45 protein-coding genes are annotated in these 47972 nt (G+C 63.4%); 24 read left to right on the top strand and 21 right to left on the bottom strand.

From position 1 onward, the window contains the following. The first annotated feature begins 268 nt into the window (after positions 1 to 268). Both rhtA and F6X59_RS24420 read left to right on the top strand, forming a co-directional pair. Positions 269 to 1156, top strand: coding sequence for a threonine/homoserine exporter RhtA (gene rhtA, locus F6X59_RS24425; protein WP_152958691.1), 888 nt, complete (start codon positions 269 to 271; stop codon positions 1154 to 1156). Between the two features lie 189 nt (positions 1157 to 1345). Continuing rightward, positions 1346 to 1627 carry a hypothetical protein gene (locus F6X59_RS24420; protein ID WP_152958690.1) on the top strand — a complete coding sequence of 94 codons (282 nt, stop codon included), beginning with the start codon at positions 1346 to 1348 and terminating at the stop codon, positions 1625 to 1627. A 52-nt stretch (positions 1628 to 1679) separates the two neighbouring features. On the opposite strand, the gene F6X59_RS24415 is transcribed toward F6X59_RS24420, so the two are convergent. After that, positions 1680 to 3488, bottom strand: a complete 1809-nt coding sequence (locus F6X59_RS24415) for an aminopeptidase P family protein (protein WP_152958688.1) — start codon at positions 3486 to 3488, stop codon at positions 1680 to 1682. A gap of 226 nt (positions 3489 to 3714) precedes the next feature. Here F6X59_RS24415 and F6X59_RS24410 point away from each other — a divergent pair, with 226 nt between their 5' ends. Together F6X59_RS24410 and F6X59_RS24405 are read left to right on the top strand one after the other, a co-directional pair. Beyond that, entirely contained in the window at positions 3715 to 4827 is a 1113-nt protein-coding gene (locus tag F6X59_RS24410) for a DUF3182 family protein (protein ID WP_152958687.1), read from the top strand. Next, positions 4811 to 5581, top strand: coding sequence for a S9 family peptidase (locus F6X59_RS24405; RefSeq protein WP_152958686.1), 771 nt, complete (start codon positions 4811 to 4813; stop codon positions 5579 to 5581). The genes F6X59_RS24410 and F6X59_RS24405 overlap by 17 nt, the downstream gene beginning before the upstream one ends. Here F6X59_RS24405 and F6X59_RS24400 read toward each other — a convergent pair. After that, entirely contained in the window at positions 5560 to 5940 is a 381-nt protein-coding gene (locus F6X59_RS24400) for an antibiotic biosynthesis monooxygenase (RefSeq protein ID WP_152958685.1), read from the bottom strand. The genes F6X59_RS24405 and F6X59_RS24400 overlap by 22 nt on opposite strands. A gap of 85 nt (positions 5941 to 6025) precedes the next feature. Between F6X59_RS24400 and soxR the strand changes: the two genes are divergently transcribed. Further along, positions 6026 to 6478 carry a redox-sensitive transcriptional activator SoxR gene (gene soxR / locus F6X59_RS24395; protein ID WP_152958683.1) on the top strand — a complete coding sequence of 151 codons (453 nt, stop codon included), beginning with the start codon at positions 6026 to 6028 and terminating at the stop codon, positions 6476 to 6478. On the opposite strand, the gene F6X59_RS24390 is transcribed toward soxR, so the two are convergent. Next, entirely contained in the window at positions 6470 to 7459 is a 990-nt protein-coding gene (locus tag F6X59_RS24390) for a GlxA family transcriptional regulator (RefSeq protein ID WP_152958680.1), read from the bottom strand. The two genes, soxR and F6X59_RS24390, sit on opposite strands and share 9 nt — an antisense overlap. An 82-nt stretch (positions 7460 to 7541) precedes the next feature. Here F6X59_RS24390 and F6X59_RS24385 point away from each other — a divergent pair, with 82 nt between their 5' ends. Further along, positions 7542 to 8090, top strand: coding sequence for a cysteine hydrolase family protein (locus F6X59_RS24385; RefSeq protein WP_152958677.1), 549 nt, complete (start codon positions 7542 to 7544; stop codon positions 8088 to 8090). 12 nt (positions 8091 to 8102) lie between these two features. On the opposite strand, the gene F6X59_RS24380 is transcribed toward F6X59_RS24385, so the two are convergent. Further along, a complete protein-coding gene (locus tag F6X59_RS24380; RefSeq protein WP_372240512.1) occupies positions 8103 to 8666 on the bottom strand; it encodes a helix-turn-helix domain-containing protein in 564 nt (187 codons plus the stop codon). A gap of 83 nt (positions 8667 to 8749) precedes the next feature. On the opposite strand from F6X59_RS24380, the gene F6X59_RS24375 reads away from it, so the two are divergent. The 7 genes from F6X59_RS24375 to F6X59_RS24345 all read left to right on the top strand — a co-directional run bounded on the left by F6X59_RS24375 (position 8750) and on the right by F6X59_RS24345 (position 15907). Then, positions 8750 to 9700, top strand: coding sequence for a DMT family transporter (locus tag F6X59_RS24375; protein ID WP_152958671.1), 951 nt, complete (start codon positions 8750 to 8752; stop codon positions 9698 to 9700). A 149-nt stretch (positions 9701 to 9849) separates the two neighbouring features. After that, positions 9850 to 12765, top strand: a complete 2916-nt coding sequence (locus F6X59_RS24370; RefSeq protein ID WP_152958669.1) for a monovalent cation/H+ antiporter subunit A — start codon at positions 9850 to 9852, stop codon at positions 12763 to 12765. Then, positions 12765 to 13109 carry a Na+/H+ antiporter subunit C gene (locus tag F6X59_RS24365; protein ID WP_003250128.1) on the top strand — a complete coding sequence of 115 codons (345 nt, stop codon included), beginning with the start codon at positions 12765 to 12767 and terminating at the stop codon, positions 13107 to 13109. The genes F6X59_RS24370 and F6X59_RS24365 overlap by 1 nt, the downstream gene beginning before the upstream one ends. Then, the gene (locus tag F6X59_RS24360; protein WP_152958667.1) at positions 13106 to 14785 is read left to right on the top strand and encodes a monovalent cation/H+ antiporter subunit D; all 1680 of its coding nucleotides are present in this window, start codon (positions 13106 to 13108) and stop codon (positions 14783 to 14785) included. The genes F6X59_RS24365 and F6X59_RS24360 overlap by 4 nt, the downstream gene beginning before the upstream one ends. Continuing rightward, the gene (locus F6X59_RS24355) at positions 14782 to 15270 is read left to right on the top strand and encodes a Na+/H+ antiporter subunit E (RefSeq protein ID WP_152958665.1); all 489 of its coding nucleotides are present in this window, start codon (positions 14782 to 14784) and stop codon (positions 15268 to 15270) included. The genes F6X59_RS24360 and F6X59_RS24355 overlap by 4 nt, the downstream gene beginning before the upstream one ends. After that, positions 15267 to 15545: a K+/H+ antiporter subunit F gene (locus F6X59_RS24350; protein WP_103446664.1), complete on the top strand. Its 279-nt coding sequence runs from the start codon at positions 15267 to 15269 to the stop codon at positions 15543 to 15545. Before F6X59_RS24355 ends, F6X59_RS24350 begins: the two co-directional genes overlap by 4 nt. Next, the gene (locus F6X59_RS24345) at positions 15542 to 15907 is read left to right on the top strand and encodes a Na+/H+ antiporter subunit G (RefSeq protein ID WP_152958663.1); all 366 of its coding nucleotides are present in this window, start codon (positions 15542 to 15544) and stop codon (positions 15905 to 15907) included. The genes F6X59_RS24350 and F6X59_RS24345 overlap by 4 nt, the downstream gene beginning before the upstream one ends. Positions 15908 to 15918: 11 nt before the next feature. On the opposite strand, the gene F6X59_RS24340 is transcribed toward F6X59_RS24345, so the two are convergent. Beyond that, positions 15919 to 16131 (bottom strand): hypothetical protein, encoded by a 213-nt coding sequence (locus tag F6X59_RS24340; protein WP_152958662.1) that lies wholly within the window; start codon positions 16129 to 16131, stop codon positions 15919 to 15921. Beyond that, the gene (locus tag F6X59_RS24335) at positions 16128 to 16598 is read right to left on the bottom strand and encodes a hypothetical protein (RefSeq protein WP_085673022.1); all 471 of its coding nucleotides are present in this window, start codon (positions 16596 to 16598) and stop codon (positions 16128 to 16130) included. Before F6X59_RS24335 ends, F6X59_RS24340 begins: the two co-directional genes overlap by 4 nt. A 307-nt stretch (positions 16599 to 16905) precedes the next feature. Between F6X59_RS24335 and F6X59_RS29040 the strand changes: the two genes are divergently transcribed. Continuing rightward, positions 16906 to 17103, top strand: coding sequence for a hypothetical protein (locus F6X59_RS29040; RefSeq protein ID WP_372240511.1), 198 nt, complete (start codon positions 16906 to 16908; stop codon positions 17101 to 17103). A 6-nt stretch (positions 17104 to 17109) separates the two neighbouring features. Here the strand turns inward: F6X59_RS29040 and F6X59_RS24330 are convergent, their stop codons facing one another. From F6X59_RS24330 to F6X59_RS24285, 10 genes are all read right to left on the bottom strand, one after another. Continuing rightward, positions 17110 to 17304, bottom strand: coding sequence for a hypothetical protein (locus F6X59_RS24330; protein WP_152958660.1), 195 nt, complete (start codon positions 17302 to 17304; stop codon positions 17110 to 17112). 184 nt (positions 17305 to 17488) lie between these two features. Beyond that, entirely contained in the window at positions 17489 to 17893 is a 405-nt protein-coding gene (locus tag F6X59_RS24325) for a TraR/DksA C4-type zinc finger protein (RefSeq protein ID WP_027919101.1), read from the bottom strand. Positions 17894 to 18194: 301 nt separating this feature from the next. Next, positions 18195 to 18968: an enoyl-CoA hydratase gene (locus tag F6X59_RS24320; protein ID WP_152958658.1), complete on the bottom strand. Its 774-nt coding sequence runs from the start codon at positions 18966 to 18968 to the stop codon at positions 18195 to 18197. 13 nt (positions 18969 to 18981) lie between these two features. After that, the gene (locus F6X59_RS24315) at positions 18982 to 20109 is read right to left on the bottom strand and encodes an acyl-CoA dehydrogenase (protein ID WP_152958656.1); all 1128 of its coding nucleotides are present in this window, start codon (positions 20107 to 20109) and stop codon (positions 18982 to 18984) included. Between the two features lie 8 nt (positions 20110 to 20117). After that, a complete protein-coding gene (locus tag F6X59_RS24310) occupies positions 20118 to 21311 on the bottom strand; it encodes an acetyl-CoA C-acyltransferase (RefSeq protein ID WP_152958654.1) in 1194 nt (397 codons plus the stop codon). Between the two features lie 11 nt (positions 21312 to 21322). After that, on the bottom strand, positions 21323 to 22090 hold the full coding sequence (locus tag F6X59_RS24305; RefSeq protein WP_152958646.1) for an SDR family NAD(P)-dependent oxidoreductase: 768 nt from the start codon (positions 22088 to 22090) through the stop codon (positions 21323 to 21325). 14 nt (positions 22091 to 22104) lie between these two features. Continuing rightward, on the bottom strand, positions 22105 to 23751 hold the full coding sequence (locus tag F6X59_RS24300) for an acyl-CoA synthetase (protein WP_152958643.1): 1647 nt from the start codon (positions 23749 to 23751) through the stop codon (positions 22105 to 22107). A gap of 90 nt (positions 23752 to 23841) precedes the next feature. Continuing rightward, positions 23842 to 28416 (bottom strand): NEL-type E3 ubiquitin ligase domain-containing protein, encoded by a 4575-nt coding sequence (locus F6X59_RS24295; protein ID WP_152958640.1) that lies wholly within the window; start codon positions 28414 to 28416, stop codon positions 23842 to 23844. A gap of 57 nt (positions 28417 to 28473) precedes the next feature. Further along, positions 28474 to 29496: an AraC family transcriptional regulator gene (locus tag F6X59_RS24290; RefSeq protein WP_152958638.1), complete on the bottom strand. Its 1023-nt coding sequence runs from the start codon at positions 29494 to 29496 to the stop codon at positions 28474 to 28476. A 38-nt stretch (positions 29497 to 29534) separates the two neighbouring features. Then, positions 29535 to 30398, bottom strand: coding sequence for a LysR substrate-binding domain-containing protein (locus tag F6X59_RS24285; RefSeq protein ID WP_152958636.1), 864 nt, complete (start codon positions 30396 to 30398; stop codon positions 29535 to 29537). A gap of 112 nt (positions 30399 to 30510) precedes the next feature. Here F6X59_RS24285 and F6X59_RS24280 point away from each other — a divergent pair, with 112 nt between their 5' ends. Together F6X59_RS24280 and phnX are read left to right on the top strand one after the other, a co-directional pair. After that, positions 30511 to 31617, top strand: a complete 1107-nt coding sequence (locus F6X59_RS24280) for a 2-aminoethylphosphonate--pyruvate transaminase (RefSeq protein WP_152958634.1) — start codon at positions 30511 to 30513, stop codon at positions 31615 to 31617. A gap of 35 nt (positions 31618 to 31652) precedes the next feature. Continuing rightward, positions 31653 to 32480 (top strand): phosphonoacetaldehyde hydrolase, encoded by an 828-nt coding sequence (gene phnX, locus F6X59_RS24275; RefSeq protein ID WP_152958632.1) that lies wholly within the window; start codon positions 31653 to 31655, stop codon positions 32478 to 32480. A 53-nt stretch (positions 32481 to 32533) separates the two neighbouring features. Here the strand turns inward: phnX and F6X59_RS24270 are convergent, their stop codons facing one another. Then, positions 32534 to 33094, bottom strand: a complete 561-nt coding sequence (locus F6X59_RS24270; RefSeq protein WP_152958631.1) for an NADPH-dependent FMN reductase — start codon at positions 33092 to 33094, stop codon at positions 32534 to 32536. Between the two features lie 158 nt (positions 33095 to 33252). Here F6X59_RS24270 and F6X59_RS24265 point away from each other — a divergent pair, with 158 nt between their 5' ends. Further along, positions 33253 to 33471 carry a hypothetical protein gene (locus F6X59_RS24265; RefSeq protein ID WP_027919089.1) on the top strand — a complete coding sequence of 73 codons (219 nt, stop codon included), beginning with the start codon at positions 33253 to 33255 and terminating at the stop codon, positions 33469 to 33471. Here F6X59_RS24265 and F6X59_RS24260 read toward each other — a convergent pair. The 4 genes from F6X59_RS24260 to F6X59_RS24245 all read right to left on the bottom strand — a co-directional run bounded on the left by F6X59_RS24260 (position 33455) and on the right by F6X59_RS24245 (position 37842). Further along, entirely contained in the window at positions 33455 to 35704 is a 2250-nt protein-coding gene (locus F6X59_RS24260) for an Orn/Lys/Arg decarboxylase N-terminal domain-containing protein (RefSeq protein ID WP_152958629.1), read from the bottom strand. The two genes, F6X59_RS24265 and F6X59_RS24260, sit on opposite strands and share 17 nt — an antisense overlap. Positions 35705 to 35798: 94 nt before the next feature. After that, on the bottom strand, positions 35799 to 36557 hold the full coding sequence (gene dnaQ / locus F6X59_RS24255; protein ID WP_346653791.1) for a DNA polymerase III subunit epsilon: 759 nt from the start codon (positions 36555 to 36557) through the stop codon (positions 35799 to 35801). 51 nt (positions 36558 to 36608) lie between these two features. Then, positions 36609 to 37055, bottom strand: a complete 447-nt coding sequence (gene rnhA / locus F6X59_RS24250; RefSeq protein ID WP_152958625.1) for a ribonuclease HI — start codon at positions 37053 to 37055, stop codon at positions 36609 to 36611. Between the two features lie 13 nt (positions 37056 to 37068). Then, positions 37069 to 37842, bottom strand: a complete 774-nt coding sequence (locus tag F6X59_RS24245; RefSeq protein ID WP_152958623.1) for a class I SAM-dependent methyltransferase — start codon at positions 37840 to 37842, stop codon at positions 37069 to 37071. Between the two features lie 85 nt (positions 37843 to 37927). On the opposite strand from F6X59_RS24245, the gene gloB reads away from it, so the two are divergent. From gloB to F6X59_RS24210, 7 genes are all read left to right on the top strand, one after another. Next, entirely contained in the window at positions 37928 to 38707 is a 780-nt protein-coding gene (gloB, locus tag F6X59_RS24240) for a hydroxyacylglutathione hydrolase (protein ID WP_152958622.1), read from the top strand. Between the two features lie 100 nt (positions 38708 to 38807). Then, on the top strand, positions 38808 to 40232 hold the full coding sequence (locus F6X59_RS24235; RefSeq protein WP_152958620.1) for a lytic transglycosylase domain-containing protein: 1425 nt from the start codon (positions 38808 to 38810) through the stop codon (positions 40230 to 40232). 177 nt (positions 40233 to 40409) lie between these two features. Beyond that, entirely contained in the window at positions 40410 to 42182 is a 1773-nt protein-coding gene (locus tag F6X59_RS24230; RefSeq protein ID WP_152958692.1) for an extracellular solute-binding protein, read from the top strand. Next, on the top strand, positions 42179 to 44005 hold the full coding sequence (locus tag F6X59_RS24225; protein ID WP_152958618.1) for an extracellular solute-binding protein: 1827 nt from the start codon (positions 42179 to 42181) through the stop codon (positions 44003 to 44005). The genes F6X59_RS24230 and F6X59_RS24225 overlap by 4 nt, the downstream gene beginning before the upstream one ends. Before the next feature lies 1 nt (position 44006). Beyond that, positions 44007 to 45080, top strand: coding sequence for a microcin C ABC transporter permease YejB (locus tag F6X59_RS24220; RefSeq protein WP_027919080.1), 1074 nt, complete (start codon positions 44007 to 44009; stop codon positions 45078 to 45080). 1 nt (position 45081) lies between these two features. Further along, complete coding sequence (locus tag F6X59_RS24215; RefSeq protein WP_152958616.1) at positions 45082 to 46101, top strand: ABC transporter permease; 1020 nt, start codon at positions 45082 to 45084, stop codon at positions 46099 to 46101. 1 nt (position 46102) lies between these two features. After that, positions 46103 to 47704, top strand: a complete 1602-nt coding sequence (locus F6X59_RS24210) for an ABC transporter ATP-binding protein (protein WP_152958614.1) — start codon at positions 46103 to 46105, stop codon at positions 47702 to 47704. Positions 47705 to 47972: the final 268 nt, after the last annotated feature.

Raw genomic sequence — 47972 nt, 5'->3', positions numbered from 1 at the left:
TCAAAGAGTTTGTCGTTCCGATGTCGCTGGAAGTGGGACGCATTATAAGGGGATTCGAAAGGCCGTCAACCTTTAATTTCAAGAAATTGAAATATAGGAAGAGAAGACCGTGTCAGGGCCACCAGGTGCTTGCCGCAACGCATTCAGCGCCTGTGGCGGACACCTCTCAAAAGCAACCAATCTCAACCCAGCCCCCTTGCACCCCACCCAAGCAATTGCGCACTATATTGCACAACCCCGCATGCCTCCCAAGGATAGCCGCGCAGAAATGAACACCCAGCCCCGCAGCCTGGCCGCCACTCTCTTCCCGATCGGCCTGCTGCTGATCGCCATGGCCTCGATCCAGTCCGGCGCCTCATTGGCCAAAAGCATGTTCCCCCTCATCGGCGCTCAAGGTACCACCACCCTGCGTCTGATCTTCGCCAGCATCATCATGCTGCTGATCCTGCGACCATGGCGGGTGCGCATGACCGCCAACACCCTGCGCAACGTCGTCATCTACGGCATGTCGCTAGGCGGCATGAATTTCCTCTTCTATATGTCCCTGCAGACTACACCGCTGGGCATCGCCGTCGCCCTGGAGTTCACCGGCCCGCTGGCCGTGGCGCTGTTCGCCTCGCGCCGGGCGCTGGACTTCGCGTGGATTGCCCTGGCAGTTACCGGCCTGTTGTTGCTGCTACCCGTCGGGCACGGTGGCCAGCCGCTCGATCTGCTGGGTGCAGCCTATGCGCTGGGCGCGGGCGTGTGCTGGGCACTGTACATTCTGTTTGGCCAACGTGCCGGCGCCGAGCACGGCATCCAGAGCGCCGCCCTCGGCGTGGTGGTCGCAGCCTTGTTTGTCGCGCCTATCGGCATCGTGCATGCCGGCAGTGCACTGCTCACCCCTGCCCTGATCCCGATGGCACTGGGTGTGGCCGTGCTTTCAACCGCCCTGCCCTACAGCCTGGAAATGGTCGCTTTGACCCGCATGCCAGCCCGTACCTTCGGCACGCTGATGAGTATCGAACCGGCGATTGGCGCACTGTCGGGCCTGCTGTTCCTCGGCGAAGTACTGAGCACCACGCAGTGGCTGGCAATTCTTGCCATCATCGCAGCCTCGGTTGGCGCCACACTGTCCATGCGCCGAGAGGCGAATCCTGCACTGGCAGCAGACTGATCTGAGAAGTATTTTCATTGAGACAAGATTAGCCATTGTCCCCATTCGCCTTGCTGATTAAGCTGTCACAAAATCATAATCTTTTCGCTATCTACTTGTGCGGACACGGATGCCGAGGACGATTCAGGAAGAACCGATGCGATTACGTCAGGGTCAGACCGCTGGTCGGCCCTGCATTTAAGGACAGGAATGAAACGTATTTTGCTCATCCTGGCCATCTTGGCCATTGCCGGTTGCGCCGCAACGGCCAAGACTGAGGTCAAGAAGGGGAAAAAGGGCCTGCATATCAATTGCTCAGGCCTCTCCTCCTCATGGGACAAGTGTTACAGCAAGGCGGCCAGCTCCTGTAGCTCACGCGGTTACAAGGTGATCGCCCGCTCCGGAGACAGCGACGAAGAACCCGGGGATTACCTGTTCGGTATCAACCCCGCCGGCTACACCAGCCGCAGCATGATCGTCATCTGTAAATAAAGAAGGGCAGCCCACGGGCTGCCCTTCTTTCATCTACCGACTGCCAGCTCAATCACACCGGCACAGTACGCGCCTCCAGCCAAGTCAGTGCAGCCCCTTGCAGCAGCGGAGAAAGACGCTCGCGCACCGTTGCGTGATAGCGATTGAGCCATTCCCGCTCATCCCTGGTCAGCAGCTCCACAAGCAAGCAGCGGGTATCGATAGGGCACAGCGTCAGGGTCTCGAAGCACAAGAACTCACCGAATGCACTCTTGCCCGCGTCGCGGTTCGCCACCAGGTTCTCGATACGCACACCCCAGGCGCCAGGCCGGTAGGTACCTGGCTCGATCGAGCTGATCATGCCCACCTGCATTGCCGTCTGCGGCGTGGTTGCCGCCTGGTAGGCAATCACCTGGGGGCCTTCGTGCACGTTCATGAAGTAGCCAACGCCATGCCCGGTACCATGACCGTAGTCGACCTGGTCTGCCCAGATCGGCGCCCGTGCAATGGCATCGAGCAACGGTGACAGGATGCCGCGCGGGAAGCTGGCACGCGACAAGGCAATCATGCCCTTGAGCACGCGGGTGCAGTCCTGCTTCTGCTCCAGGGTCGGATTACCCACCGGGACCATCCGCGTGATGTCGGTAGTACCGCCCAGATACTGCCCTCCGGAATCGATCAACAGCAGGCCATCACCTTCGATGACCGCATGGGACTCTTCGGTAGCGCGGTAATGCGGCATCGCGCCATTGCCGTTGAACGCCGCAATGGTCGAAAAGCTCAGCGAGACGAAGCCCGGCCGACGGGCACGCGCAGCGCTCAACTGCTCATCGACCGTCAATTCGGTGATGGTCTCCTGGCCCTGATGCGCCTCAAACCAGGCGAAGAATTCGCACAAGGCGGCGCCATCCTGCTCCATGGCCTGGCGTATGTGCACCAGCTCCTCTTCACCTTTGCGTGATTTGCTCAGTGTGGTCGGATTCAGCCCTTCGACCAACCGAACCTGGGCATCCAGGTGCTTCAGCAAACCACAGGTCACGCGAGCCGGGTCGACCAGCACCCGGCTATGCGGAGCCAGTTCAGCCAATGCCTGCTGAACTTCCGTGTAATCGCGCACTTCGATGCCGTCGACCGCAAGTACATGGCGCAAGTGCTCATCGAGTTTGCCGGCACCGACAAACAGGATCGCCTGGTCCTTGCCGATCAGTGCAAAGGCTACGAAAACCGGGTTGTAGGACACATCACTGCCGCGCAGGTTGAACAGCCAGGCGATGTCGTCCAAGGTTGCGATGAAGTGCCAATCGGCCCCCTTTTCCTGCAGCGTCGCCCGCAGTTGGCCAAGCTTCTCGGCCCGGCTGACCGTGGCGTGGGGTGGCAGGTGCTGATAGATCGGGTTGCCTGGCAGCGCCGGGCGGCCCTCCCATACCTCGGCGAGCAAATCCCGATCAGTTACCAGGCGCGCCTCGCGGGCCCGGAGCCGCTCCTCGAGCTGGCGCGCCGAAGCCAGCGCCATGGCCGCGCCATCCACGGCCACAGCGCCGTGCAGCCGAACATTGTCACCCAGCCATTCCAGCGCTCCCGGCTTGCCTGGCAACAGCTTCATCAAGACGATACCGCTGCCGGCCAGCTCCTTCTCGGCTTGCTCCCAGTAACGGCTATCAACCCATACACCGGCAAAGTCCGCGGTAACCACCAGCGTGCCTACCGAACCATCAAAGCCCGACAGCCACCGACGCCCCTGCCAATAGCCCGGCAGGTACTCGGAAAGATGCGGATCGGCTGACGGCACCAGCAGGGCATCGATGCCCTCCCGGGCCATGACTGCGCGCACGCGCGCCAGGCGCTCCGGCACACTTTGCTCAATCGTGGTCTGAACGTTCATGCGCACTCCTGCGGACACATCGTGGTTATTCCAGGTTGAGAATAATGGAACAGCTGCCACGGTGCCGCAATCGTGGCGGCCGACTCACGGCACGCTATGCCCATCCCGCCCCCTGCAAAGAAGACGCTTCCTACAACCGGGCCGCGACCATCAGTCACTTCCAGCTGAACTTACCGCTGACAGGGGCTTCACAACCTGTACATTCATTGCGCAGAGGCAGACGCCCATGCCCAGTGTCCGCGATCAGAAGACTGCCGTGGTATTGCTCGACACCCGCGAGCACACCCCGGAACACGAACATGCCGTGCACCTGAAGCTGGCCGACCGACTGGCCCGGCTGCTGGGTTGCCATGCCGTACTGCCCGACGTGCCAGCCAAGGAAGACCCACACTACTATTACTTGCCTACCGAGACCCTGGTCGGCGCCGAGCGTTATGCCGCCATGGGCATTCGCAGCGAGCAAGACCTGTTCGGAGGCCTGGTCAGCCACCCTTACATGGCCACCAAAGCCATTTCCCACCCGCTGCCGGCCGAGGCCGAATTTCCACCGGGCTGGACCGATGCCTTCGCCCGCCAGGCGAGCGACGCCCTGCTCTGCGGCTACACCGTTTTCAGCAAAGCCGATGCCCGGCGTGCCGCCCAATTACTGCTGCTTGATGGCCCATTGCGCATCAAGCCGGTGCTGGCTTGCGCGGGCCGTGGCCAGCACGTCATCAACCATGCAGATCAACTGGAACCGCTGCTGGCCAACATTGATGAACGGGATCTGGCCCTGTGGGGCTTGGTGCTGGAAGAAGACCTGAGCAATGTCGAGACCTTCAGCGTTGGCCAGGTCCGCGTCGGGGGCCTGACCTGCAGCTATCACGGCACCCAGCAACTGACGCGGGACCACCAAGGCACCGAAGTCTACGGCGGCTCCGAGCTGGTCGTGGTGCGGGGTGACTACCAGGCCCTGCTGCAGCTGCCTCTGGAAGGTCATCTGCGCCTGGCGATCAACCAGGCCATGGTCTACGAACAAGCCGCCGAGCAGCACTTCCCAGGCTTCATCGCATCGCGCCGTAACTACGACATCGCCCGCGGCACCACCGCCGATGGCCATTTGCGCAGCGGCGTGCTGGAACAATCCTGGCGCTTGGGGGGAGCCAGCAGCGCAGAGCTGCTGGCATTGCAGGCATTCGCCGACGACCCGGCACTGCAGCAGGTATGCGCCTCCACCCATGAAGTATTCGGCACCCCTGACCTGCCCACTGACGCCACCCTCTTCTATCAAGGAAACGACAGTGAACTCGGACAACTCAGCAAATACGCGCGGATTCGCCAGCATGAGCATTCAGAGTGAAACCGTGGAACTGCAGGTCGAAGATGACAGCATCGTCGGCACCCTGGTCAGCCCCGGCAGCAAGATGCCCGGCATTCTCTTCGTCCACGGCTGGGGCGGCAGCCAGCAGCGCGACCTGGCGCGCGCCCGGCAGATCACCGGCCTGGGCTGTGTGTGCATGACGTTCGACCTGCGCGGCCACGAGAAAACCGAAAGCCAGCGCCTGACCGTAACCCGCGAGCAGAACCTCAAGGACCTGCTGGCAGCCTACGACCGGCTGGTCAGCCACCCGGCGGTGGACAGCAGCGCCATCGCCATCATCGGCAGCAGCTACGGTGGCTACCTGGCCACCTTGCTGACCTTGCAGCGGCCGGTGAAGTGGCTGGCCCTGCGCGTGCCAGCAATGTACTGGGATGACGAGTGGAACATGCCCAAGCAAGCCCTTGATCGCCAGCGCCTGAACGATTACCGGTTGCGCCTGCTCGGCCCTTCCGACAACCGCGCATTGGCTGCCTGCGCCGAGTTTGCGGGCGATGTGTTGCTGGTCGAATCGGAGCAGGATGACTATGTACCCCACGCCACACTGATGAGCTACCGCTCAGCATTCGTCAGCGCTCATTCGCTGACCCATCGCATTGTCGACGGTGCCGATCACGCGCTATCCAGCGAGCAAAGCCAGAAGGCCTACAGTTCGATCCTGGCCGCCTGGGTCAGCGAGATGGTGGTCGGCGCACGCCTGGACCGCTACCCGCACTACGCCCCTTGGTATGCCTGAGGGTCGCCGACCTGGCAATGCAGCCCACCATCAGCCCCGCGCACCAGGCTGCGCAGCGTCTGGTACGCGGCGAAGTTGACACCACGCGCCTGATGGCGGCTGAGCAGGTCGAAGAATGGCTCTTCGGCAAAACACTCCGCCGCCTCCACCCAGGCCAGGCGTGATTGCCATTGCAGGTACTGCAAGACCCGGCTGCCATCGTCACTGGCCTGAACGCTGACACTTTGCAAACCCTGGCAACGCGTAGCCAACTCCTCACTGCGCGTGACCAATGCCGCAGCCAGCGCTGCCTGGCGCGAAGCGGGCACTTCATATTCGATCATCTGGGTGAACCACAGGGAACGCGGGGCCGCCGTCATGGCATGTCTCCTTGCTGCAACCACTTGCTTGGGAATGGACAGCAGGGTAAAACCTCCAGTTAACTCAAGGTCAAGCGTTTTTCCCATGCCCAACAAAGTACCTGCTGCCACGGAAAAGCTGCTCAGCGTTGGCCAATTGGCTGCTCGCAGCGGCGTGGCGGTGACTGCGCTGCACTTCTATGAAACCAAGGGCCTGATCCAGAGCACCCGCAATGCGGGGAACCAGCGGCGCTACCCAAGGGCAATGCTGCGCCGGGTCGCGGTGATCAAGATGGCCCAGCGCCTGGGCATTGCGCTGGCCGAGATTGCCTCGGCCCTGGCCGCACTGCCCAACGACCACACTCCGACCGCCGAAGACTGGCGGCACCTCTCGGCGCGCTGGCGCGAGGACCTGAACCACAGGATCGACGAAATGGTCAGGCTGCGCGACCAGCTCGATGGCTGCATCGGCTGCGGTTGCATGTCACTCAAGGAATGCCCGCTGCGCAATCGCCAGGACCATCTGGCTGATGAGGGGCCGGGGCCGCATCTACCCTGAGCCGGGCAAGGCCAGGCGCTGCCGGTACTCGCTAGGTATCAGCCCAGTGATGCGTTGAAACACCTTGCGAAACGCCCCCGGGTCCTGATACCCCACGCCCCAGGCAATCTGCTCGACCGTGCGCCGGGTGAACTCCAGCATCCGGCAGGCGCGCCCCACCCTCACCTGCTGGCAGTACTCGGTGGGCTTCAGGCCGGTGGCTGCGCGGAAGCGCCTGAGGAAGGTGCGTGCCTCCAGCCCGGCACAGATTGCCATGCCGGCGAGGTCGACATCTTGCGCACCCGCTGCCTGCAACCAGTGCTGGACCCTCAGCACCGCCTCGTCGCCATGATCAAGGCGCGGACTGAACAGCGCCCCCGGCACAGGCCTGCTGACCGGCTCGACGGACATGTAGCGGGCAGTCTCCCAGGCCACCGATGCGCCAAGATAGCGCTCCAGCAGGCGCAACCCCAGTTCGGTCCAGGCCATCAGGCCAGCGGAAGTCACGATGTCACCATCATCCAGCAGCGGCTGGTTGGCCTGCACATGGACCTTGGGGTAACGCTCGGCAAGGGTTTGCGCGTAGTTCCAGTGAGTACTGGCCGCCCGGCCATCGAGCAGGCCACTGGCGGCGATGAAGAACACGCCGATGCACACCGATGCCAGCACCGTGCCCTGTCCATGCCACTGGCACAAGGGCTGGCGGTAGCGTTCGAGCAGACCTGCCGACGGGGTCGACTCCAGGCTCGGTGGAATGATCAGCACACGTAGCGGCTGGCATCCTGCGCCAAGGCTATCCTCAATGAGCTGCAATTGCCCTGCCTCGTCAACCTGCCAGTGGCTGACGCGGATCTGCGGCAACCCGGCGGCGCCCAGCTCGGTGGCCACGCGATTGGCCACGCTGAACAGGTCGCTCAGACCATGCAACGCCGCACGTTGCGCGCCCGGGTAGTGCAGCAGGCCGATCGCCAGGCTGCCGGGGCTGTCAGTTTTTGCCGTCATTGTGTCGATCGCGCCAATCCTCAAGTCGATGCCCACAGCCTATAACTATCGTCATCCAACGACTACTGCCACAGGAGGCAGCATGAGCAAGCAGGCCCTGATCATCATCGACATCCAGTACGACTACTTCCCGGGCGGCAAATGGACCCTTGACGGTGCCGACAAGGCAGCTGACAACGCCGCACGCCTGCTCGCTGCGGCACGCGACAAGGGCGACCTGGTGGTTCATGTGAAGCATGAGTTCGAGAGTGCCGATGCCCCCTTCTTCGCGCCGGGCTCCCCGGGCGCGGCCATCCATGAGAAGGTCGCGCCTGCGGCGGGCGAGCCGGTAGTGCTCAAGCATAAGGTCAACGCGTTTCTCGGTACTGACTTGAAGCAGACGCTGGACCAGCATCAGGTCAAGGCCGTGACCATCGTCGGCAGCATGAGCCACATGTGCATCGACGCCGCTTCTCGCGCCGCTGCCGACTTCGGCTTCGACGTCACCGTGGCACACGATGCCTGCGCCACCTTGCCGCTGGAGTTCGATGGCAAGCAGGTACCGGCCGCCCATGTGCACGACTCGGCCATGGCTGCATTGGCGTTCGCCTATGCCAAGGTGGTAAAGACCGACGAACTGCTCAAGGGCTGACCCTGAAAACTGTCAGATCACCACATTACGCACGAAGCGCACGGGCACTGCCCCATCATTGCGGTAGGCATAGCGGCAGTTGCTGGGGAACACATGGAACTGCCCGACCTGCAGGCAGTGCTCGGCGCCTTCGATAATCAGCGTCAACTGGCCTTCGGCCACGTAGATCTGCTCGCTCCAGCCCTCGGCATCGGCTTCGCTGGTGTAGCACTCGCCAGGCGCGAGGGTCCACTCCCAGATTTCCACTTCGCGCCGGGCACTGCTGCTGGCCAGCAGCACGGCCTTGCTCTGCGGGTGCTCGCCGGTCCAGGCAAGCTCGTCGATGCGGCTGGGGTCGCGCTGATCCGGGGCCTGGATCAGGGTGCTGAACGCGACCCCGAGCGCTTCGGCAATCAGGTCGAGGGTGGTCAGGCTGACATTCTTCTCGCCTGCCTCGATCGCCACCAGCATCCTCCGGCTGACCCCGGAGCGTTCGGCCAGTGCGCTCTGGCTCAACCCGACCGCGTTGCGCAAGCTGCGGACATTGAGGCTGACATGCTGCAGCACCGATGCACGGTGCGCGGAATCTTTGTGCACTATATTGCTCACTTGTACGGATTGCGCAGTATACTGCCCACTTTGCGGCAATTGTGCGCCGCCCCCTCCGAGTGCGCAAGACCATGAACCAACCGACCAGCAGCCCACAGACCGCGGTAACTTTTCGCCTGAGCAAGGCGGAAATGGTGCTGGTGTTCATCACCATGCTGTGGGGCGGTACCTTCCTGCTGGTACACAACGTCATGACCGTAAGCGGCCCGATGTTCTTCGTCGGCCTGCGCTTCGCCGCAGCGGCGCTGTTCGTCGGCATGGCTTCGGCGCGTGCATTGCCCGGCCTGACCTTCACCGAACTGAAAGCCGGCGTGCTGATCGGCGTGTCGATCATGCTGGGCTACGGCCTGCAGACCATGGGCCTGCAAACCATCAGCAGCAGCCAGTCGGCATTCATCACAGCGCTGTATGTCCCGTTCGTACCATTGCTGCAGTGGCTGGTGCTGGGCCGTCGCCCAGGGCTGATGCCGAGCATCGGCATTTGCCTGGCGTTCGTCGGCCTGATGCTGCTGGCCGGCCCCGAAGGCGGCGTATTGCATTTCAGCGAAGGTGAAGTGGTCACCCTGGTGAGTGCCGTGGCCATCGCCGCCGAGATCATCCTGATCAGCCGCTTCGCCGGCCAGGTCGATGTGCGCCGGGTCACCGTGGTGCAGTTGGCGACCGCTTCGCTGCTGGCGTTCCTGATGATCGTGCCGACCCAGGAGCGTCTCCCGGATTTTTCCTGGTTGCTGTTGCTCAGCGCGCTGGGGCTGGGCGCCATGAGCGCGGTGATCCAGGTGGCGATGAACTGGGCGCAGAAGTCGGTTTCCCCCACCCGCGCCACGCTGATCTACGCGGGCGAGCCGGTATGGGCCGGCGTCGTCGGGCGCATTGCCGGCGAGCGCCTGCCAGGCATCGCACTGATCGGCGCGTTGCTGATCGTCATCGCCGTGGTGGTCAGCGAGCTGAAGATCCGGCGCAACCGTGAAACCAGCGAAATGCTCGAAGCGCCAGCCCCCCGCAAAACCGAAGCCGGCCTGTAAAGTGCCCGGCAGCGTCTATGCTCTGTAAAAAACTGTTATAAAAAAACAGCTTGTCACAGCGCTTTTGTAGGATTCTGCGACAGCTTGCGTGTTGGTGATCAACGGCCCGGCACGTATGATCCTTGCAAACCTTTCCAGAATAGAACGCTATGTCATTGATAGTGCTACTGCTTCTGCCGTTCGTGGGCAGTTGCCTGGCAGCTGCGCTGCCGCACAACGCACGTAATGCCGAGTCCATCCTTGCCGGGCTCGTGGCCCTGGTCGGCACCGTTCAGGTAGCACTGCTGTACCCACAGATTGCCAATGGCGGCGTGATCCGCGAAGAACTGCTGTGGCTGCCCAGCCTGGGCCTGAACCTGGTCCTGCGCATGGATGGTTTCGCCTGGCTGTTCTCATTGCTGGTTCTGGGCATCGGCACCCTGGTATCACTGTATGCGCGCTATTACATGTCGCCGCAGGACCCGGTACCGCGCTTTTTCGCCTTCTTCCTGGCGTTCATGGGCGCCATGCTCGGGCTGGTGATCTCCGGCAACCTGATACAGCTGGTGTTCTTCTGGGAACTGACCAGCCTGTTCTCGTTCCTGCTGATCGGTTACTGGCATCACCGCGCCGACGCCCGCCGCGGCGCCTACATGGCCTTGATGGTCACGGGGGCCGGGGGCTTATGCCTGCTGGTCGGGGCCCTGCTGCTCGGCCATGTGGTCGGCAGCTACGACCTGGACAAGGTCCTGGCTGCCGGCGAAACCATCCGCCAGCACGCCCTGTACCCGGTGCTGCTGCCCCTTATCCTGATCGGCGCATTGAGCAAGAGTGCGCAATTCCCCTTCCAGTTCTGGCTGCCCCATGCCATGGCAGCACCCACTCCGGTTTCCGCCTACCTGCACTCGGCGACCATGGTCAAGGCCGGCGTGTTCCTGCTGGCGCGCCTCTGGCCGGTGCTATCGGGCAGTGAAGAGTGGTTCTGGATCGTTGGCGGCGCGGGTGCCATCACCCTGTTGCTGGGCGCCTTCGCCGCGATGTTCCAGAACGACCTCAAGGGCCTGCTGGCCTATTCGACCATCAGCCATCTGGGCCTGATCACCCTGCTGCTGGGCCTCAACAGCCCGCTGGCCGCAGTCGCCGCCGTGTTCCACATTCTCAACCACGCCACCTTCAAGGCCTCGCTGTTCATGGCCGCCGGCATCATCGACCATGAAAGCGGCACCCGTGACATCCGCCGCCTGAGCGGCCTGATTCGCCTGGTGCCCTACACCGCGACCCTGGCCATGGTGGCCAGCGCCTCGATGGCCGGCGTGCCGTTGATGAACGGTTTCCTGTCCAAGGAAATGTTCTTTGCCGAAACCGTGTTCATCAGCTCCACCGCCTGGGTCGAAGCGACCCTGCCGGTGATTGCCACCCTCGCCGGGACCTTCAGCGTCGCCTATGCCCTGCGCTTCACCGTCGACGTGTTCTTCGGGCCTAAGGCAGAGGACCTGCCGCACACGCCCCACGAACCACCCCGCTGGATGCGCGCACCAGTGGAATTGCTGGTACTCACCTGCCTGGTGGTGGGTATCTTCCCGGCCCAGTCGGTCGGCCCACTGCTGGCCGCCGCTGCACTGCCGGTGGTGGGCGGCACGCTGCCAGAATACAGCCTGGCCATCTGGCACGGCTGGAATGCCCCACTGATCATGAGCCTGGTGGCCATGAGCGGCGGTATCGTGCTTTACCTGCTGCTGCGCAACCAGCTGCGCCGTGGGCGCTTCCCGAATCCGCCGCTGATCGAGCGCTTCAACGGCAAGCGCCTGTTCGAACACGGTCAGGTCTGGCTGATGCTGCTGGCGCGGCGCATCGAGCGCATGCTGACCAGCCGCCGCCTGCAGTCGCAACTGTTCATGCTGGTGCTGGCAGCCTTCATCGCCGGCCTCACGCCGATGCTGTACAGCGGCCTTAGCTGGGGTGACCGGCCGAAGATTCCGGGTTCCGGGGTGTTCGTCGCGCTGTGGCTGATCGCTATCGCCTGCGCCATCGGTGCGGCCTACCAGGCCAAGTACCATCGCCTGGCCGCGCTGATCATGGTCGGCGTCTGCGGCCTGATGACCTGCATTACCTTTGTCTGGTTCTCCGCCCCTGACCTGGCCCTGACCCAACTGGTGGTCGAGGTGGTCACCACGGTGCTGATCCTGCTCGGCCTGCGCTGGCTGCCGCGGCGTATCGAAGGCGTGTCGCCGCTGCCCGGCAGCCTCGACCGGGCCCGCGCCCGGCGCCTGCGCGACCTGCTGCTGGCGGTGCTGGTCGGTGGTGGCATGGCCGTGCTGTCCTACTCCATGCTGACCCGGCCGACACCCAACGACATCTCGTCGTTCTACCTCAGCCGCGCCCTGCCGCAAGGCGGCGGCAGCAACGTGGTCAACGTGATGCTGGTGGACTTCCGCGGCTTCGATACCCTTGGCGAGATTACTGTGCTGGTGGCCGTGGCGCTGACCGTGTTCGCCCTGCTGCGGCGCTTCCGCCCGCCCAAAGAGAGCATGCAGTTACCGGCCCAGCAGCGTCAGCTGGCGCCAGACGTGGTCACCGACCTGATCAACCCGCGGCATGCCACCGACACCGCCCTGGGCTTCATGATGGTGCCGGCAGTGCTGGTGCGCCTGCTGCTGCCGATCGCCCTGCTGGTGTCGATGTACCTGTTCATGCGCGGCCATAACCAGCCGGGCGGCGGTTTTGTCGCCGGCCTGGTGATGTCGGTGGCGTTCATCCTTCAGTACATGGTTGCCGGCACCCAGTGGGTCGAGGCGCAGATGAGCCTGCGGCCGCTGCGCTGGATGGGCACCGGGCTGCTCTGCGCGACCTTGACCGGGGTTGGCGCCATGCTGTTCGGCTATCCATTCCTCACCACCCATACCGCTCACCTGCACCTGCCACTGCTCGGCGATGTGCACGTGGCCAGCGCGCTGTTCTTCGACATCGGCGTGTTCACCGTGGTGGTCGGCTCGACCCTGCTGATCCTCACCGCCCTGGCGCACCAGTCGGTGCGCGCCTACCGCCCGGGCAGCCCATCGAAATCCAGCCAAGCAGGAGCCGCCTGATGGAAGAAGTCATTGCAGTCGCCATCGGTGTACTGGCCGCCTCGGGGGTGTGGTTGATCCTGCGCCCACGGACCTACCAGGTGATCATGGGCCTGTGCCTGCTGTCGTATGGGGTCAACCTGTTCATCTTCAGCATGGGTAGCCTGTTCATCGGCAAGGAGCCGATCATCAAGGATGGCGTGACCCAGGACCTGCTGCACTACACCGACCCCCTGCCACAGGCGCTGGTACTCACGGCCATTGTCATCAGCTTTGCCATGACCGCACTGTTCCTGGTGGTGCTGCTGGCATCGCGCGGCCTGACCGGCACCGACCATGTGGATGGCCGGGAGCGTGATGAATGAGTGGCATGAGTCAACTGATCGTCGCCCCCATCCTGCTGCCGCTGCTGACTGCCGCAGTGATGCTGCTGCTTGGCGAGAAGCATCGCCGGATCAAGGCACGCCTGAACCTGCTGTCGACCTTCACCGGGCTGGCCATCGCAGTCAGCCTGCTGCTGTGGGTGCGTACCCAGGGGCAGGCGGAATCGATCGGCGTCTACCTGCCGGGCAACTGGCCCGCGCCCTTTGGTATCGTGCTGGTGGTGGATCATCTGTCAGCACTGCTGCTGACCCTGACGGGTGTCATCGGCATCAGCGCCCTGCTGTTCGCCCGCGCCCGTTGGGATGGCGCCGGCGCCAGCTTCCATGCGTTGTTCCAGATCCAGCTGATGGGCCTGTATGGCGCCTTCCTCACCGCAGACCTGTTCAACCTGTTCGTGTTCTTCGAGGTATTGCTGGCCGCCTCCTACGGCTTGCTGCTGCATGGCTCGGGCCGGGCGCGGGTGCGGGCCGGGCTGCATTACATTGCCATCAACCTGTTCGCCTCATCGTTGTTCCTGGTGGGTGCGGCGATGCTGTATGGCGTGACCGGCACCCTCAACATGGCCGACTTGGCCCTGAAGGTCCCGCTGGTGCCTGAAGCTGATCGTGGCCTGCTGCATGCCGGCGCGGCAATCCTGGCCATGGCCTTTCTGGCCAAGGCCGGCATCTGGCCGCTGAATTTCTGGCTGGTGCCCGCCTATGCCTCGGCCAGTGCGCCAGTCGCCGCGCTGTTCGCCATCATGACCAAGGTCGGTCTGTACGCCGTGCTGCGCCTGTGGACCCTGCTGTTCTCCGGGCAAGCAGGGGCATCGGCGTATTTCGGCGGGCAATGGCTGATCTACGGCGGCCTGGTGACCCTTGCCGTGGCAGCGGTGTCGATACTGGCCGCGCAACGCCTGGAGCGCATGGCCGCACTGAGCATCCTGGTTTCCGCCGGCACCCTGCTCGGCGCGGTCGGTTTCGCCCAACCCGCGCTCACTGGCGCAGCGCTGTTCTACCTGGTCAACTCGACCCTGGCGCTGTGCGCGCTGTTCCTGCTCGCCGAACTGGTCGAGCGCTCGCGCTCGGCCAACGAAGCACCGCTGGATGAAGAAGAAGACGCCATGCCTTCACCGCTCGAGTCGCTGCACCCACCCAAGGGCATCAACCTCGACGACGAGCAGAAGGTGGTCATCGGCCAGATCATTCCCTGGACCATGGCGTTTCTCGGCCTGAGCTTCATCGCCTGCGCCCTGCTGATCATCGGCATGCCACCGCTATCCGGGTTCGTCAGCAAACTCAACCTCATCAGCGCGCTGTTCAACCCACAGGGCCTGGGCATGCCAACCGAGCAACCACTGTCGGTGGCAGCTTGGGTGCTGGTGGCCCTGCTGATTCTGTCGGGCATGGCTTCGCTGATCGCCTTCGGCCGGGTCGGCATCCAGCGCTTCTGGAAACCCGAAGAGCGCCCGTCACCCGTGCTGCGCCGCTATGAGTGCCTGCCGATCGTGATCCTGCTCGGCCTGTGCATCATCCTCAGTTTCAGGGCAGAACCGCTGCTGCGCTACACCCAGGATACCGCCGCCAGCCTGCAGGCACCGGACACCTACATCGAAGCCGTGATGGCCGCCCGCCCCATCCCCGGCCCGACCACACTCGACGTACAGGTGCAGCCATGAGCCGACTGTTCCCCGCTCCGCTGCTGTCTGCTGCATTGTTCGTGCTGTGGTTGCTGTTGAACCTGTCGCTCAGCCCCGGCAACCTGTTACTGGGTGCAGCACTTGGCGTGCTGGCCCCGCTACTGATGGCACCGTTGCGCCCGCAACACGCGCATGTGCGCAAACCCTGGGTGGTGGCAAGGCTGATTGGCCGGGTCGGCATCGATGTCATCCATTCCAACCTGCTGGTCGCCATTGGCGTGCTGCGCGCCGGGCAACGCCCACCGCGCTCTGCCTTCGTGCATATCCCGCTGGACCTGCGCGACGCCCACGGCCTCGCGGCACTGTCGATGATCACCACGGTGGTGCCCGGCACCGTGTGGTCGGAGCTGGCCCTGGACCGCAGCGTACTGCTGCTGCATGTGTTCGACCTGGACGACGAAACGGCCTTCATCGAGCACTTCAAGCTCACCTACGAACGCCCGTTGATGGAGATCTTCGAATGACAGGCCTGCTCGCCAACGCAGTCCTCGCCAGCCTGTTCATCTTCGCCCTGGCCATGGGCCTGGCGTTGATCCGGCTGTTCCGCGGCCCCTCCGCCCAGGACCGGGTGCTGGCGCTGGACTACCTGTACATCCTGGGCATGCTGACGATGCTGGTGCTGGGGATCCGCTATGCCAGTGACACCTACTTCGAGGGTGCACTGCTGATTGCCCTGTTCGGCTTTGTCGGCTCGTTCGCCCTGGCCAAGTTCCTGTTGCGTGGTGAGGTGATCGAATGACCGAAACCCTTGAACTGCCGTTTTGGCTGGAGCTGGTCACTGCCGCCCTGCTGCTGATCGGCAGCCTCTTTGCGCTGATCGGCGCCATTGGCCTGCTGCGCCTGAAAGACTACTTTCAGCGCATGCACCCGCCAGCACTGGCGTCGACCATCGGCGCCTGGTGCGTGGCGCTGGCATCGATCATCTACTTTTCCTGGCTCAAGGGTAGCCCGGTGCTGCACGCCTGGCTGATTCCTATCCTGCTGTCGATCACCGTACCGGTCACTACCCTGCTGCTGGCCAGGGCAGCGCTGTTCCGCAAGCGCATGGCGCGAGAAGCCGTACCGGAAGAAGTGAGCAGCGGCCGCGATCACGGCCATTGAAACAGCTGAGCTCAGCCCTGGGCCAGGCGCTGCAACTCGCGCCGTACCATCGCGGCATAAGGTGGAGGGCTCAGCTGATACAACTGGGCTGCCACCCAGGTCAACCAGCCCGAGCCCATCGCCTCACGTTGCGCCAGCAGGCGCTGGGCCTCGGCCATGGCTTGCGCCTGGTGTTGCCGATGAAAATCGGCACGCGTCCCAGGCGCTTCGTCACTTTCGCTCATTCACTGGCCTTGAAGGTGGTCAGCTCGCCCTTGCGCCACTTGGCGACCTTGCCGGTCACCGCCTTGAGCAACTTGCCCAGGCCTTCCTGAACCTGTTGTTGCGCGGCAAACACCAGCATCACACCCTGGCCTTCGCGGAACACGATGCCCTCGCCTTCCGGCACCGAAACAAAGGCGTAGTCGCCCACACCGTAAACGTTCAGTTTGATTTCGCGAAAGCGCATTTCCAGTTTGCCGCCTTCGCGGCTAGGCAAAACGGCGGCGCGGAAGTGATCGCCGACCTTCAATTCCAGGCGCTGCTTGTCATCGACCACCAAGGCGCTCTCGGTGTCGATCTCGGCCATGTACAGGCCTTCGGGGTTCTGTTCGGTGACATAGATGAAACGGCCCTGAAATAGCTTGGCCAACTTGCCGCGCAAATCGCCCAGGGCAAACAAGGCGTGGGTATCCAGTGTACTGACTGCCAATGAAGTAATCCTCAAACCGGTGACATCCGCCCTCACTCGGAGTCGGTGAGGCGCGGCCATTTCAATTCAATAGGCGAAAAGAATAATAAAGTGATGCACGAATCGTCTGTGCCTGCTGGCGATGCAGCTCGCAGGAAACTTTACTCTGGCTTGCCAGACGTAGCCTCAAAACAGGCTTTCGGCATATTCCCTATCAGGGAAGCGTAATGTCTGACAACAAACCCGCCAGAAAAGATGCGATAGATAACGGCAGGCCCCTCGGCAGAACGGGCTCAGGCATCCATCAGCGCATTACCGGGGAATAAATATGCACGAAAACACTGAAATCCGTCGAGAGGTAAAGAACATTTCTTACCTCACATGCGTCAGTAACAGGCCACGTTACGTCGTCATACCCGCAGGGGTCGAGTTCTTCCATATTACCGAAAGCGCCACTGGCAGAGTCAAAGGCTTTCGTCGACTGCACCGCGATGCCTGCGCACTGGCCCGTAGCCTGGAAGCGTGAACACGCTCAGGCAGCGTGGCCATCCTGCATGAGCTGCAACCAGGCAGCCTGGCATTCCACGGCCTCACGACGGGTGGCGAACGCTGTACCACGGCGCTCGCCATTGACCAGGACTACCCAACATACCCGCTTGCCCAGTGCCTGCAAGCCTGCTGGCACACCTGAACCGATCATCACGGCGACATCGACTCGGCTGTTCATCTCGACCTCCGGCACTTAGATAGCACCCTAACGATAAGGCCATGATACGCCCAGCGACTGCCGTGTAACAGCGCATACCGGTACAGCAGTGTTGCATCCTGAGCAACAAACAGTGCAAGCCCTTCACGCACGAAACGCAAAAAGCCCCAGGGATTGCTCCGTGGGGCTTTGCACACTGCGCGGGTCAGACCTGGCGCTGGTGCCGATCGAGCTGCTCGTGGCGCTCCTGGGCTTCGATGCAGTACTTGGTGGTCGGGCTGATCAGCAGACGCTTCAGGCCGATCGGCTCACCACTGTCATCGCACCAGCCGAAGCTCTCGTCGGAGATACGGTCCAGGGCCATTTCCAGTTGCGGCAGCAAGCGCTGGTCGCGGTCGATGGCATTCACCAGCCAGCTGCGCTCTTCCTCGACCGAAGCCACGTCGGCAGGGTCGGACGGAGTGTCCAGGCCTTCGATGGTGGCGCGGCTCAGCTCGATGCGTTCATGGGTTTCGACTTTCATCGCCTGTAGCAGGCCAGCAAAGAAAGCCAGCTGGTCAGCGTTCATGTAGTCATCGGCCGACATGGCCAGCAACTGTTCCTTGGTCATCGATTTCTCTATGAAAAAATGTGCATTTGGGCGATTCAGGTGCCGCCGACGCCTTGACATCGGCAGCGGAATTCTTCAAGCGCCAACCGGCACTCTTTTACAGGGGGCGGCAGTCTAAGGCGCCACGTCGCGTGGAGCAACTGCAATTGGGTGCGAATTTGCTTCTATTGTGCAGAATCCGCTGGTCGGTGCGTGCCACAACATTTGCAGCGCCTGTTAGATCAAGCGCCGCCTGCGATGCGCCGCGCGGGCGGCGCTCGATCTAACAGGACGACGAACCTCTCAAGGCATGCACAAAGACTCAACGATCCTTGAACTGCGCCTCGCGCTTGGCGATGAAGGCCGCCATGCCCTCTTTCTGGTCTTCGGTGGCAAACGCGGCATGGAAAACCCGACGCTCGAAGCGCACGCCTTCACTGAGCGTGACCTCAAAGGCACGGTTGACGCTTTCCTTGACCATCATGCTGACCGGGATCGACTTGCTGGCGATGGTCGCCGCCACCTTCAGCGCCTCCTCCACCAGTTCGGCCTGCGGCACGATGCGCGCCACCAGGCCAGCGCGTTCAGCTTCCTCCGCGCCCATCAGGCGCCCGGTCAGGCACAGCTCCATAGCCTTGGCCTTGCCCACCGCGCGGGTCAGGCGCTGGGTGCCGCCCATCCCCGGCAGCACGCCGAGATTGATCTCCGGCTGGCCAAACTTGGCGTTGTCGGCTGCCAGGATGAAGTCGCACATCATCGCCAGCTCACAGCCGCCACCCAAGGCAAAGCCGGACACTGCAGCAATGATCGGCTTGCGACGGTTGGCGATGCGGTCCGAATCGCTGAACAGGTCCTCGACGTAGATCTGTGGATATTGCAGCTCGGCCATTTCCTTGATGTCGGCGCCAGCGGCAAAAGCCTTGGCGGAGCCTGTCAGCACCACGCAGCCGATGTTCGGGTCACGCTCGAGCTGGTCCAGGGCCTGGTTGATCTCGCTGACGATCTGCGCGTTCAGTGCGTTCAACGCCTGCGGGCGGTTAAGGGTGATCAGGCCAACCTTGCCGTGGATATCCAACAGGATGGTTTCGAATGCCATGCAGTCTGCTCCTTCAAAGATTACGCGCAATGACCATGCGCTGAATGTCGCTGGTGCCTTCGTAGATCTGGCAAACCCGAACGTCGCGGTAGATCCGCTCCAGCGGGAAGTCGCTCAGATAGCCATATCCGCCCAGGGTCTGCAAGGCATCCGAACAGACCTTTTCGGCCATTTCCGAGGCAAAAAGCTTGGCCATCGACGCTTCCACCAGCGCCGGCCGCCCGGCATCTCGCAGTGCGGCGGCATGCAGCACCATCTGCCGGGCCACGGCAATCTTGGTCGCCATGTCGGCCAGGCGGAAGGCCACGGCCTGGTGTTCGATCAGCGGTTTGCCGAAGCTCTGGCGCTCGTTGGCGTAGTCGCGTGCCACTTCGAAGGCCGCACGGGCCATGCCCACCGCCTGCGAAGCGATACCGATACGACCACCTTCGAGGTTGGCCAGGGCGATCTTGTAGCCCTCGCCTTCCGCGCCCAGGCGGTTGGCCACCGGCACACGCACATTGTCGAAGACGATCTGGCAGGTGTCGGAGGCATGCTGGCCAAGCTTGTCTTCGACCCTCGCCACCTGGTAACCCGGTGAATCGGTAGGGACGATGAAGGCGCTGATGCCACGCTTGCCGGCATCCGGGTCGGTCACGGCGAAGACGATCACCACACCGGCATTCTGCCCCGAAGTGATGAACTGCTTGCTGCCCGTGAGCACATAGTGCTCCCCCTCAAGCCGTGCGCGGGCCTTCAGGCTGCTGGCGTCGGAACCGGCCTGCGGCTCGGTGAGGGCGAACGCCCCGAGCATCGAGCCCATGGCCAGTGGCGTGAGGAACTGCTCCTTCTGCTGCTCGTTGCCGAAGCGCAGGATCGGCACACAGCCCACCGAGTTGTGCACGCTCATGATGGTCGAACAGGCGCCATCACCCGCAGCGATCTCTTCCAGCGCCATGGCATAAGCCACGTAACCGGTGTCACTGCCGCCCCACTGCTCCGGCACCAGCATGCCGAACAGGCCGAGCTCGGCCATTTCCGCGATGGCCTCTTTCGGGAAGCGGTGTTCCTTGTCCCATTGCTCGGCGAATGGCTTCAGGCGCTCCTGGGCAAAGGCACGTACCGCATCAGCGATCTGTTGTTGCTCGTCAGTTACCAGCATGGTTCACCTCAGTACAGGCATTCGACGGCCATGGCCGTGGCCTCGCCGCCGCCGATGCAGATGGCTGCCACGCCGCGACGCAGGTTGTTCTGGCGCAGGGCCGACAGCAGGGTCACCAGGATGCGCGCGCCCGAGGCTCCGATCGGGTGGCCCAGGGCGCAGGCGCCGCCGTGGATGTTGACCTTGTCATGCGGCAGGTCGAGATGCTTCATGGCCGCCAGCGTCACTACGGCAAACGCTTCGTTGATCTCGAACAAGTCGACTTCGCCCAGGCTCCAGCCGGTACGCTTCATCAGCTTGTCGATGGCACCGATCGGCGCGGTCGGGAACAGTGCCGGGGTGTCGGCGAAGGCGGCGTGGCCTCGGATCACCGCCAGCGGCTTGAGGCCACGCTTGTCAGCTTCGGAGCGACGCATCAGCACCAGTGCTGCAGCACCGTCGGAGATGGAGCTGGAGTTGGCGGCCGTCACCGTGCCACCTTCGCGGAAGGCCGGCTTGAGCTGCGGGATCTTGTCCAGGCGCGCCTTGGGCGGTTGTTCGTCATCCTTGATGACACGTTTCTCCTTGCCCTCGGTGACCTCCACCGGCACGATCTCGGCGGCAAAGCGGCCGCCCTTGATAGCATCCTGGGCGCGGGTCAGCGAGGCGATGGCGAATTGGTCCTGGGCTTCACGGCTGAAGGCATTGGCCTGAGCGCAATCTTCGGCGAAGGTCCCCATCAGACGCCCCTTGTCGTAGGCGTCTTCCAGGCCATCCATGAACATGTGGTCGATGATCTTGCCGTGGCCCATGCGATAGCCGCCGCGGGCCTTGTCCAGCAGGTAGGGTGCGTTGGTCATGCTTTCCATGCCACCGGCCACCACCACATCGGCCGTGCCGGCCAGCAGCAGGTCATGGGCCATGATCGCCGCCTGCATGCCCGAGCCGCACATCTTGTTCAGGGTGGTGCAGGTGGTGTGCTTGTCCAGCCCGGCACCTAGCGCCGCCTGGCGCGCCGGTGCCTGGCCGAGGCCGGCGGGCAGCACGCAGCCGAACAGCACTTGCTCGACGCTGGTGGCATCGATGCCTGCACGCGCCACTGCACCACGGATGGCGGCGCTGCCCAGCTGCGGCGCGCTCAGGCTCTTGAGGTCACCCTGCAGGCCGCCCATGGGCGTGCGCACGGCGCTGACGATAACAATTGGGTCATTGGCGAGGGTCATGATCGGTCTCCTTACTTGGCAGCCATGCGCAGTGCGCCGTCGAGGCGGATCACCTCGCCGTTGAGCATGCTGTTCTCGATGATGTGGCGGGCCAGCGCAGCGTATTCCTGCGGACGGCCCAGGCGCGGCGGAAACGGTACGCCAGCCGACAGCGAGGCACGCACTTCATCGGTCATGCCGGCCATCATCGGCGTTTCGAAGATGCCCGGGGCGATGGTCATCACACGGATACCGAACCGCGCCAATTCGCGCGCGGCTGGCAAGGTCAGGCTGGCAATGGCGCCCTTGGAGGCCGCGTAGGCGGCTTGGCCGATCTGGCCGTCGTAGGCGGCGATGGAGGCGGTATTGATGATCACTCCACGCTCACCGCCCTCATCGGCCTGCCCTTCGGCCATGGCTGCGGCGGCCAGGCGCAGCAAATTGAAGCTGCCGATCAGGTTGACGTTGATCACCTTGGCGAAACTGGCCAGGCCGTGCGGGCCTTGCTTGCCCAACACCTTCTCGGCACCGACGATGCCGGCGCAGTTGACCAACCCATGCAGGCTGCCAAAGGCGCTGACAGCCGCTTCGACTGCCGCCTGGGCTGCCAGCTCGTCGCTGATGTCGGCCACCGCGAAGTGGGCGTTATCGCCCAGTTCACGCGCCTTGGCCTCGACGGCCTGGGCATTGAGGTCGACCAGCATGACCTTGGCACCGGCCTCTACCAGCATCTGTGCGGTGGCAGCGCCAAGCCCGGAGGCCGCGCCGCTGACGATGAAGTGTTTGTTGGCTATCTGCATGATCCGGTTCCTTTTCAGGCGCTGGCAGGGGTGGCCTGTTGCGCGTGTTGTTTGGCGACTTCCTGATTGCGCAGGATGAAGCGTTGCAGCTTGCCGCTCGGGGTTTTGGGCAGTTCGCTGACGAATTCGATTTCTCGGGGGTAGGCATGCGCGTAAAGGCGCTGGCGCACGTGCTGACGCAGGGTTTCCTCCAGCTCGGCGCTGCCCTGGTAACCGTTGGCCAATACGACGAAGGCCTTGATCAGTTCGGTGCGTTCGGGGTCCGGTTTGCCGATCACCGCCGCTTCGATCACCGCAGGGTGCTCGATCAGCGCGCTTTCCACGTCGAATGGACCCACGCGGTAACCGGAGGTGGTGATCACATCATCGCTGCGACCAACGAAACTGATACTGCCGTCCTGGTTCAGTTCGACAGTGTCGCCACTCAGGTAGTACTTGCCGACAAAGGCCTTGGTCGGTAAGCCGTGGTAGCCAGCAAACCAGCACAGTGGCGACTGCTCACGATCGACCGCGAGGATACCCGGCTGGCCCGCTGGCAACTCATTGCCCTGCTCGCCCAGCACCACGATGCGGTGGCCAGGGATGGCAAAGCCAGCCGACCCCAGGTGCACGGGGTGCTGCAGGCCGTGGTGGTTGCACAGCACCATGCCCAGTTCGGTCTGGCCGTAATGATCATGGATGGTCACCCCCAGTTCGTCGGCGAACCAGCGGATCACTTCGGGGTTCAGGGGCTCGCCGGCACTGCTGACGACCCGCAGACGGCCTTTGATCGGTGCCGAGAAGTCTTTGCCAGCGGCGATCAGCAAACGGTACGCCGTGGGTGAACCCGCCAGGTTGGTGATGCCCAACTTGCCAATCACCCGCGCACAGCTGTCGACGCTGAACGGGCCATCGTAGAAGGTGGTGGCATGGCCCAGCGCCAGCGGCCCGGTAACTGCGTAGTACAGGCCATAGGCCCAGCCCGGGTCGGCCAGGTTCCAGAAGTTGTCCTCGGGGCGCAGGTCGATGGCATCGCGCATGTAGCCCTGGAAGGCGACAATGGCGCGCAACGGCACCTCCAGCGGCTTGGCCGGGCCTGTCGTACCCGAGGTGAACATCAGCAGGAACGGGTCGTCCCCGCTGCGCATCACCGGCTCACACCCGTCGGCCGCCGCGTCCAGGCACTGCTGGAAATCCAGTTCGCCCTCGCGTGCCTTGACCGTGATGATCGTCGGGCAACCGTTGACATCGTCAAGCTTGGCGCGGTTCTGCGCGTCGGTGATCACTACACGGGCGTGGGACTGTTCCAGCCGATGCTCGATGGCCCGGGGGCCAAAGGCGGTGAACAGCGGCTGGTACACCGCCCCCAGGCGCCAGGTGGCAAGAATCGTCACCAGCAATTCGGCAGTGCGTGGCATCAGGCCGGCCACCCGGTCACCTGGCTGCACACCCTGCGCCTTGAGTACATTAGCGAAGCGGGCGGCCTGAGTCTTGAGCTGGTCGAAACTGTAGTGGGCAGTGTTGCCATCACGGTCTTCGCAGATCAGCGCCAGCTTGCCAGCACCGGCATGACGGTCACAGCATTCGACACAGGCATTGAGGGCAGTGAGCTCGCCATGCAGCGCCGCAGCGGCGGCCTGGGCATGGTCGAACGCACGAGCGGCCTCGGCGTATTCGCGCATCGTCGGACTCCTGGTTTCTTGTTTTTGGAGTTGAACCATCGGTCCGACGATGTTCGCGCCGCTAAAGCACGGCGGCAATGGCCTAAGCCGTCAATCTGGATGACTGGTTTGGCCGGTTTCCAGTACTTGCGTGGTCAGCAGTATCTTCAGCCGCGAAAGACGGGCAACCCGATCGGCTGCCAACGCGTCCCACTGCGCCTTGTATTGCTTATCAGTGAGGTTTTCGCGCGCCTCATCCAGCTCAGTCCCAAGCATGTCGAACTCATCGGTTACTGTCGCAAACTCGTCTGGATACTGCGACTGCAGCCAGGTGCTCCAGAATGTCTGCTCACTGAGGAAACGGGCCTTGGCCTCGACGGTTTCGGCCGCGCTCACATAGGCGCGCGCTTTCGCCAGCTGGGCCGAGGTTCCGCCGCTGATGGTCTCGAACCTCATCGAGGCGGGCTGGCCGGGAAGTTGCAGATCCGCTGCCAGATTGACGATGTAGTACAGCCTGGCTTCAATCTGATCCAGCTCAGGCGTCAACTTCAGGCGTTGCTCGATATCTTGATGAATGAAGGCCTCGAGCGTTTCCAGGCGAAACAGCCCTGTACCGAGCTTCAGCAGCTCGTCACGCTGGCCTGGCACCGCACGTTCAGCATTGGCGACCAGCACCCGCAGTTGCAGGTCGGCGAAACGCTCGGCAACGCTGTCTGCGCAGGTGACCGGATCGTCAGCAATCGAATGCAGCTCCAGCGCCAGTTGTGCATCGGCATCCATGGCATCGAGCACGCTCCATACCTGGCTGGTAAGCACCGCTCGATAGGTGCTGTTGCGGAAGTCGGCACTTTCGCGCAGCGCGCTCAGAATGTGCAAAATACTGTCTTGTTGCTCAGCATCAGCGTGGGCTGGAAACAGACGATCCCAACGAGCACTGCGCGTTGCTGCGTGCTCGCCTGTGACCCACAGCGCCTTGGCAGAGGGTTCCAGGTTTGCCACCACGCTCGGGCCATGCATCAGATGCGCCGGGCGCGCGTAAAGAAGCTCAAGACGGGTACGCTGAATGGCATTGCGCTCCAGCTGGATGGACGCACGAAATTCATACGGCATCTGCAAGATCGCATCAGGAATGCCGGTCAGTACATTGGCGTTCAGGTTGACGATGCGAAGCTGGGCGCACTGCTCCAACCCTTCAGGCCACTCCAGCAGGCCACAATGCATCAGCAGCAGCTGCCGCAGGGCCGGAGCCTGAGCAAAACGCAGCGCCATTGTGCGCAGCGGGTTGAAGTTCAAATTCAGTGAGATGAGGTTGTGAAGTTGCCCCAGGCTACTGGTCGCCGCGTCATTCCACCTGATCCGGTTGTAGGACAGTTGCAGCCGCTGCAACTGAGCCAGCTGACGGATGCCGGCAGGTAACACACGCAGGTTGTTTCTCGACAGATTGAGCCGTTGCAGCCCTTCAAAACAGCTGAAGAACGATTCGGGCACTTCCTGCAGCGGCGTATTGACCATGACCAGGGAAGTCACGAAGTGGAAATCTATCCCTCGGGTCAGTTCAGGCAATGTGGTTACCTGGCAACCACTCAAATCCAGGATACGCCCCTCGAAAGCCTGGTGCTCCAGATCAATATCCAGTTGCCTGCGCCAGGCCGCGCGCAGCCGCTGCGACAGCTGATTGCGCGCAGCCAGCTCCGGCTCTGGTGCAGCGGAAACCCATTGGCTCAGGCGGTTTTCCAGGAATTGCAGGTTCTGCTCTTCGAAAACCAGCTGGTCGAACGGATCCTCGGCATCCAGCACTCTCTCCATGTGTTCGTGGATCCGCTCAGGAGAGTCGCCCTGGTAAAGCGCCGTCAGTCGACGCCGCAGTTCCAGATAAGCCCCTCGCTGGTTCGAAATGCCGCCACCGAGCGGGTAGCCGACACGACCATCGGGCAGCCGTTGGCCCGGGTTGAACCAGCCTTTGCTTTCAACCTGCCCCAGCAGGGCCATCAGCCGCTGACGTTCGCCTGGCAGTTTGCTCAATACCAATTGGCGCAAGGCATCGGCAGGATTCTCCTGGCCAAGGTCAAGGCGTTCGCGCTGCGCGGGTTCCAGCAGGCAATAGACGGCCTGGAAGAAGTCATCCGGTTCTGTGGGTTGTGCCTCCAGCGCCAGGCCACGATGATCATAGAGGCCGAATTGCCCGTCGCGATGCACCAGGATGTGCTGGGTCGCTTCGGGCGATTGCGGGTTGAGTACCGCCAGCAATCGCCCCGATGAAGAGTTTTCCCTAAGTTCCAATCGCGTCTTCAACGGCCAATGGTCAACCCGCGCGAACAGGTGCAATGCCAGCTCACCTGCCCCGTCGACGTAACCATTGCGCAACATCAGGCCTTGCTGGGCCCGGTTGAGCCCGGCCAGTTGCAACAATGAACGGGCTCTTTGCGCCACGCTCAACGGCAACCGCCGCCGCAGCTCGATCACCTCCCGCTCAGAGGCACTCAGCGTGGCCACCAGTTCACTGACATAGTCAGGCGGCAAACCGGCAAAATCACGCACGATCACCTGCGCAGCCTGATCGGTGGAGGGCTCGACCTCGCTCAGATGCCTGAACAGCGCCGAACGCAGGCGGCTGGCGTGTTCCTCGAGCGCAAGCTGCAAACGCTCGCCTTCCATCCCGGAGAACTCCGGGCGCTGCTTGCACCAATCAAGCAACACCGGGTCCTCGAAACGCATGGCATCGGGATGCTTGCCGAAAAAGCGTTCGACACGCTCGTCGGCCTCGAAACGGCGCAAGGTATCGCGCAAGTTGGCTGGCAGGGCGCGGTTTTCGATGGCAATGCCACGCAACTCATCGGCATCACTGCAGGCGGCTTGCAGCACGCGCTGCGCTTGCAGGGGATCGAGCGGACGCGCCTGAGGCCAAAGCCGATCGAGCAGCTTGGCTTCATCGTCCCAGGCCTGCGGGAGCTCACCACGCACTCGCCAGAAGCGCTCACCGTTACCTTCGACCACGGGGCCATAAGCGTTGGCTCGCAACGGATGCTGGAGGCGCCAGGGCCCCTGCTCCTCAACCTGACGAACCTCGTAATAGTGCTCATCCACACGCAGCAGGCGCCGCGCTCCGTCGTGGTAGAGGCCGTCATCCTCCAGCCTGGCCCCCTGCCCCGAGGTCCGGTAAGCCGTCAGGTCTTCGTTCCACAAACGCTGGGTATCCGGCCCGACGCCTACAGGCTCGAGGCCATCGACAAAAGTACTGCGTGCGAACGCTCCGACAGCAGCGCCAACCCCTGCCGCCACTGCCGTAGTGACGGCGACTGCCGCTACCGTCTCAGCAACGTTCAGCACGTGCTGCAGCGCGTCATGATCATGCCCCTTTGCCCAGTCCTCGACGCCTTCGAACACCTCTTTGCAGACATGCGTCACCAGGTGTGCGAGCAACAACGCCCCGACCACCGGTATGAAGAACCCGGCCAGGCTGGCCAGTCCCCACCCCAGCGAAGCCCAGGCTTCAAGGCGTTCGCGGCTGGCCTTGGCATCGGCATCGGCGGTCGGCACCAGAAGCAGCCGGGCATCCGCCTTGACACGCTCGATCTGTTGGTCGACCCAACGTTTGAAAACGGGGTCATGATGGGCATCGCCCTCCACTTCCAGGTCTGGCACAGCGTCCTTGAGCCGCGATTGCAAGGTACTGAAGAAGGCCGCACGGTCCTCCAGGGCGATCAACTGAATGAACGCCGCGAGCCGGTCGCTGTGCTTGAGTGCACCGGCCATTTCCTTGACCCAGTCCAACTTGGAAGCGAACCAGCGCAACGGCTCTGGCTGACCGGGCAAGTAGACGACAATGCCGTCATCCTGGTCTTCGCCGCCGCGGAGCTGGACAAACAAGGCTTCATGCACACGTACGCCCAGCATCGACATCAGGCCAGGATAGGCTGTGACTACTGGCGTATCGCCTGGCAGGGCAGGCACGGCAGCGGCCGGAGTGGTGTCGCCATTCGCCACTGCAGAGCCACTGGCACTCGCCATCAAGGCATCCCTGACGTCAGCCGTGATGGTGCCTTTCAGGAACGCCATGTGCACGGCCAACGTGAAGCCTGCCAGCTTGTCTTCCATGAGCAGGGCGGCGTTTCGCTCAAAGACGCTGTCCAGCTGGGACTGGTAGCGGGCGCCCACGTCCAGCTGGCGGCACGTTGCGATAAAGGCCTCAAGGTCACCCGACAACACCTTGTCGCTGCCCGCAGCAACCAGGCCACTGCCATCCAGCGGCGTGGCATTTTTGGCAAAGTTCTGCATCAGGCGCGCCAGCGCAGGCTGCAGTTTGTACTCGGGCTCCAGACGAGGCACCGAATAGCCTTCCAGGTTGTATACCTTGTCCTGCCACAGCAACTGGCTCAAGGGATGATCGTCTGGCAGCAGATCTGCCAGAGCTTCAGAAAACGCGGTGTCTGCAAACGCATGGGGCGTCACCGCGGCCGCCGTTGCAGCACTCACCTGTTCCTGGGTGGTCTTGTGCTGGAGGTACAGCTTTCGCAACGTGCGGATATCGGCCACAGAAGCCGCCTTGATCCATTGCGGCGTGCGCTGATGGATGAAGGTATCGGTTATCTTTTGGCTGAGTGCAGCAGCATTGACAGGCTTGTCGGCAGCGACTTTGCGGGCGTCTGTAACGTTGGGGAATTTACGGTTGAGCACGGGCGTCTCCAATGCAATGGAAGCGCACACTCTTTCATTGCTTGCCTGCCCGATTCAGAGGGAACTGGCCTACCCGTGTGCTTCGCGTGCATGCGCCAGCGCGCGATAGTGCCCAGGGTTGCAACCGAACCATTTGCGAAACGCCTTGTAGAAAGAGCTGCTGTCGGCAAAGCCCAGGCGCGCCGCAATTTCGCCCATGCCAGGCTCCGCCTGGCTCAGCCACGCGATAGCCAGCTCCCGCCGCACGCTGTCCTTGAGCCCTTGGTAGGTCTGCCCCTCTTCTGCCAGGCGTCGACGCAGGGTGGACGGCGACAGGCACAGTTGCCGTGCCAAGGCATCGCCATCAGGCCAGTGATTGGGGTCCTGATGCAGTAAGTCATGGCGGATGCGCCACCCCAGGCTGGCAGCATCACGGTACTTGACCAGGATGTTGCCAGGGGCCTCGGCCAGAAAGCGCTGCAGCTCCTCCGGCGTGCGCCGCAGTGGCAGGTCGAGGCTCTCAGCACTGATGATCATGCGTGTGCGCGGGCGCTCGAACTGCAGGTTTTGCGAAAACATCACCCGGTAGTCGTCGCAAAACGGGGGCTCGGCGCAGCGCAACTCGATGGCCAGGATCGGGATGCGCCGCCCTGCCAGCCAGCAGGCCAGGCCATGCACGATCATCCAGAAGGTGAAATAGGTGAAGGCGCGCCGCGGCAGGTCGCGAGGCTCGTTGATGACGATTTCGGCCAGTTCGTACTGGCGCACCAGGCTCGGTTGCAGGTCTTCAAGCATCAGCGAGAGGAACTCCAGGGCGGTGTCCAGCCCTGTACCCAGGGTCGGCTGGCCCATGCTTGCCCGGCACATGAAGGCCAGGCTGCCGCTGCGCAGGCCGCGCGGGTCCATGGCGAAGAATTCATCGTTGCAGCGGCGCGCCAACAGGCGCCACAGCCGCGCATAGGCCTCGGCGCTGACCCGCGCGGCAGGCGCCTGCAATTGCCCGGCGTCGATCCCGGCACGGGCCAGCAGTGCAGCATCCGGCTCGCCCGCCGGGCAGGTCTGCAACAGGGCTTCGCGCACCAGTTGCATGGAGATGGTGTCTTTTTCGCTCATCGGCATTCCATTCGCGGCTGCAGGTATCTTAGGTCGGCTCAGAGGCTGGCCGCCAGGTTCAGGAAAGCCTGGATCAGGCGTAATTCGCGGCGCCGTTCCAGGCAACCGACCCTGTGCTGGTTAAGCAAGCCTTGGCCGGCCAAGGGCCGCGCCACCACCCGCGGATCGTTGGCCACTTCGGTCGACGACACCACACCAATACCCAGTTCGCAGGCCACCGCCTCGGTCACAGCCTCGCGGCTGTCCAGTTCCAGCAGCACCCGCGGTTGTATGCCAGCAGCGCTGCAGGCCTTGTCGAAGGTGCGACGCGTCGTCGAACTGGGTTCACGCAGCACCATGATCTGTTGGTGCAGCTCAGCCAAAGGCAGGTCGTATTCCGCCTGTGCCCAGGCATGGCCCGCTGGCAACAACGCACACAGACGCGACTCGCAGAGGTTCTGCAGGTACAGGCCCTTGCGCGGTTCGACTTCAGTCAGCACGGCGACGTCGGCATGTTCGCCGAGCAGCGCAGCCAGGGTTTCCTGGGCGTTGCCCAGGCGCAAATTGACAGTGATGCCCGGGTAACGCTCACGCAGCAGCGCCAGCATCGGCATGACCCGATGGGGGCCATCGGCCGCCACTTCCAGACGCCCGGTCAACAACTGGCGATTGGCCTCAAGCATGGCCTGGGCTTCCTCGGCCAGGCCGAACATGGCCCGCGTGATGGCCGCCAGGCGCGTGCCCTCCTCGGTCAGCTCCACCCGCCGCGCAGTGCGTCGCAGCAACGTGATCTGGTAGTGCTCCTCCAGTGCCTTGACGTGCCCGGTCACCGCTGGCTGGCTGATGAACAGGCGCGCAGCGGCGCGGGTGAAGCTGCCTTCACGGGCAACGGCATCGAAGGCTCGCAGCTGAAAAAGGTTCATAGGTATCGGCCCGACTTATAGCTCGTATAACAACAAACAATTTGATTGATGGCAGGGCGAATTGCAACCTAGGCCCCGTAGTTTCAGCCCACCGCTTGCGAGGAATAACGGAATGAGCAACGCCCCGATCCTGCTGACCCCCGGCCCACTGACCACATCAATCCGCACCCGCCAAGCCATGCTCGTGGACTGGGGCTCCTGGGACCGCGACTTCAACCAACTGACCGCCAGCGTCTGTGAACAACTGCTGGCGATCATCGATGGCAGCGCCAGCCACCACTGCGTGCCCCTGCAAGGCAGCGGCACGTTCGCCGTGGAAGCGGCCATCGGCACCCTGGTGCCACGTGAAGGCAAGGTCCTGGTACTGATCAACGGCGCGTATGGCCAACGCCTGGCGAAGATCTGCAAAGTGCTAGGCCGCACCTACAGCACCTTCGAGACCGCCGAAGACCAGCCAACCACCGCCGCCGACGTCGACCGCCTGCTCGCCGCCGACCCGGCCATCACTCACGTGGCGCTGATCCACTGCGAAACCAGCACCGGCATCCTCAACCCGCTGGCGGACATCGCCCAGGTGATCAAAGGCCACGGCAAGCGCCTGATCATCGACGCCATGAGCTCGTTCGGCGCGCTGCCGATCAATGCCCGCGAAATCCCCTTCGAGGCGCTGATCGCCGCCTCCGGCAAGTGCCTGGAAGGTGTGCCCGGCATGGGCTTTGTGTTCGCCGAAAAATCCGCCCTGGCCGCTGCTGAAGGCAATGCTCACTCGCTGGCCATGGACCTGCACGACCAGCACGCCTACATGGCCAAGACCGGCCAATGGCGCTTCACTCCGCCGACCCACGTGGTCGCCGCCTTGCACGAAGCGTTGCAGCAGTACAACGAGGAAGGTGGCCTGCCCGTCCGCCACCAACGTTACGCCGACAACTGCAAGACGCTGCTCGATGGCATGGCCGCCATCGGCCTGCGCAGCTTCCTGCCGGCCGAGATCCAGGCACCGATCATCGTCACCTTCCACGCGCCGAACGATGCCCGCTACCAGTTCAAGGACTTCTACGAGCGGGTCAAGGCCAAAGGTTTCATCCTCTACCCGGGCAAGCTGACCCAGGTTGAAACGTTCCGCGTCGGCTGCATCGGCGTGGTCGGTGCCGACGGCATGCAGGCCGCCGTCAATGCCGTGGCCGACGTGCTGCGGGAAATGGAAGTGCTGGACATCTAACCCCTTTGCCCACCCGATTTCAGGAATCAGCGCACATGAACTACAGCAATCCTACCCAGCTGCAAGCCGCCATCCTCGACTGGGCCGGCACCGTGGTCGACTTCGGCTCCTTCGCCCCGACCCAGATCTTCGTCGAAGCCTTCGCCGAGTTCGACGTGCAAGTGTCCATCGAGGAAGCCCGCGGCCCGATGGGCATGGGCAAGTGGGACCACATCCGCACCCTGTGCGATGTGCCGGAGATCGCCGAGCGCTACCGCAAGGTGTTCGGCCGCACCCCGACCGACGATGACGTCACCGCTATCTACAACCGCTTCATGCCGCTGCAGATCGAGAAGATCGCCGTGCACTCGGCATTGATCCCCGGCGCCCTGGACACCCTCACCGGCCTGCGCCAGGACGGCCTGAAGATCGGTTCTTGCTCGGGCTACCCGAAGGTGGTGATGGATAAGGTGGTAGAACTGGCAGCGCAGAACGGCTATGTCGCCGACCATGTGGTGGCCACCGACGAAACCCCCAATGGCCGCCCATGGCCGGCCCAGGCCCTGGCCAACGTGATTGCCTTGGGCATTGATGATGTGGCGGCGTGCGTGAAGGTCGACGACACCGTGCCGGGCATTCTCGAAGGGCGCCGTGCCGGCATGTGGACCGTGGCCCTGGTGTGCTCGGGCAATGCCCTGGGGCTGACCTGGGAGGGTTACCAGGCACTGAGCGCTGAGGAACTGGAGAGCGAGCGCAAGCGCATTCATCAGTTGTTTGCCGGCTCGCGACCGCACTACCTGATCGACACCATCAACCAACTGCCGGAGGTAGTGGCCGACATCAACCGCCGCCTGGCCAAGGGTGAGATGCCTCAGTCCTTCTGACAGACCCGGGACGCGGTCCTTTGCAGGACCGCGTCAGCACCAGTGGCAAGCATTCAGACAGCCCGGTTCAACTTCACCCAGGAAGCGAACTTGTCGATAAAGCCCTGCAGGAACGGCCGGGTCTTGTCACTCAGCTTGCCGCCCTCATCGAACAGGCTCGCCGCCCCACCGATATACGCCTCGGGCATCTGCATGCACGGCATGTCGAGGAACACCAGCGACTGGCGCACGGCGTGATTGGCACCAAACCCACCTATGGCCCCTGGCGACACGCTCGCCACCGCCGTCGGTTTGCCGCTCCAGGCACTCTGCCCATAGGGCCGCGAGCCGACGTCGATGGCATTCTTCAAACAGCCCGGTACCGAACGGTTGTACTCCGGGGTAACGAACAACACCGCATCGCTGCGGCGGATCTCATCGCGAAAACGCTTCCACGCCTCGGGCACCCCCTCAGCCTCGACATCCTCGTTGTACAGCGGCAGGTCGCCAATCTCGACAATCTTCAGGGCAAGGCTGGACGGCGCCAGCTCCGAAAGTGCGCGGGCCACCTTGCGGTTGTAGGAATCCTTGCGCAAGCTGCCGACGACAACCGCTACCGAATACACCTGGCTCATGGCGTTATCCATCCTTTGCTGGGAAAAGGGACGTCAGTAGTTATAGATGACCGTTCCTCGGTGGCCTGGATTTTTTTCCACTGTGTGAAAACTTCCAGCCACCTTTAACGGTCTATCCCTACAGACATTTCCTACGTAATTCAGAGGTTTTCACCCAAATGGCAGCAGTAATGGTCGGCCAATTCCACGCCCGTGACGCCGAAGGCCGTATCTACCCCGTGCACGAGTTCCAGGAATCCACCCTCCAGGCGGACGGCAGCGCACTGGGTGCACCGATCACCACCTACCGCCTGGCCATCGGCGACCGCGTCAACCACCTGGGTGAAAACCGCTTCGAACTGGCGCAGACCGGCGTCGAGATCATTCGCATTCCTTGATGCAATCGACCGTGTACTGGCCGCCTTCATTCTGCAGGCCATGCACATCGGCGACGAAGCCCGGGAAGCCACTGTTGAACGCCCGGGCAAACGCCAGGTAGTCGAGGATCGAGCGGGTCGCTTCGGTGAACCGCTCGCCCGGCATGATCAGCGGAATCCCAGGCGGGTATGGCACCAGCATCACCGCCGCAACCCGGCCCAGCAGGGCCTCGATGGGCACCGCTTCCACCTCCCCGCGCACCATCTGGTCATAGGCCCGTGCAGGGCTCACGGCCACCTCCGGCAACCGCGTGAACAACCGCTTGAGCTGCTTGGCCGTGGCATTGGCCCGGTAGCAGTCGTGCAACTGGTCGCACAGGTCACGCAGGCCCAGCCCTTGGTAACGTGCGGCATCGACCGCGACGACGCTCGGCAGGCAGCTACTGAGCGCCGTGTTGCCGTCGTAATGGCGCTTGAATTCCAGCAACTCGGTGAGCAGCGTGCTCCACTTGCCCTTGGTGATGCCCATCGAGAACAGCACCAGGAAGCTGTACAGGCCGGTCTTCTCCACTACCAGCCCGCGCTCCCAGAGAAACTTGCTGACCACCGCCGCTGGAATGCCGTATTCACCCAACACGCCACCCGCGCTCAAGCCGGGCATGACCAACGTCACCTTCAGCGGGTCGAGCAGGACGTAGTCGTCCGCCACTTCGCCAAAGCCATGCCACTCGGCGCCCGGTTGCAGCAACCAGTCCTGTGCCGCCAGGCGCTGGATACCCTCCGCCGCTGGCGGCTGCCAGATGCTGAACCACCAGTCCTCGGCGGCGATGTGCTCGCGCAGGTTGGCCAAGGCGCGGCGGAAACTCAGGGCTTCGTCGAACATTTCCTGCAGCAGCGAGCGCCCGGCGGGCCCCTCCATCATGGTCGAAGCCACGTCCAGCGAGGCGAGGATGCTGTATTGCGGCGAGGTGGAGATATGCATCATGAACGCTTCGTTGAAGCGGTCGCGGTCCAGCTGGCGCTGGGCACCATCCTGCACGTGGATCATCGACGCCTGGCTGAAGGCGGCCAGCAGCTTGTGGGTGGAGTGGGTGCTGAACACCAGCGGGCTGCCCTCGCTGCACGCGGTGCCCATGGCGTAGCGGCCCTCGAAGAACTCATGGAAGGCCGCGTAGGCGAACCAGGCCTCGTCAAAATGCAGCACCTCGACGCTGGTGCCCAGCGCCTGTTTGATCAGCCCGGCGTGGTAACACAGCCCGTCGTAGGTGGAGTTGGTCACCACCGCCAGCTTGATCCGCGGCTCACGCCCCTTGGCCAGCGGGTTGGCCAGCACCTTGGCCTTGATCGACTCAGGGCTGAACTCGCTGAGCGGAATCGGGCCGATGATGCCCAGCTCGTTGCGTTCGGGGCACAGGTAGATGGGGATGGCGCCGGTCATGATGATGGCGTGGACCACCGACTTGTGGCAGTTGCGGTCGACCAGCACCAGGTCATCGCGGCCGACCATGGCGTGCCAGACGATCTTGTTGGCGGTGGAGGTGCCATTGATGACGAAGAAGGTATGGTCGGCGCCGAAGTTGCGCGCGGCACGGGCCTCGGCAGCGGCCAAGGGGCCGGTGTGATCGAGCAGCGAGCCCAGTTCCGGCACTGAGACCGACAAGTCCGAGCGCAGGGTATTTTCGCCGAAGAACTGGTGGAATGCCTGGCCGACCGGGCTCTTGCGGTAGGCCACACCGCCGCCGTGGCCGGGCGTATGCCAGGAATAGTTGGACTGTGCGGTGTGCTGTACCAGGGCCTTGAAGAACGGTGGCAGCAGGCCATCAAGGTAGTTGTGCGCGGCGCGCGCCACCTGACGGGCGAGAAACGGCACAGTGTCTTCGAACAGGTAGAGAATGCCGCGCAGCTGGTTGAGCTCGCTCATGGCCTCGGCCGGGGCGTTTTCCAGGGTGACCTGTTCGCCCAGGGCGAAGATCGGCAGGTTAGGCGCACGCAGGCGGGCCAGGCGTATCAGCTCGGCCATGTTCTGCAGCAAATGGGTGTTGTCGCCGACGCCCTCGGCGGCGATCAGCATGCAGGCCAGGCCATGGTGGGTGGTGGCGACCAGGCGCGCTTCGGTGTGATCGGCCGCCTTGATGATGGCGAAGCCGTCCTGGCTCAGCTCCTCGGCGATGCCGCGGATGCGCTCGCCGGCAACGCTGTCGGCCTTGATGGCGCGATGGACGATGAGGATCGGGAACTTGAGGTCCTTGTACATCCGGCAACTCCCTGCGCAGGACTTGTTGTCCTATTGAGGGTAGTTGAGCCTTATGTTGTCAGCGCCCGAGAAGAGGCCGCTGCAGGCTTGCCGTTCAGCTGGCCGGTGCCTCGGTCAGGGTTTGCCACAGCGAAGGCCCGCCCGCCGACTTGGCCACCGCCGCCAACCGCTCGGCATGCGCCGCGAGCTCTTCGGCACTGGCCATGATCACCCGCCCCGGCGCCCGCCCGACGATGCGACGGATCTCGCTGCCACCGGTGCCCTGCCCATCGCCGTCAGCATCGGCCCCGTGCCCAGCCAGCGACAGGCTGGTCTGGCCACCGGTCATCGCCAGGTAGACGTCGGCCAGCAACTCGGAGTCGAGCAATGCGCCGTGCAGTTCACGGCCGGAGTTGTCGATGTCGTAGCGTTTGCACAGCGCATCGAGGCTGTTGCGCTGCCCCGGGTGGCGGGCACGGGCCAGCAACAGGGTATCGAGGATGGTGCAGTGGTTGGAAATATCGGCGCGGTCGCTCTGCCCCAGCAAGGCGAACTCGTTGTTGATGAACCCGACGTCGAACGCTGCGTTGTGGATGACCAGGGTGGCGCCCTGAATGAATTCGAAGAACTCTTCGGCCACATCGGCGAAGCGCGGCTTGCCGACCAGGAACGCATCGGTGATGCCGTGGACGTTGATCGCGCCCTCGTCACTTTCGCGGTCGGGCTGCAGGTAGACATGGAAGTGCCGCCCGGTCAGGCGCCGGCCGATGACCTCGACACAGCCGATCTCGATGATACGGTGGCCTTCGCTGACCGGCATACCGGTGGTTTCGGTATCGAGAATGACCAGGCGTTTATCTTGCTGCTGCTCCACGCGGGGCGCTCCAACTTGCATCAGTTACAAAGGCGGCGATTGTACCGCAGCTCAACGCTTGGCGCGCACTTCCTCGACGCCGCGGTTGGCCAGTTGGTCGGCGCGTTCGTTGCCGGGGTGGCCGATGTGGCCGCGCACCCACTTCCAGGTGACCTTGTGGCGGTTGACCTGCTCGTCAAGCTGTTGCCACAGGTCGGCGTTCTTCACCGGCTCCTTGGCCGCTGTCTTCCAGCCGCGCTTCTTCCAGTTGACCATCCACTCGTTGATGCCCTTCATCACGTACTGCGAGTCGGTGGTCAGCACCACTTCGCATTCACGCTTGAGTGCCATCAGCCCCTGGATCGCGGCCATCAGCTCCATGCGGTTGTTGGTGGTTTCGCGCTCGCCGCCCCACAGTTCCTTCTCGACGCCCTTGAAGACCAGCAGGACGCCCCAGCCGCCCGGGCCAGGGTTGCCCTTGCAGGCGCCATCGGTATACATCTCGACGCTATCGCTCATGTACCACTCATGTTCAGTGCTTTTCGGTGTCCGGATGGGCGGCATTGCGGTTGACCTTGGCCAGCGGCAGCGGCAGCAGCTTGCCCATCGGCTCGCGGCGCACCTGGCGCAACGGCCGCAGGCCGACCACCATCTTGCGCGCCACCAGCAGGTAGACCCCGCCGCCGGCACTCTGCCAGCCACCCGCCATCCGTTCCCAGCCAGCCAGGCGTTGTTGCCAGGCCGGCGAAGTGAGCGGCGGACGATAGCACCCGAAGCGGCGTTTCTCCAGCGCGAAGCCCAGCAGGTTGAGCCAGTCGCCGACCCGTGACGGCGAGATGCAGCGCGCCTTGCGCAGGGCGCCATGGCTGAAGAAATGACGCAGGCCCCAGCCGCTCCAGGGGTTGATGCCGACGATCAGCAGGTGCCCGCCGGGGCGCACCGCACTGGCCGCCTCGCGCAGCAGGCCGTGAGGCGAAAGGCTGAAGTCCAGGCCATGCTGCAGCACCACCACGTCGGCGGCGTGCTCGCTCAATGGCCAGGCCTGCTCCTCGCAGACGATCTCCACCCCCGGCAGCGGTGCTCCAAGGCGAACGTTGCGCTGCACCTGTGGCGCACTGGGCGGCGGTTCGGCACAGGGGCCATAGTGCACGAGGTAGCCACCGAAGAAGCGCCCGAGCTCTTCTTCCAGCAGTTTTTCCTCTTCCTTCAACATCAGCTGGCCGAGTGGGCCGTTGAACCACTCACGGGCCAGGCTGATCAGCTCGACCCACTCCGGGTCGGCCTGAGCAAAGGCTTGGTCGGTCATTGCGCTCTCCCTCGAAGGTTCTCGCACCGCGCCATCGCGGCTAAGATGCCCTCATGTGCCACGCCTGGCGATACGGATCCGCATCATGATACAGATCGACGCTCTTCCCGCTTTCTCCGACAACTACATCTGGTTGTTACAGGATACTGCCAAACGCCGCTGCGCGGTGGTCGACCCCGGCGATGCCGGCCCGGTGGAGGCCTGGCTGGCGGCCAACCCCGGCTGGGCGCTGGACACCATCCTGGTGACCCACCACCACCATGACCATGTCGGTGGTGTCGAACGCCTCAAGCAGAAGACCGGCGCCCGCGTCTGCGGCCCGGCCCGCGAGCACATCCCGGGCCGCGACCTGGCGCTGGACGAGGGCGACCAGGTCAGCGTGCTGGGGGTGAACTTCCAGATACTGGCCGTGCCGGGCCACACCCTGGGGCATATCGCCTACTTCAGCGACCAGCCGGCAACACCGCTGCTGTTCTGTGGCGACACCTTGTTCGCCGCCGGTTGCGGGCGCATGTTCGAAGGCACACCGGAGCAGATGCAGCCGGCCCTCGCCCGCCTGGCAGCGCTGCCGGAGCAAACTGAAGTCTACTGCACCCACGAATACACCCTGAGCAACCTGCGCTTCGCCAAGGCCGTGGAGCCCAGCAACCCGCACGTTCTGCAACGGTTCGAAGACGTTACCCGTTTGCGCGCCGAAAATCGCATCACCTTGCCATCCACCATCGGCCTCGAACGCCTGACCAACCCTTTCCTGCGTACCTCTGAAACATTAGTTAAACAAAAAGCAGACGAATGGAAGGGACATTCAAACGACTCGCAGGTCACTGTTTTTGCTGCTTTGAGGTCTTGGAAGGACACCTTCTGATAACCTCAAGATATATCGCAGAGGGTTCACAACGGTTGACCCAGGCGGGAGCGGTTTCTAGAATCGCCGAAATTTTTCGCTCGGAAACCTGTCTCAGCCGATGTCTTCCCGTAGCCGCAGAACCGCTCATTCCGTCGCCCTGACGCGCCTGGCCCAAATCGGTGCGCTGGCGCTGGCCGCCACCCTGGTGGGCTGCCAGAGCACCCGTCAGCTCGACGAAGCCGACAGCGTTCGCGCGCACAACTACCAGGCCCGGATCAAGCACAAGCCCTCGCCGTTGGCGGTCAAGCCTGCCGAACCGCCGCAGGATGTGTGGGAGCGCATGCGTCAGGGCTTTGCCCTGCAGGACAACATCGACGTCAACCCGCGCATCGAGCAGCAGCGCCTGTGGTTCGCCAGCAACCCGACGTTCCTCGAGAGCGCCGGCGAGCGCGGCAGCCTCTACCTGCACTACATCGTCGAGCGCCTCGAAGAACGCGACATGCCACTGGAGCTCGCGCTGCTGCCGGCAATCGAGAGTGCCTACAACCCAATGGCCTATTCGCGCGCCAGCGCGGCGGGCATGTGGCAGTTCATGCCAGCCACCGGCCGCCATTACAACCTGCGTCAGACCAACTTCTACGATGGCCGTCGCGACATCACCGCGTCGACCAACGCCGCGCTGGACTACCTGACCCGTCTGCATGACATGTTCAACGGCGACTGGCTGCTGGCCCTGGCGGCCTACAACGCGGGCGAAGGCACCGTCAGCCGCGCCATCGAGCGCAACGAGAAACTCGGCCTGCCCACCGATTACTGGAACCTGCCACTGCCGCAGGAAACCCGTGACTACGTGCCCAAGCTGCTGGCACTGTCGCAGGTGGTCTCCACGCCTGAGGCCTATGGTGTGAACCTTACACCGATCGCCAACGAGCCCTACTTCGAAGCGGTGGCCATCAACGACCGCCTCGACCTGTCGCGGGTCGCCGCCTTCGCCAACATCGACGAAGACGAACTGATCCAGCTCAACCCGGCCTTCAAGAAACGCATGACCGTGGATGGCCCCAAGCAGCTGCTGGTTCCGACCGCCAAGGCGCACCTGCTCAGCGACAGCCTGTCCAACCTCAAGCCCGAGCAGCTGGTCAGCCTGCAGCCGAACAAGGCCGTGTTCGCCGCCGCCGTGGCCGAAGCCAAGGCGCCTGCCGCGCGCAGCTACCGGGTCAAGCGTGGCGACAGCCTGGGCAGCATCGCCAAGGCCAACCGCGTTGCGGTCAAGGACCTCCAGCGCTGGAACAAACTGTCGGGCAACCGCGTCAAGGCCGGCCAGGTCCTGGCCCTGCGCGGCGGCAGCGCGCCAAGCGCCGCAGCCAACCGCGTGGCGGACTCCGGGCAGCGCTCCACCCAGTACAAGGTGCGCAAAGGTGATTCGCTGTATCTTGTAGCCAAACGTTTCAACGTCGAGATGCAGCACCTCAAGCGCTGGAACCCGCGCAGCGGTCATGCACTCAAGCCAGGCCAGACGCTGACCGTCTACCTCTCGCATTGATGAGATGCCGGGGCCGCATGGCGGCCTCGACAACCACCTGCAAAACCTCTCTTTTTCCATACCGGCCAAGCTGTTACTGTACCCCGACCAAAGCCCAACGCCTCTGGATCGGATGCCGACTTGATACGTCCCCTCCTGCTGTCACTCAGCCTGGCCTTGAGCTTCCCCGCCGTCGCGATGGTGAGCGAAAGCCACGGATACGCGCAGTTCGGCACGCTCAAGTACCCAGCCACATTCACCCACTTCGACTGGGTCAACCCGCAAGCGCCCAAGGGCGGCACCTTGCGGGCCATGGCATTCGGCACCTTCGATACGCTCAACCCCTATACCTTCAAGGGCACCAGCCCGGTCACCACGCCGAACTTCCTGCAATACGGCGTCAGCGAGCTGAACGAAACGCTGATGGTCGGCACCGGCCAGTACGACCCGTCCGGTGACGAGCCCACCTCCAGCTATGGCCTGATCGCCCGCTCGGTGGAGTACAGCGAAGACCGCAGCTGGGTAGTGTTCAACCTGCGCCCGGAAGCACGCTGGCATGACGGCGCGCCGATCACCGCCGCCGACGTGGCGTTCTCATACCGCACCCTGCTCAAACAAGGCCACCCGATCTACCGCACCAACCTGCAGGAAGTGCAGCGGGTAGACATCCTCGGCCCGCTGCGCATCCGCTTCGTCTTCAAGCGCGCCGGCAACCCGCTGCTGATCCTGCGCCTGGGCGAAATGCCGGTATTGCCCAAGCACTACTGGCAAAAGCGTGACTTCGAGGCCACCACCTTCGAACCACCGCTGGGCAGCGGGCCGTATCGCATCACCCAGGTGGAACCCGGCAGGCGCCTGGTGTTCGAGCGGGTGAAGAACTACTGGGGCAAGGACCTGGCAGTGAACCGCGGCAAGTACAACTTCAACCGCGTCGAATATGAGTTTTACCGCGATGCCACCGTGGCCTTCGAAGCCTTCAAGGCCGGTGAGTTCGACATCTATATCGAGCACCAGGCAAAAAACTGGGCCAATGGCTACAACTTCCCGGCCGTGCGCCGTGGCGAGGTGATCAAGGCGCAGGTCCCGCACCGCATCCCGACCCAGACCCAGGGCCTGTTCATGAACAGCCGCCGGGCCGCCTTCAGCGACCCCAGGGTGCGCCAGGCGCTGGGCCTGATGCTCGACTTCGAGTGGACCAACCGCGCCCTGTTCAGCAGCGCCTACCGCCGCGCGACCAGCTACTACCCCAACAGCGAGTTCGCCGCCAGCGGCGTACCCACCGGCAAGGAATGGCTGCTGCTGGCGCCGTTCCGCGACCAGCTGCCCGACAAGCTGTTCACCCAGCCCTACCAGGTCAGCCACACCGACGGGCGCGGCATTGGCCGCCAGACCCTGCGCCAGGCCCTGGGCCTGCTCAACCAGGCCGGCTGGAAGCTCGACGGCCAGCGCCTGGTCAATGCCAAGGGCCAGCCGCTGCGCATGGAACTGCTGCTGGTGAACCCGAGCCTCGAACGCATCCTGCAGCCCTATGTCGAAAACCTGGCCAGCATCGGCATCGATGCGCGCTTGCGCACCGTGGACCGTGCCCAGTACAAACAACGCCTGGACCAGTTCGACTTCGACATGATCCTGATGACCCTGAACCAGACCTTGAGCCCGGGCCTCGAACAGTGGCTGTACTTCCACTCCAGCCAGGCCGCGACCAAGGGCAGCAAGAACTATGCTGGGGTCAAGGACCCGGTGGTCGACCACCTGCTCGACACCCTGCTGGCCGCGCGCACCCGCGACGACCAGGTCGCCGCCGCCCGCGCCCTGGACCGCGTGCTCTCATGGCAGTACTACATGATCCCCAACTGGTACCTCGACAATCACCGCCTGGCCTACCGCAACCGGTTCGCCTTCGTCACCACGCCGCCCTATACCCTCGGGCTGAATACCTGGTGGATAAAGCCTTCGGAGAAAGCCCAATGAAGCCGACGCATCGCCTGGCCTGCAGCCTGCTGTTCGCCTGCCTGAGCCTGCCCGCGCTGGCCGCGCCGCAACACGCGCTGACCCTGTACGACGAGCCGCCGAAATACCCGGCCGACTTCAAGCACTTCGACTACGTCAACCCCGACGCGCCCAAGGGCGGCACCTTCCGCCAGTCCAGCTTCGGCGGCTTCGACAGCCTCAATCCGTTCATCAACAAGGGCGTGTCGGCCGAGAACGTCAGCATCATCTACGACACCCTGATGCGTCAGAGCCAGGATGAGCCGTTCACCGAGTACGGCCTGGTCGCCGGCAAGATCGAGAAAGCCCCGGACAACAGCTGGGTGCGCTTCTACCTGCGCCCCGAAGCGCGCTTCCACGATGGCCACCCGATGCGCGCCGAGGACGTGGTGTTCACCTTCAACGCCCTGATCAAGGACGGCGCCCCCCTCTACCGCCAGTACTACGGCGACGTCGCCGAGGTGGTCGCCGAAGACCCGCTGCGGGTCCTGTTCAAGTTCAAGCACCAGAACAACCGCGAGCTGCCGTTGATCCTCGGCCAGCTGCCGGTGCTGCCCAAGCACTGGTACGAGAACCGCGAGTTCAACCGCGGCAACCTGGAAATCCCGCTGGGCAGCGGCCCGTACAAGGTGGCCGAGGTCAAGGCCGGGCGCACCATCCGCTACGAGCGGGTCAAGGACTACTGGGCCAAGGACCTGCCGATCAACCGCGGCTTCTACAACTTCGACGCCATGACCTTCGATTCCTACCGCGACACCGCCGTCGCCCTGGAAGCGCTGAAGGCCGGTGCATTCGACTACGCGCTGGAGGTCAGCGCGAAGAACTGGGCCACCGCCTACAACGTGCCGGCCGTGCGCGAAGGCCGCCTGATCAAGGAAGAGCTGCCCAACGGCAACCCCACCGGGATGCAGGGCTTCGTCTTCAACATCCGTCACCCGCTGTTCCAGGACGTGCGCGTGCGCCAGGCGCTGAGCCAGTTGCTGGACTACGAATGGACCAACAAGCAGTTGTTCAACGGTGCCTACACCCGCACCGGCAGCTTCTTCGAGAACTCGGAAATGGCCGCCCGTGGCCTGCCTAGCGCCAATGAGCTGAAAATCCTCGAACCGCTGCGCGGCAAGATTCCCGAGCAGGCCTTCACCGAGGCCTTCCACAACCCGGTCAGCGATGGCAGCGGCATGATCCGCGAGCAGCAACGCAAGGCCTACAAGCTGCTGCAGGAAGCCGGCTGGAAGATCGTCGACGACAAGATGGTCGACGCCCAGGGCAAGCCGGTGGTGATCGAGTTCCTGCTCGCACAGACCGAGTTCGAGCGCATCCTGTTGCCGTTCAAGCGTAACCTCGCCGACCTGGGCATCGACCTGAACATCCGCCGCGTCGATGTCTCGCAGTACATCACCCGCCTGCGCTCGCGCGACTACGACATGATCGTCGGCGGCTTCGCGCAGTCCAACTCGCCCGGCAACGAGCAACGCGAATACTGGAGCAGCAGCGCCGCCGACAACCCTGGCAGCCGCAATTTCATCGGCCTGCGCGACCCGGCCATCGACCAACTGGTGGAACAGTTGATCAATGCCGACTCGCGCCAGAGCCTGATCGACCACTGCCGGGCGCTGGACCGCGTGCTGCTGTGGGGCTACTACGTGATCCCCAACTGGCACATCAAGACCTGGCGCGTGGCCTACTGGAACCACATCGGCCACCCCAAGGTGTCGCCCAAGTACGATGTCGGCATCGACACCTGGTGGATCAAGCCCAACGTGACCCCAGCGGTCACCGAAACCCCTGCAGACGAGGCCAACTGACATGCTGGCCTATATCCTGCGTCGCCTGCTGCTGATCATCCCGACGTTGTTCGGCATCCTGATCATCAACTTCATCATCGTCCAGGCCGCCCCTGGCGGCCCGGTGGAGCAGATGATCGCCAAGCTCGAAGGCTTCGAGGGCGCCACCAGCCGCATCGCCGGCGGCGGCGCCGAGGTCTCGGTGGCCGGCTCCAACTACCGCGGTGCCCAGGGCCTGGACCCGGCGCTGATCGCCGAGATCGAGCACATGTACGGCTTCGACAAGTCGGCGCCCGAACGCTTGTGGATCATGATCAAGAACTACGCCACCCTGGACTTTGGCGACAGCTTCTTCCGCGACGCCAAGGTCATCGACCTGATCGCCGAGAAGATGCCGGTGTCGATCTCGCTGGGGCTGTGGAGCACGCTGATCATGTACCTGGTGTCGATCCCGCTGGGCATCGCCAAGGCGGTGCGCCACGGCAGCCACTTCGATGTCTGGACCAGCTCGGCGATCATTGTCGGCTATGCCATCCCGGCGTTCCTGTTCGCCATCCTGCTGATCGTGCTGTTCGCCGGCGGCAGCTATTTCGACTGGTTCCCGCTGCGCGGCCTCACCTCCAACAATTTCGACGAGCTGTCCACCACCGGCAAGGTGCTCGACTACTTCTGGCACCTGGTGTTGCCAATCACCGCGCTGGTGATCGGCAACTTCGCCACCATGACCCTGCTGACCAAGAACAGCTTCCTCGACGAGATCAACAAGCAGTACGTGGTCACCGCCAAGGCCAAGGGCCTGAGCCGGCCACGTGTGCTGTATGGGCATGTGTTCCGCAACGCCATGCTGCTGGTGATCGCCGGTTTCCCGTCGGCGTTCATCGGCATCTTCTTCACCGGCTCCCTGCTGATCGAGGTGATTTTCAGCCTCGATGGCCTGGGCCTGATGAGTTTCGAAGCGGCGATCAACCGCGACTACCCGGTGGTCTTCGGCACCCTGTTCATCTTCACCCTGCTCGGGCTGGTGGTGAAACTGATCGGCGACCTGACCTACACCCTGGTCGATCCACGCATCGACTTCGCCAGCCGGGAGCACTGACATGGCCCTGTCCCCCCTCAACCGCCGGCGCTTCGAGCGCTTCAAGGCCAACCGCCGAGGCTGGTGGTCGCTGTGGCTGTTCCTGATCCTGTTCGGCCTGAGCCTGGGCGCCGAGCTGATCGCCAACGACAAACCGATTGCCGTGCGCTACGAAGGCTCATGGTACTTCCCGGCGTTCAAGCGCTACCCGGAAACCACCTTCGGCGGCGAATTCCCCTTGGAAGCCAACTACAAGAGCCCGTACATCCGCGACCTGCTGCAGAAGAAAGACAGCTTCGTGCTCTGGGCACCGATCCCGTTCAGCTACCAGAGCATCAACTACGACCTGCGCGTACCGGCCCCGGCGCCGCCCTCGGCGGACAACTGGCTAGGCACCGACGATCAGGGCCGCGATGTGCTGGCACGGGTGATCTATGGCTTCCGTGTATCAGTGCTGTTCGCCATTACCCTGACGGTGTTGAGTTCCATCGTCGGCGTCATTGCCGGCGCCTTGCAGGGTTTCTACGGCGGCTGGGTCGACCTGGCCGGGCAGCGCTTCCTGGAAATCTGGTCCGGCCTGCCGGTGTTGTACCTGCTGATCATCCTCGCCAGCTTCGTGCAGCCCAACTTCTGGTGGCTGCTGGGCATCATGCTGCTGTTCTCGTGGATGAGCCTGGTGGACGTGGTGCGTGCCGAATTCCTGCGCGGGCGCAACCTGGAATACGTGCGCGCGGCCCGCGCCCTGGGGATGCGCAACGGCGCGATCATGTACCGGCACATCCTGCCCAACGCCATGATCTCGACCATGACCTTCATGCCGTTCATCCTCACCGGTGCCATCGGCACCCTGACCGCGCTGGACTTCCTTGGCTTCGGCCTGCCCCCCGGCGCGCCGTCGCTGGGCGAACTGGTGGCGCAAGGCAAGTCCAACCTGCAAGCTCCGTGGCTGGGCATCAGCGCCTTCGCCGTGCTGGCGATCATGTTGAGCCTGCTGGTGTTCATCGGCGAATCCGCCCGCGATGCCTTCGACCCGAGGAAGTGAAATGAGCGAACAGAACCTGATCGAAGTGCGCGACCTGGCCGTGGAGTTTGTCACCGGCGAGCAGGTCAACCGGGTGGTCGATGGCATCAGCTTCGATATCCGCAAGGGCGAGACGTTGGCTCTGGTCGGCGAAAGCGGCTCGGGCAAGTCCGTCACCGCGCACTCGATTCTGCGCCTGCTGCCCTACCCGCTGGCCCGCCACCCCAGCGGCAGCATCCGCTATGAGGGCCAGGACCTGCTGCAGCAGAGCGAAAAGACCCTGCAGCGCATCCGCGGCAACCGCATCGCGATGATCTTCCAGGAGCCGATGACCTCGCTGAACCCGCTGCACTGCATCGAGAAGCAGATCAACGAAATCCTCCTGCTGCACAAGGGCCTGACCGGCAAGGAAGCGACAGCGCGTACGCTGGAACTGTTGGAAATGGTCGGCATCCCGGACCCGCACAAGCGCCTCAAGGCCCTGCCTCACGAACTGTCAGGCGGTCAGCGCCAGCGGGTGATGATCGCCATGGCCCTGGCCAACGAACCCGAGCTGTTGATCGCGGATGAACCGACCACGGCGCTGGATGTGACCGTGCAGTTGAAGATTCTCGACCTGCTGAAAAAGCTGCAGGCGAAGTTAGGCATGGCCCTGCTGCTGATCAGCCACGACCTCAACCTGGTGCGCCGCATCGCCCATCGTGTGTGCGTGATGCAACGCGGGCGGATCGTCGAACAGGCCGAGTGCGCCACGTTGTTCAGTGCACCGCAGCATCACTACACGCAGATGCTGATCAATGCCGAGCCCAGTGGGTTGCCCGCCCATAACCCGGTAGGGGCGCCGTTGCTGGAGGTGAATGACCTGAAGGTGTGGTTCCCGATCAAGAAGGGGCTATTGCGCAAGACGGTTGACCATGTGAAGGCGGTGGACGGGATCAACTTCAGCCTGCCCCAGGGGCAGACGCTGGGGATCGTCGGCGAGTCCGGGTCGGGCAAGTCGACATTGGGCCTGGCGATTCTGCGGTTGATCTCCAGCCAGGGCGGGATCCGCTTTCATGGCCAGCAGCTCGAAGGGATGAACCAGAAGCAAGTGCGGCCACTGCGGCGGGAGATGCAGGTGGTGTTTCAGGACCCCTTCGGCAGCCTGAGCCCGCGCATGTGTGTGGAGGATATCGTTGGCGAGGGGCTGCGGATCCACAAGATAGGTACGCCGCAGGAGCAGGAGGCGGCGATCGTTGCGGCGCTGGAGGAAGTGGGGCTGGACCCGCGCACCCGCCATCGCTATCCGCATGAGTTCTCCGGGGGCCAGCGCCAGCGTATTGCCATTGCCCGGGCGTTGGTGTTGAAGCCGGCGCTGATTCTGCTGGATGAGCCGACCTCGGCGCTGGACCGCACGGTGCAGCGGCAGGTGGTGGAGTTGCTGAGGAACCTGCAGGCCAAGTACAACCTGACGTACCTGTTTATCAGCCATGACCTGGCGGTGGTCAAGGCGCTGAGCCACCAGTTGATGGTGATCAAGCATGGGCATGTGGTGGAGCAAGGGGATGCGCGGGAGATCTTCCATGCGCCGCAACATGTTTATACGAAACAATTGTTGGAAGCGGCGTTTTTAGGGGATGTCTGAAGCATTCAGAATCAGATTTAACCGCTAGCTTGTAGTCCATTTCCCAAAGATACTCTGGGCGCTCTTTTTCCGTTCTGAGCGCGATGGCCAAGGCGTTGATGGACGATGCCGAACTCGGCATGAGGCATTGATAGGCCGGGGCTGGTAACGCATCACGGCCACCAGGCGTTCGCCAATAGATGTGCAGCGCCTGTGAGATCGAGCGCCGCCCGCGCGGCGCATCGCGAGCAAGCTCGCTCCTACATCTGTTTCGGGCCAGTCTCTCCTG

The organism is Pseudomonas sp. MN1F (assembly GCF_009391885.1).
GTDB lineage: Bacteria > Pseudomonadota > Gammaproteobacteria > Pseudomonadales > Pseudomonadaceae > Aquipseudomonas.
This window is presented reverse-complemented; position numbering and strand designations above follow the sequence as displayed.

What these genes read in the sequence shown, in the direction of transcription:
- rhtA (WP_152958691.1), top strand. Translation starts at nt 269, where the DNA reads ATGAACACCCAGCCCCGCAGCCTGGCCGCCACTCTCTTCCCGATCGGC.
- F6X59_RS24420 (WP_152958690.1), top strand. Translation starts at nt 1,346, where the DNA reads ATGAAACGTATTTTGCTCATCCTGGCCATCTTGGCCATTGCCGGTTGC.
- F6X59_RS24415 (WP_152958688.1), bottom strand. Translation starts at nt 3,488, where the DNA reads ATGAACGTTCAGACCACGATTGAGCAAAGTGTGCCGGAGCGCCTGGCG.
- F6X59_RS24410 (WP_152958687.1), top strand. Translation starts at nt 3,715, where the DNA reads ATGCCCAGTGTCCGCGATCAGAAGACTGCCGTGGTATTGCTCGACACC.
- F6X59_RS24405 (WP_152958686.1), top strand. Translation starts at nt 4,811, where the DNA reads ATGAGCATTCAGAGTGAAACCGTGGAACTGCAGGTCGAAGATGACAGC.
- F6X59_RS24400 (WP_152958685.1), bottom strand. Translation starts at nt 5,940, where the DNA reads ATGACGGCGGCCCCGCGTTCCCTGTGGTTCACCCAGATGATCGAATAT.
- soxR (WP_152958683.1), top strand. Translation starts at nt 6,026, where the DNA reads ATGCCCAACAAAGTACCTGCTGCCACGGAAAAGCTGCTCAGCGTTGGC.
- F6X59_RS24390 (WP_152958680.1), bottom strand. Translation starts at nt 7,459, where the DNA reads ATGACGGCAAAAACTGACAGCCCCGGCAGCCTGGCGATCGGCCTGCTG.
- F6X59_RS24385 (WP_152958677.1), top strand. Translation starts at nt 7,542, where the DNA reads ATGAGCAAGCAGGCCCTGATCATCATCGACATCCAGTACGACTACTTC.
- F6X59_RS24375 (WP_152958671.1), top strand. Translation starts at nt 8,750, where the DNA reads ATGAACCAACCGACCAGCAGCCCACAGACCGCGGTAACTTTTCGCCTG.
- F6X59_RS24370 (WP_152958669.1), top strand. Translation starts at nt 9,850, where the DNA reads ATGTCATTGATAGTGCTACTGCTTCTGCCGTTCGTGGGCAGTTGCCTG.
- F6X59_RS24365 (WP_003250128.1), top strand. Translation starts at nt 12,765, where the DNA reads ATGGAAGAAGTCATTGCAGTCGCCATCGGTGTACTGGCCGCCTCGGGG.
- F6X59_RS24360 (WP_152958667.1), top strand. Translation starts at nt 13,106, where the DNA reads ATGAGTGGCATGAGTCAACTGATCGTCGCCCCCATCCTGCTGCCGCTG.
- F6X59_RS24355 (WP_152958665.1), top strand. Translation starts at nt 14,782, where the DNA reads ATGAGCCGACTGTTCCCCGCTCCGCTGCTGTCTGCTGCATTGTTCGTG.
- F6X59_RS24350 (WP_103446664.1), top strand. Translation starts at nt 15,267, where the DNA reads ATGACAGGCCTGCTCGCCAACGCAGTCCTCGCCAGCCTGTTCATCTTC.
- F6X59_RS24345 (WP_152958663.1), top strand. Translation starts at nt 15,542, where the DNA reads ATGACCGAAACCCTTGAACTGCCGTTTTGGCTGGAGCTGGTCACTGCC.
- F6X59_RS24340 (WP_152958662.1), bottom strand. Translation starts at nt 16,131, where the DNA reads ATGAGCGAAAGTGACGAAGCGCCTGGGACGCGTGCCGATTTTCATCGG.
- F6X59_RS29040 (WP_372240511.1), top strand. Translation starts at nt 16,906, where the DNA reads ATGCACGAAAACACTGAAATCCGTCGAGAGGTAAAGAACATTTCTTAC.
- F6X59_RS24330 (WP_152958660.1), bottom strand. Translation starts at nt 17,304, where the DNA reads ATGAACAGCCGAGTCGATGTCGCCGTGATGATCGGTTCAGGTGTGCCA.
- F6X59_RS24325 (WP_027919101.1), bottom strand. Translation starts at nt 17,893, where the DNA reads ATGACCAAGGAACAGTTGCTGGCCATGTCGGCCGATGACTACATGAAC.
- F6X59_RS24320 (WP_152958658.1), bottom strand. Translation starts at nt 18,968, where the DNA reads ATGGCATTCGAAACCATCCTGTTGGATATCCACGGCAAGGTTGGCCTG.
- F6X59_RS24315 (WP_152958656.1), bottom strand. Translation starts at nt 20,109, where the DNA reads ATGCTGGTAACTGACGAGCAACAACAGATCGCTGATGCGGTACGTGCC.
- F6X59_RS24310 (WP_152958654.1), bottom strand. Translation starts at nt 21,311, where the DNA reads ATGACCCTCGCCAATGACCCAATTGTTATCGTCAGCGCCGTGCGCACG.
- F6X59_RS24305 (WP_152958646.1), bottom strand. Translation starts at nt 22,090, where the DNA reads ATGCAGATAGCCAACAAACACTTCATCGTCAGCGGCGCGGCCTCCGGG.
- F6X59_RS24300 (WP_152958643.1), bottom strand. Translation starts at nt 23,751, where the DNA reads ATGCGCGAATACGCCGAGGCCGCTCGTGCGTTCGACCATGCCCAGGCC.
- F6X59_RS24290 (WP_152958638.1), bottom strand. Translation starts at nt 29,496, where the DNA reads ATGAGCGAAAAAGACACCATCTCCATGCAACTGGTGCGCGAAGCCCTG.
- F6X59_RS24285 (WP_152958636.1), bottom strand. Translation starts at nt 30,398, where the DNA reads ATGAACCTTTTTCAGCTGCGAGCCTTCGATGCCGTTGCCCGTGAAGGC.
- F6X59_RS24280 (WP_152958634.1), top strand. Translation starts at nt 30,511, where the DNA reads ATGAGCAACGCCCCGATCCTGCTGACCCCCGGCCCACTGACCACATCA.
- phnX (WP_152958632.1), top strand. Translation starts at nt 31,653, where the DNA reads ATGAACTACAGCAATCCTACCCAGCTGCAAGCCGCCATCCTCGACTGG.
- F6X59_RS24270 (WP_152958631.1), bottom strand. Translation starts at nt 33,094, where the DNA reads ATGAGCCAGGTGTATTCGGTAGCGGTTGTCGTCGGCAGCTTGCGCAAG.
- F6X59_RS24265 (WP_027919089.1), top strand. Translation starts at nt 33,253, where the DNA reads ATGGCAGCAGTAATGGTCGGCCAATTCCACGCCCGTGACGCCGAAGGC.
- F6X59_RS24260 (WP_152958629.1), bottom strand. Translation starts at nt 35,704, where the DNA reads ATGTACAAGGACCTCAAGTTCCCGATCCTCATCGTCCATCGCGCCATC.
- rnhA (WP_152958625.1), bottom strand. Translation starts at nt 37,055, where the DNA reads ATGAGCGATAGCGTCGAGATGTATACCGATGGCGCCTGCAAGGGCAAC.
- F6X59_RS24245 (WP_152958623.1), bottom strand. Translation starts at nt 37,842, where the DNA reads ATGACCGACCAAGCCTTTGCTCAGGCCGACCCGGAGTGGGTCGAGCTG.
- gloB (WP_152958622.1), top strand. Translation starts at nt 37,928, where the DNA reads ATGATACAGATCGACGCTCTTCCCGCTTTCTCCGACAACTACATCTGG.
- F6X59_RS24235 (WP_152958620.1), top strand. Translation starts at nt 38,808, where the DNA reads ATGTCTTCCCGTAGCCGCAGAACCGCTCATTCCGTCGCCCTGACGCGC.
- F6X59_RS24230 (WP_152958692.1), top strand. Translation starts at nt 40,410, where the DNA reads ATGGTGAGCGAAAGCCACGGATACGCGCAGTTCGGCACGCTCAAGTAC.
- F6X59_RS24225 (WP_152958618.1), top strand. Translation starts at nt 42,179, where the DNA reads ATGAAGCCGACGCATCGCCTGGCCTGCAGCCTGCTGTTCGCCTGCCTG.
- F6X59_RS24220 (WP_027919080.1), top strand. Translation starts at nt 44,007, where the DNA reads ATGCTGGCCTATATCCTGCGTCGCCTGCTGCTGATCATCCCGACGTTG.
- F6X59_RS24215 (WP_152958616.1), top strand. Translation starts at nt 45,082, where the DNA reads ATGGCCCTGTCCCCCCTCAACCGCCGGCGCTTCGAGCGCTTCAAGGCC.
- F6X59_RS24210 (WP_152958614.1), top strand. Translation starts at nt 46,103, where the DNA reads ATGAGCGAACAGAACCTGATCGAAGTGCGCGACCTGGCCGTGGAGTTT.